Here is a 57,671-nt window from a genome sequence, read left to right as displayed (position 1 = left end):
TACAGTAATGTTATTTCGAACGCAATCAATTAGTAAGGGATGATAAATCTTATTTGCTTTAATCTGACCATTCTCCTCATCGATTTTAGGAATACAACAGTCGGCCCCTTTTCGTAAGGAAGCAATAGATAGTAGCGCATCGATTCGTCCCACAAATGTGAAAACCTCCTCAATTTCCTTTCTTCTTGTATCCAAACGTTTCAGCACGCCAAACAAAAGCAATGGCTCTAGCAGAAATAAAATTTTGAACAACTCTAAAAAGGACCAAAAGATCACTTGAAAATCACCTTCTATTTTCGATTCCAATTTAAAGAAGAGCATTCTATTTCGCACCTGATCGAGTATTTTTATAGATTCAGACAATAAAGGACTTAGCTTTTTTAATTGTTCATCTTGAAGAAAATTATTCGCGACCTGTTTCAAAACCATAAGCTGAGGAATAGAATCGGAATAAGTCGACAAGTTTTTCTTATTCCACAAATGGAAACAGATATTAATAATGAAAACGCCAATTAAGACTAAAAACATATGAGGATTAAAAGGCAATAAAATAAGTGATAAGATGCTTGTAAAGGATAACAAACGCATCACAAAAAACCATTTTGCTTGTTCCAAATGTTCTTCCTGAAACAAACCTGAAACAAAATAAGCCTCTCGTCCATTTAGTTTCTCCAACTCAATTTGCACCTCTACCCTAAAATCAGAATCGTTTGTAAATTGGGCAATCAGCTCTTCATCCACATCCAAATTTCCATCTTCATGCGAAATCACCCTTAATTTATTGTACAGGTGTTGTTGTCCTATTTTTGAATTTGTCCGATCTAAGAACATGAACAGCTCTTCGAAATCCAAATCGTCACAAGTTTTATCAGAAATCACCTGTAGAGTTTTTGTATGTTCTTTATTCTTAAAATATTTTTCTATTAGTTCAAAATTGAAAGAAGTGTCTTTTAGCTTTCCGAAGGAATTAAGTAGCTTTTGAGATTTATTTTTCTTGCCTTTAAAGGTGAGACTTGTAAAAAAAGAGTTTAAATACTTAAAGTATGTGATTATTCTCATGAATTTAATTCCTAAACATTAAGTTTTATTATAAAAAATAGAATAGTGACAACGAACATAGTTTAAATAAGCGAAAAATACAATACTATGATTACTTAACGATTCATCTGTTTCATAATGCTTCCCCACCGTTTCGCGAAGGCATGAAGAAAATCGACCGATTTATCACTTACAATCTCACTAAAGTGATACAATTCGTATTCTTTCTGCAATAAGAAAGCAGTACAAAACTTGTTGATTGGAAATCCCACTTTAACTGGAAGCCCGAAAAATAGATTCGTTAGCGTGTAGTGCTACTATATTGTAGCTTGAATGTTGACAGATTCGTTTTTTCTTGCAAAAAGATGTATCAATTCCACTTTAACGAACCAGAAACACAAGAGTACAGTTATTCCTCTCGCTATTAGAATATAGTGCAACATTTACTTAACCGCCACAAGGCATAATTCCATCTAACTACAAATGAAACAGCTTACTAAACAGTTTTTTAAAATTGCGAAAAAGTAATTAATACTTATCTTTGCGCGCTATGGGATTAAAACCAAGTCAACTTCACGATAAAAGGAATACCAGAATCTATAGTTTTCAGTTTCTTATTTTTAGAATTCTGTCGAATAAATTCCTACCCCCATCATTCCAATAAACCAAGCTTATATCCCGAAAGGGTAGATCTAATTACATGCAATAATTGCTGCATGTTATAATCATTTAAACTACATCTATGTTTTATTTAAAAACGTGGCTGGGGATTTGTTTCCTTGCGTCCACTATTTGCGTTCACGCTCAAGAAAAAGCTACTGTTGATATTGGCGGTGCGCTTCGATTCAATTACAACTATTCAAGCTGGAAGGAAGCACAAAAAAAACGTGGCGGCGATTTAGGCTTCGATGTATTCCGATTAAATGCAAAAGCCAAATACAAGGGATTAAAACTAAACGCAGAATATCGTTTCTATTCCGAAGATTTTGGAGGAGCCATGCTGAAACAAGGCTGGATAGCTTACGATTTTACGAAAAATGACGAGTTGCAATTCGGATTAACTCAAGTGCCATTTGGTATCACCACCTACAATTCAAATTCCTGGTTTTTTAGCTTAAACTACTATGTTGGTTTGGAAGACGATCACGATATGGGAATAAAATATACTCACCAAGGAGAAAATTGGGATTACAGTTTTGCCTTCTTTAAAAATGCCGAAGAACTTCGCTTTGGAAGTAATTCTGATGTTTCGAATAGTCGTTATTCCTACGATGTTGGTTCGATTGACTTGAATGGCGATGGCAATTTGAATATCAGAAACAAAGAGGTGAATCAATTGAATGGAAACCTAAGCTATAAAATTGATCGTGCAAATGCACAGCATCATTTGGGGATATCGGCACAATATGGAGGTCTGTTTAATTTAGACACCGAAGAAACAGGAAACCGATATGCTCTTGCTGCCTATTACGAGCTAAAGGCTGGTAAATTTGGTATAAAAGCTCAGGTAGCCAACTACAAATACAATCCCGAAAATATTGATGGCGAACGCGATGATGTTGTTGCCATGACTGCCTATGGAGCTCCTTATTTGGTTGCCGCCGAAGCGAGTATCTATACGCTTGGTGTAAGCTATTCCATTCCTCTGGAATGGGGGCCGATATCGAGCGTGGTAATTTACAACGATTTTGGATACATGGATAAAGCCGAAAGTAATTTCGAAAGTTCGATGATGAATGTAACGGGTGCTCTATTTACTGCAGGCAATATCTACACCTATTTCGATTTGGCAGCAGGAAAAAATCAGCCTTGGCTAGGATCTGAATGGACCAATGCTCTAGCTTCAGGCGCTCCCGATGCCGACTGGGAAATGCGTTTCAATATTAATATAGGCTATTACTTTTAATCAATAGTTCGTGAGACATGAGATGATTTGCAAGCTATTTATAATCAACAATATCGACAAAACACAACAGATTGCAAATAAACTCATTATCGAGGCATTACAAAAACTTAACGAACCATTATTTAATCAAAAAGGAATTTTATAGGATGAGTAAAATAATACGGAGTGATAAAAAAACATTTTTAGGAATAAAAGCCAACGGACCGGTTTTTATTACCTCTTTACTGGTAATATTTACCCTGGTATGTACCACATTAATTGTTGGTAAACCAATGGAGCAATGGTTTGCCCACACTCAAGATTATGTAGCCGATAAAGTAGGATGGCTCTTTATTCTATTGGTAAATGGCTTACTAATTTATGCCTTGTACTTGGGTTTCGGAAAATTTTCTGATATCCGAATTGGTGGAAAAGATGCCAAACCTGAGTTTTCAAGAAAAGGTTGGTTCTCGATGCTTTTTAGTGCCGGTATGGGAATCGGACTTTTATTTTGGAGTGTAGCAGAGCCTATCTTTCATTTCAACAGCAATCCTTTTCTAAAAACAACCGGAGGAGATGTATTTGCGGCAAAAACAGCTATGGGTATTACCTTTTTGCATTGGGGCGTTCACGCTTGGGCATTGTATGCCATTGTTGGGGTTGCCTTGGCTTTTTTCACCTTCAACAAAAAACTGCCCCTTACCATCCGATCCATTTTTTATCCCCTACTGGGAGATAAAATATATGGCCCTATAGGGGATATTATTGACATTATCTCGGTAATTGCAACCATATTTGGCTTGGCAACATCCCTGGGCTTGGGAGCTCAACAAATTAATGCTGGTCTGGGCTATCTTTTTCAGGTAGAAATTAGCAATGCCGTACAAATTATTATTATTGTAGCAATTACAATTTTAGCAACTCTCTCCTTAATTTTAGGATTGGATAAAGGAATACGAAAGCTGAGCGAATGGAACATGCAGCTAGCAATCTTCCTACTTGTTTTTATGTTGATAGTTGGTCCTACTCTTTTCATATTCAAATCTTTTATCCAAAACATTGGACACTATATCGATACTTTTTTCGAAATGAGTTTTTGGACAAATAGTTACAACGGTGTAGATAAAGTAAAGAACTGGCAAAGTTCTTGGACTGTTTTCTACTGGGCATGGTGGATATCCTGGTCGCCTTTTGTTGGAATTTTTATTGCCCGCATCTCGAAAGGACGAACTATTAAAGAGTTTATTTTTGGTGTTTTGTTGGTGCCAACCCTACTAACCATGCTTTGGTTAACGGTATTTGGAGGATCGGCAATTTATCAGGAGTTGATGGGAAACCACGCCATTACCGAAGCGGTAAATAAGAATGTGGCAACGGCCATTTACCATCTTCTCGAACAATACCCATTAACCACATTTTCGTCGATTTTAACAGTAATACTGGTGGCTAGCTTTTTTGTCACCTCTTCCGATTCGGGTTCTTTTGTGGTAGACACGCTTACCTCTGGTGGCCGACACGATGCTCCTAAAGGACAAAAGATTTTTTGGGCTTCGATGGAAGGTTTACTTGCTGCAGTTTTGTTAGTTGGTGGTGGATTAAAAGCCCTGCAAACAGCATCGATACTAACAGCAATTCCCTTTGCAGTGATTCTAATAATCATGTGTTACAGTTTTCATAAATCCTTACAGGAATATATCGAAGAGTAAAAATAACAGCATACATTAATAGAAAAGAGATGTGACACTTGCTTACATCTCTTTTTTTGTGCCAGCAAATGGCTTGCCTTGGCAGAAAACCAAAAGCACAAACACCGAAGAATAGCACAAAAAAAGGGAGTCAAATGGCTCCCTCATCACTAATATTAGTTGTATGTGGTTAAAATATAATTCTATTCCTGATCCGAATCCTGACCGTGTTCCGAATTGCGGGAGCCACGTAATTTATGATTCACCTCAATTTTCTGAATACTGCCATTCACATTTTTAATGATTGTATCCAGTGCACCGCCAGTGCGCAAACCCGACATCGACTCCATGTATTTAAACATATCCACCATAGCGTTACTTAAAGCCTCGCGATATATTTTGGTAATTTCGTAGCCCAAGGCTTCCGCTTCTTTGCTTTTGCGATTTGCAATATTAAATAGAATTGCATCCAAAGCATTCTGAACAGTACTAATAAAACTTTGCGCCCCAATCGTTTCAATTGCCTGCTTCATTTCGGCCTTGCCATCGCAATCGGTCAAAAACATTTTAGCCTTGGCATTTTGTTCCTGATAACTCTCTGTGTGCAAATTATAGTCGTGTATCTTGCATAAATTATTCAGTAAATTAGCTGCTTTTCTTTTATCAGCATCCGAATTCAACATATAGGCCTTCAAATAAAACTTTAAGCCACGCCACGCATTATTAAAAAGAGTATCGGCTTCCTCTATATCTTTGGTTTCGGGTACGGTGTTTATCCTATTCAATTGCTCTTCGAACTTTTGCAAACTGGTTTTTACCTGTGTATAAAACCTTCTACCTGCAATCCAGCCCAATCTTAATCGCTGGTAATTTTTAGCACATCATTTCCTAAAGAAACTAGCTCGGCATTTCGAAACCAGGAAAAATTAAATGTTTCAATTTTCATGTTTTACTGTTTTTGGGTTACTATTTTTGGGTTTATAATTAATTAACAATAATAAAAAATTAATTTCGATACTTTTGGCATTTAAAAACACGATGCTTTTTATGCGGATTAAGCAATCTTCTCTAATTGATGCTCTTTTCTGCATCCAAAACCATGCTCCAACTTTCGTGTTTGCCTTCTTTTTTATAAAAAAGTCGCTTTCTACTTTTGTTGATGTCTCCTTTTTATTGCCTGCCAAGCTTTCCACTCCAGTAAACAATTAGTCCCGCAAGTCTGGGAAGCCTTAATTTATTGACTTTTTTACTATTTATTGGCTTTTCTCCCTCTCTATTACCAGCAACACCTTCTTTCCCAACACCAACAATCCCTTTTTCTATTTATTTGGATTATTCCTCCTGCCCCGCACCCATCCATTTAACAAAACGGAATGAATTTAAAACATTTTTAGCAAATAATTACACACCCTTATGTTTTTTATTTATCGGAAGTATATTTCATTATGTAACCAATCCCTATTTATCTGGAAAAATATGCCACTTTACGTGGATTATTTTTTTTTGATTACTACTCCCACCATGGTAAAATAATAACGATAGACCCCAAAAACAAGAAAAACTACCAACTACAAACACTAATGCGCTCATTTTAAAAACAAACAAGTCACATTACACTTGGAAATGCAACAAGCCAAACCTCCCTAAAACACAATAGTCTGCAAATATTCCTACTACAGCAAAAAGCATTGTCCCGTCAATAATTTTATAATTTGACCGGTAAAAGCGAAACTACTTCCGCTATTTATGGTTACCTTGGACTTCGAAAAAATAAAACCTCCTTTTTGACATATTGAAAGTCGCTGAAGGGGTTTATTTGGAAAGGATTTTTGAATAAAAAGCCCCTTAGGCAATAACAACTAATAATTACTAATAAAAAAACTACACAGTAGCACCCCTTATGGAAAAATTTAAAAATGCTCTTAACATAGTTCTTATCCTACTCGTTGCTTTGGTCTTGTATTTTGTAGTAGCAGGCAACAGTCAGTTAAAGCAGGCACAACACACCATTAAGCAGGTAAATACCGAATTATCGGTACTTAAAGATAGTATTAGCAGTACGCAACAATCGCTTGGTGTGGTAATTCGCAAGTTGGAGTTTGCCGAAACCGAGCTAAAGATTCTTCGAACCGAACGGGATATTCTGGAATTGGAAGCCCAGCAAAAACTAACAAAAGATCTGAACCAATTACAGGTATTAAAAGAGAAAATTGCAAACAAAGAAGCTCAACAAAAAGCACTAAAAGAAACCGCCCAAAGCTTCGAACTTTAAACAAAAAAAACACATGAAACAAAGCATTGTATTAATACTTATTTTAGTGTGCTTCGGCCTCTCTGCCCTGGCCCAAAACGCTGGCAAAATGAAAAATTATTCGCAACAATATTGCACTTCGAACGAAACGCCCCTGCAATTGGTTGCTGGCGACACCCTGGTGGTAGCATGCGATACCATGTTCTTAATTAATAAAATTCGTTACGAGTTTTACAAAAAAATCCATCAAGCTACCCTCGAAAATAACAGCAACTCCTGTACTAGTTTGTTACTTGCTTTCGAAAACCGATTGAAGGATCATGAAGCTAGCTACAGCCAAATATTGGCCAACAGTAAACGTAGCGAACAAATTTCTCTCGATATTATTGCGAACACCAAAAAATCGCTGGAAAACACCCAGCAAAGTTTGCTTGCTAACCAACACTCTCTCGACGAAGCCATGGTAAAACTCGAACGTGCTAATGAACTAATCCGTAAAGAGAAATGGAATGCCACCGGACAAAAAGCTCTCACTGGCATTGCGGGCATAGGTGTTGGAATACTTATTGGAGTTTTGGTTACTAACTAGTACCAAGTTGAAGCCTTTCAGGCTTCTTACACCATTCGATCATTCATAACCATAGGTTGCACCTATGACTATTCAAATTCAATCCCTTCGGGATTTCTCCGGTATGTAAAGCAATAGAACCACGAAGTGGTTCAAGCCCAATAACCCCGTATGAAACGCGGGAACGGAAACAGCATGCAGTGCGAGAGAATAGAACCACGAAGTGGTTCAACACCAATAACCCCGTATGAAATGCGGGGACAGAAACAGCATGCAGTGCGAGAATAGAACCACGAAGTGGTTCAACACCAATAACCCCGTATGCAATGCGGGGACGGAAACAGCATGCAATGCGAGAATAGAACCACGAAGTGGTTCAACACCAATAAGCCCGTATGAAATGCGGGGACGGAAACAGCATGCAATGCGAGAATAGAACCACGAAGTGGTTCAACTAACAAAAAAAACCGCCTCAATTTCTTGAGACGGTTTCTATATTTCGATTATAATCGCTTACCAAATTTTAGCTCTTTGCTCTTCGGTACGATACAATGGAGCATCGTCACCAATATTAAAAGCTGCATAAAACTCTGGGATGTTAAACAAACCACCATTTACGCGATATTTTCCTGGCGAGTGAACATCTTCTTTAATCAATTTACGCAGGTAAGTATCCCTTACATTTCCTCTCCAAACTTTAGAGTAAGAAAGGAAAAAACGTTGCATGTTATTAAAACCATCAATATCAGCAGGAGCCTCTTCATTCAAAGTTAGTTTATAAGCTTCCAAAGCAACGGTTAATCCACCGTAATCGGCAATATTTTCGCCAAGGGTTAATTTACCATCTACATTTAAATCGTCGAATACCTTAAAGCCATTAAACTGCTCCACTAATTTTTCTGCTCTTGCATTAAATTTCTCTGTGTCTTCCGGAGTCCACCAGTCTCTCATGTTACCATCCTTATCGAATCTGCGACCCGAATCATCAAAACCGTGAGTCATTTCGTGACCAATAACAACTCCAATAGCACCGTAATTTACAGCATCGTCGCCATTCATATAAAAGAATGGAGGCTGAAGAATTGCTGCTGGAAATACTACTTCGTTTAACAATGGATGGTAGTATGCATTTACAGTTTGTGGAGTCATGCCCCATTTTTTAGTATCAACAGGCTCGCCAAGTTTCGCAATATTCTTCTGGTGTTCAAACTCAGAAGCTCTCCACATGTTCTGCACATACGAATCGGTTGCGACCTCAAGTTTCGAATAATCCTCCCATTTCTCAGGATAACCAATTTTCACCCCAAAAGCATCTAATTTCGCTAATGCTTCTACTTTAGTTTCGTCGCTCATCCAATCTAACTTTTCCAATCTTCCGCGCAATACTGTTTTCAGGTTAGAAACCAATTTATCCATTCTTTCTTTTGCCTCAGCAGGAAAATATTTCTCTACATACAATTGTCCAACCGCTTCGCCCAAAACACTACCAGTAGCATTTGCCATGCGTCTCCAACGAGGTTGTTGTTCTGTTGTACCAGAAAGAACCGTTCCATAAAATGCAAAGTTTTGCTCATCTAACTCGCTATTTAAATAACCAGCCGATTCGTCAAGTAGTTTCCACTTTAAGTACAATTTAATGTCTTCCAACTTTTCATCTGCCAAAATATTATTTAGCTCAGCCATGTATCTTGGATGCGAAGTAATTACAAACTCGTTTACTTCTGCCCCAATTTCTTTGAAATAAGCAGCCCAATCGAAATTTGGATACTCCTTCGCCAATGTTTCCAATGTTTTAGGATTATACATAGCTGGATAATTTCTGTTTTCCAGATTGGTATTGAATTTTTCAGCCATGCGAGTCTCGAATCGCATAATCGATGTTGCATTGCTTGTTGCAAGCTCAGCATTCTCACCAATTAATTCGAACATTTTAGCAATGTGCTTAACAAATTCAACGCGAATGTTCGCGCTAGTTTCGTTATCTTCAGTATAGTAATCACGATCCGATAAAGAAAGTCCATCTTCCGAAACATACATGCGGTTTACTGTCGTGTTTTTCATGTCTTGCTCAACACCAGCACCAAACAAAGCACTAATACCCATTTTGTGTAGGTGAACCAAAGTCTCCCGCAAATCAACCGCATTAGAGATACTCGCAATTCTTTCGAACTCAGGCATCAGTGGTTGAACACCAATAGAATTTACTTTTTCCACATCCATCCCAGTAGCATAAAAGTCCTGAATCTTCTTCAAATTACTTCCTGCCTCGGCATTTTCTGTTTTTGCTGCTTCTTCCAATAATTCGTGTACTGCACCATTGGCACTTTCTGCTAAAATATCGAAAGCACCGTAGCGACTTCTATCTGCAGGAATTGGAGTATTTTTCATCCAATTACCATTGGCATATTCAAAAAAATCATCCCCCGGATTAACGGATAAATTCATGTCTTCTTTTTTTAGTACTCCTGCACCTTTTTGTTCCTTTTCGGCACATCCTACTATAATGGAAAGAGCTAGACCTGCGCTCAGAATTCCACCCGACAGTCTTTTCATATTCATTACTATGCGATTTGTTGTTAATACTATTTACTTTTGTGTCCTCAAAAATAGGAAAAAGGCAGGATATCTACCTATTTTTTCGATAATCATTATGATTCCCCCGACAAGACTAATTTTGTTATCCGCTTTGAAAGAGATATTTTTGCATCGCATTACAAATTGGAGGAATTTATGAAGGAGGAGAAAGATACAAAAACCAAAGTAGTATTGGGAATGAGCGGAGGAACCGATTCGTCGGTTACAGCAATGCTACTGCAACAGCAGGGATACCATGTTATTGGTGTTTCACTTTGGTTTTTTGGGACAAACAATTCCTTTGAATCTTCCGATCCTATCCCCGATTTTATTCTTGAAGCGCAAAAACTAGCACAACAGTTAGGAATCGAACACCATGTGATTGATGCTCGCAGAGAATTCCGCGAAACCATCATTCAATTCTTTTTGGATGAATATTTAGCCGGACGAACTCCTAGTCCGTGCATACAGTGCAATCCACAATTAAAATGGAAATTGCTTTTAGAAAAAGCCAATGAATTGAACTGCGAATTTATTGCCACTGGTCACTACATTCAAATTCGGAAAGAGGCCAATACCTTCTACATCTTTAAAGGCAAAGATCCCGCAAAAGATCAATCGTATTTTCTATGGAATTTAGGACAAAATATTTTGTCGAGAACACTTACTCCATTGGGAATATATACAAAAACAGAAGTGCGCGAAATTGCCAAAGATTTTGGCTTTGCAGAGGTCGCAAAAAAGAAGGAAAGTATGGGCATCTGTTTTATGGATCGTATGGACTACCGCGACTTTTTACAGGAAATGATTCCTGATTTAGATCAGAAAATTGGTCGTGGTAAAGTAACCGATACCAAAGGAAAGCATCTGGGTTGGCACGATGGATACCCATATTACACCGTGGGCCAGAAAAGAGGACTAGAACTAAAAGAGAAATCGGGTTTGATGGTAAGTCGTATTGATGCAGGTACCAATACACTTATTCTAGAAAAGAAAGAAGATTTAAATGTAATGAATTTAAGGGTTTCCGATTACTATTTTAATGATATCGCAGACAGCAAGTTGCCAAATATCAGTACCATTGTTCGTGGTCTGGGCCGAAACCCACAAAAATTTAGCTGCCTACAACTACTCAACACAACAGAATTGGAAGTAAAACTGGAAGATCCAGCTTGGGCCATTGCCCCCGGACAACCCGTAGCATTTTATATAGGCAATAAACTAATTGGTGGTGGCTTTGCCGAATAAATCACTCTTACAGTAATTTACGGTACGTATGGCGATCCTTAGTAAATCGAAGCATTTCGAATGATCTCATTCTGCTCGTCAATAAGCAAATCTGCCTCGATACTTTCTCGAAAATGATCTACTAATTTATGATCCAAATCGTCGAATATTCTACTGGTATCGTTTAAAACGCAAAGGGTTCCAAAAAGATCTTCGTTTGGATAAAATATTGGCGATCCTAAATAACAACTCATTCCACCATTGTGTTCTACTTTTTCTTTCCAATAGTTATTGTTGTAAGCATCTTCAATTTCAATCTTTGCCTTACTAGCTACAACCGAATCGCAGTACGAGCCAATACTTAACTCTCCTCTATCGCCTATTAAATAGGGATTATTCTCATTCGCCGAACTAACAAATACTTCTAATTCGTGAGGGTGCAATTTCATGATCAAAATTGCCGACACTTTTAATAAATCCTCCAGTAAATCTATTTTTGCCTGCCATTTCGATACGATATTTGAATTTATATGTTGATTTTCTATTGCATTCATTACCACTAATTTTAAGATTACTCGTAAAGTTAAGGAAAAATTAAACAGAATGTCAAGAGAAAATAAGTGCTTAAATTTCTGATTATCGTAATTTCTAAAATATCTTTGTGCAAATTAATCTGCGAACAGCTATGGAAACTATCGATGGGGATTTTATGAATGAAGAATTAATTAAATTAATTCGCATGCGAATGCCGTATGGCAAATACAAAGGACGCTATTTAATAGATATTCCTGAACCCTATTTAGTTTGGTACCGACAAAAAGGTTTTCCTCCCGGAAAATTGGGCGAAATGCTAGCTTCGATGTACGAAATAAAATTAAACGGATTAGAAGGAATGCTACGGCCTCTTTGTCGAAAATATCAGTAAGCAGTAAAATGCTTATTTAGCTTAGAAATTGGTTTGTAAAGCCATCGATTTAAACAGGCACCACACCTTTTTATTTTCTGCTAGCTCCATTTTCAGTAGAGAAGCATGTGTAATCGAAACCAATAATTTAAAACCAACATCTACCAAGCAATAGTTTCGACTATCTTGTTGAATTATTTTTACTATTGTTCCTGGTAGCTGATTTCGAATGGAAATATTTAAAATTTTCTCCAAACTTAAGGCAATATCCTCCGGACGAAGAGACAGATTCACATAATCACCTATTTGACAACAATCTAGCTCCATTTCCCTTTCCATACTTATTGTTTCGCTTGCACTCTTGTTCGATAAAATGGTTAATCCATCCTTTTTATCATGTTTCTCCACTTTAAATGGAATTACATTCATTAAACCACCACCTCGCATTAATTCAAACATATTTTCCTGTTCTAGTAAATCAAGGTAGGTACCATGACCAACAACTCGTCCTTTTTTAAGCAAGAATAATTCCCTCGTCAAACTCAACAAATCGGGCAAATCGTGACTAACCACCAGCATAGGGATATTGAATTTTCGGTTAATTTTAATCAGGTAGGGAATAATTTGCCGACGCAGCTTTACATCTAAAGAAGAGAATGGTTCATCCATCAATAAAAGCTTTGGAGAGCTAAGTAAAGCGCGCCCAATTGCCACTCGTTGCTTCTCTCCTCCCGACAGCTGTTTTGGTCGTTTTTCCAACAAATTATTTAATTCCAGCAAGTTTACCAATTCTTCAAATTCGATTACCTGCTGCCCTTTCGGGATGTATTTTGTGGCAAAAAGCAAATTTTTCCGAACGCTCATGTGCGGAAACAATCTTCCTTCCTGAAACACATATCCAATCTTACGATTTCGGGTCGGTTCACAAATATTTTTAAAAGTATCTACCAGGATTGTTTCTTCAATTTTAACGTATCCTTGGTCGGGATTTTCCAAACCAACCAACAAATGCATCAAAGTTGTTTTGCCTGCTCCCGATGGTCCAAAAACCCCAGTAATTCCCTGAATAAAATCTACTTTAATATCCAAAGTAAAATCGCCTTTACTCCGTTTTAAATGTGCTGACAAAGCGTGCATAAACAACTAATTATTCAATTAAAACTATTTTTTACAACAAGATTCTTAAACTAGTTGCTCCGATGTAATTTCTTCACTAAGTATTCGGAAAAGGCCATGGCCAGAAAAGAAAAAAGCACCGCAACTAAAAGCAATCGAAATGCAGAACTTTCCATTCCCGGCATTTGAATCTGATTGAATAAAGCCAGAGGAATGGTTTGCGTTTCGCCCGAAATATTCCCAGCAAAAATTATAGTAGCACCAAATTCCCCCAACGATCTGGCAAAGGAAAGAATAAAGCCACTTATGATTCCTGGTAAAGCTAATGGCAAGCTTACGCGGATAAAACTCTGAAAAGTACTTGCTCCCAAGGTTTTCGCGGCTTCTTCAAAGCCCGGATCGACCATTTCTATAGAAAGGCGAATAGCTCGCACAGCCAATGGAAATGAAACAATCATAGAAGCTATTAGAGCTGCATAGTAGGTAAATGCAATTCGTATTCCAAACAATTCGTTCAACCAATGCCCAATTAGGCCTTTAGTTCCTAATAATAGTAACAAAATAAATCCTGTTGCTACAGGAGGTAACACCAAGGGCAAATTTATAAATCCTTCGATAAAAGCTTTTCCCCGAAAATTTTTGCGAGCCAACCACCAGCCTATCAAAGTTGCTATGGGCAAAACCAATATAGCACACCATAAAGCCACCTTAAAAGAAAGACCTATTGCGCTCATCTCTGCTTCCGAAAACACGTACCAATCTTCCATATTTAGTCTACTTTAAAACCATTTTTCTTCCAAATCGACTTAACCTTTCCCTGATTTAAAAAAACACTAAAAGCCTGTAGTTTTTCATTAGACTTCAACTGTTTTGCACCATAGTATCGCATTGGTTCACAATCAGTCAGTGCAAATTCGTAAACTATTCTCACCTTTTTCGATTTTTTTGCATCCGACAAATACACCATCCCCATTTCCACTTCTCCCATTTCCACCATAAAAAGCGCATCTCGTACATTTTTTGCGGGCAATAAACGATCAGCTAATCTACTCTCCCATCTATTCGTAATTAAAATCTGCCTCGCATATTTACCCGCTGGCACATGTGCCGGATCGCCAATAGAAATTCTCCCTTTAAATACATCGGGAAAATTAATAATCGAAACCGAATCCAAGTACAAATCTGTATTCTCAATTGGAACAATTGCTACCATTCTATTTTCTACCAAACTCTGAATCGAATGTCGATCCACCAATTGCAAAGAATCCAAATAATCCATCCAGTCCTTACTTGCCGAAATATAGTAATCGAAACTTGCCCCATTTTCTATTTGACGTGCCAATATCCCCGAGGAAGCAAAATTTAAACGAACACTTATTCCTGTTTCTGCTTTAAACGCATCGGCAATTTCTGTCATCACATCCAAGACACTTGCAGCAGCAAAAACACTAATTGTATTTGTAGGTTTATTGGACGAGGAGCAGGATAATAAAAAACAAGATAGAAGCAAACGAGGAAACAAAGTCTTAATATTCAGGAACAATTTCATGAAGTAGAAGATTAGTTGGGCTTTAAAGACTTGAAATTAGTAATTTTTCCGAAGACTTAATAGCTCCTTAAACTGGAAGATTAATTTAAAACTAACTAATACCATTGCGAGAAAAATAAATAGGATACTATTGTAAAAGGAAAACCTCCTATTTTTAATCTTTACTGAACGAAAAAGAAGAACAACTATTTACTAAAATGTAGGCTTTAGACAGGCTGATAATTATCCTACCCTACTAATTTGCTTCAATTTATCCATATCTAAAATGGAAATATTCCGACCATTTACTTTTATAATTTTGTCGGATTCGAAACCACAAATCTGTTTAGAAACACTCTCGCGACTGGTTCCAATCATATAAGAAATTTCCTTTCTACTAAGTGGCAATGTAAAATTAGAAGATTCAAAAATCACACTTGAAAAATACAGAAGTGCATCTGCAACCTTACCAAAAATCTTTTTTTGGTGCTGATCCACAAATCGATGGTAATTCCTTACACTATCGCTACATACCGAATTCAAAATTTCATATCCAAATTGCCCATTTTCTTTAATGAAACTAGAAAATGCCTTCAGCTCAATATAGCAAACCTTAACACTTGTTAGCGCCATATACGAATAATGATTTCCTCCATCACTAAAAATAGAATGTAAGCCAAGATAAGAATGAGGCTTAATCACCTGCAAAATATACTCCTGATTTTGGTCTCCTTTACCATATTCCTTCACTAGGCCTTTTCGCAAATAAATAACGTAGGCAGAAGAAGATCCTTCCGATAATATAATGTCTCCCTTTTCAAAAACCGTTTCATGATAGCTTCCATTTAGCAAAGCCAATTCAGTATCTGAAAGCATTTGAACCGCACAAGACTTATCGGCACAAGTTTCACAATTCGAAAAAACGGTAGTATCTGGTTGTTGCAACATAATGATGTAATATAATTATCACAAATATAAGATAAAACATTCACAACAAGTAATTTTTACCTGCTTAACTTAAGCTTTGATTTTACAATAAACAGATGGAATAATGAACAAACCTCACTCCTGCTACTAATCTTTTCTGCGATATCTTTAATCGATTAGCTCGTCCTTAAATCAAAGAAAACTAAATAAAAAGAGCCCCAATATTGCTATTAGAACTCTTTTATGTTTTTGTGAATTTAGTTTCTATAAACCCAAATTCTTATTTTTTATCACCTCATCTTGAAGTTTTCTTGCTAATTTTTGCTCGCGTATTAATGCATTTTTTCGAAGCGTATCAAATTCTTCTCTCACATCTTCCAAAGTTTCTTTAGTTTCGACTGTAACAACATGGCTCCTTTTAAATAAAAAGTAAGACAATCCAGCAACTACAAAGGATGCTAAAATTAGAACCCACACAATTGTATTGTAAGTCGATTTTGGAAGTTGCATTCCCAAAAAGCTCATACTATCTTTTAAATTCACTGTGTTTTCCAATTTATCTTTTACCGTTTGCAATTCCTTTTTTAAAGAAGTCATTTCGGCATTTTGATTCGAAAGTAACGCTTTTGAATCCAACAAATTCTTTTTTGCTACATTTAACGAATCGGTAATATTTTCGTTGAATTTTTCTAAAGCGTTAATTTTAACCACTTTATAATCTTCATATCGATTCGATTTTGTCATCATATAGTCAAACTGCTCTTTAATTGTTCCTTCATCAAGAAAAGCCTTAACAGGCTTTCTTACTACAGGTTTCTCAACTGCAGGAGTAGCAACCTCCTTCTTTACTGGTTCTTGTTTCTTCACTTCGGGTTTTACTTCGGTAGAAGTTTCTGTTGTCTGTGCAAGTATTGCAGAGCTAAACAAGATGAAAAGGGCGATTGAAAATAATGATTTGTACAACTTCATTGGGATTCTTTTTGTTTTTATTCGTTTCTCAATTAAAAAGGAAACGATATTTGACTTAGAAAATTGTTAGTAAAGAGTAATTTTTATTACTCTTGTTTTTAGGCTGAATTTCTACTGGCGTTAATATTACCATAAAGTGAACGAATTACCAAGCTTTGAAGTAGGTTATATTTATTTTGATCAATATTTCCAGACAAGTCCATTTCTCGAATTTTCATCAGTGCAAACTGTTGAATACATATTAAAGGCAATACAATTTCTTCTCTTAATTGAATTGAATCTTTTAATTCCAGTGACAATTCCATGATTTCTTTTTGTCCGGAAACTTCCAATAACATATCAATACTTAATTGATATTCTCTATAGATCCAATTCCAAAACTCACCAAACTCTTCATCCTTTTGCATGTATTGTGTTAATGAAAAATGCGATTTACTGATCGACTGCATACTATTTTCCACTAAGGTTCTAAAAAACAAAGAATTCTGGTACAGATGCTTACAAGCCTCCATTCTTCCTTCGTCTTTCAGCCTTTTAATAGAGGCTCCCACACCAAAAAAACCAGGTACATTTTGCTTCATCTGACTCCATGCACCTACAAAAGGTATTGCCCGTAAATCCTCAAAATTTAATGTTGCCGAAGCGTTTCGCTTGCTCGGGCGACTACCAATTTTTGCCTCTCCGTAATATTTTAAGGCACTCATTTTTTCTAAATACGGTACAAATTTATCCGACGACTTAAAACGCTGATATTCCTCCAAACTATACTTCGAAAGCGCTTCCATAATTTCTCTATCTTCCGCACAAAATTGTTTGCTTTGATCCTCGAATAATCGATTTCCTAAACCAGCAGTAATCAGTAATTCCTGATAATATTTTGCCGATGCTTTGGTACCAAACTTCGAACTAATCGTTTGGCCTTGAATGGTTACTTGTATTTCCTGGTTTTCGATATTATTTCCCAATGAAGAGTAAAATTTATGTGTATTTCCTCCTCCACGTGCTGGCGGTCCTCCACGTCCATCAAAAAAGACAACCACTATTCCTTTTTCACGAGCCAATCGCGTAATATTCTCCTTTGCTTTGTAAATACTCCAGTTTGCCGAAAAATAACCACCATCTTTAGTTCCATCCGAAAAACCAAGCATTATAGTTTGCTTCTTGCCTCTCGAAACTAAATGCTGATAGTACACTTCATTCTCAAACAGCTCTCTCATTGTTTCATCAGCCTTTGCCAAATCATCAATGGTTTCGAACAAAGGCACAATATCGAGTGGCAACCCCTCCTCCCACGCACAGAGTTTCGCCATTGCATAAACTCGAGCTACATCAACCGATGTCTGACAATTACTAATAATGAAACGATTACAAGCTGCTTCTCCATTTTTTTCCTGAATCTCTTTGATAGTAGAAAAAACACTAATTGTATCTCTACTCACCTCATCATCTGTTTTAAAATAGCTAAGCAATCCTTTCACTTTAAATAAACTATCAGTAGAAGCATTTCCAATTTGCCTGTCTATTTCCGTTGAAGATTCTCGCAAAACCTGGAAAGCTTTCCCTATAATACGACTATCTTGGCGGATATCAATATTTGCAAAATGAGCGCCAAATAGTTTCACTTTATTCTGAAACTTCTTCAATAAATCAAGGAAAAAGCCATCGTGTTCTTCTACTAGAATCTTCTCTATTTTATTCAAATAATCCGTAATCTCGAGCACCGATATTCCAGCACTAGAATCGCTATCATTCAAAGCAATAAGAACTCTTTCTTCTAAATCTACAATTAACTCCTGTACGCCTTTAAAACTTAAACGCCTGCGTAAAACCCTTAAATCCTTATAGTAGTTCGAGAACAAAATATATCGAAGTCTTGCCGCAACCTTTAATGTTGTTTCCGTATTTACATAAGGATTTCCGTCGCGATCGCCTCCCGGCCAAAAACCAAACGAGATTACCGGACCTGCTTTTTCCTCCGACATACCTTCCCCTTTAACTAATTCGGAATATAAATTAGAAGCCGATTGATAGAAAATATTCTCTAAATACCAACTTAAATTTTTTGCCTCATCGTAAGGTGTTGGTCGCTCTTTTTTTAAAAACGGAGTTTTTCCAAGCTGTGTTAGCAATAGCTTAATTTGAAGCAAATCGCTTTTTTGAATTGCCCGAATTAAATCATTAATAATTGCCAAAACCGTGCTCGGATAAAACTGTGTAGGATGCGCAGTTAATACAACACGAACAGCAAACTTCTCTAAATCGCTCTTAAACGATTCCCATTTGCCAGTCTGCTTTACCTTCGATTTTAATGCTTTTAAGCTTCCGGCTCCATTCAAATCATTCATTTTATCAAAAACAGCATCCTCCACTGCATCTAACAGAACTACCTGTCTTTCAATAAAATGAATTACCCGAAACATAAAATCGAACTGTTCCTTCTCTGTTCGAAAAGAAGTTTGTTTCTCAAAAAAATGATTAAATATTTCAATAGGTGATTTTCCTATCTCCAATCCTTTCGAGCATTCATCCTTTAAAATAGGAATTAATATTCCTGTTCCATGTATCCCATCTAATGGCAAGGTTAGGAATATACTGTTGTACAATTTGTACTTTAAATCAACTTCATTTTGGAATTTTTCTGATCTCATAGACTTCTATTTCTTCCCCTTATATACATATATAAAATAAGACTATTAAGATAAGAAAATGGATTGAGAATAACGAAATGAAAACCGATTCCTTAAAAAATGAAAAACGTTAACAATTACCCCCTCTCTATAAACGATTTAAACCACCAAAATATTTTCAAATCACAAATTACATTTCGTCATGAACCTCCAACAACCTATTTAACGAAAATTAAAAGTCTATCAATACTTCCTTATTATCATCTTTTACCTCTTTTATTTTTACTGTCTCTACTTAACGAATCAAATGAAAATTTTTAATTAATAAACATTCAAAAAATCTGAAAAACTTCCCTCAATTTTAAAATAATTACAACAGATAAATTGTATCTTTAAACTTGTTGCACCTACAACTTACTTCCTAACCTGGTACTCTTATATAGCTTATGATTAAACATCTTAAAATAGTTGATTCGGATCCCATGTTGCATGATTATCAAAATGTGATCTTAAAAAGGCTTCAGAAAACATCTCTAAAAGAGAAAGAATTAACAAAAAGCAACCTTTCAACCTTTGCAAATGGCCATCATTACTATCGACTCCATCGAAATATCGATCATTGGATAATTCGGGAATGGGCACCAAATGCAACTAAAATGTATTTAATCGGTGAATTTTCAAATTGGAAAGAAAATGAAAACTTTCAATTTGAGAAAATCGACAATGGGAATTTCGAGTTAAAACTGCCAATAAATTCTCTAAAACAAGCCGACTTATATAAATTACTATTGCATTGGCCCGGTGGTCAGGGAGAACGAATTCCCGTTTGGTGCACCAGAGTAGTACAGGATCCAAATACACTTATATACTCGGCTCAAGTTTGGCAAAACGAAAAACCATTCGAATGGAAATCGGATACCAAAAGAGTTAAATACACCTCTCCTCTTATTTACGAAGCCCATATTGGAATGGCTACCGAAAAAGAAGGTGTGGGCAGCTATAAGGAATTTCGTGAATTAGTATTGCCTCGAATTTATAAGGCTGGTTACAATACAATTCAGCTTATGGCCATTCAAGAGCATCCATATTATGGCTCTTTCGGATATCATGTTTCTAGTTTATTTGCTGCTTCATCGAGGTTTGGGACTCCCGAAGAACTAAAGCAATTAATTGATGCCGCACATGCTTTAGGCATTATGGTAATTATGGATATCGTTCACTCGCATGCCGTAAAAAATGAATTGGAAGGCATTGGAAAATTTGATGGTTCTCCCTATCAGTTTTTTCATGCAGATAAGCGAAGAGAACATGTTGCATGGGACTCTCTTTGTTATGATTACGGTAAAAATGAGGTACTTCATCTTCTTTTATCGAATATTAAGTATTGGTTGGAAGAATATCATTTCGATGGCTATCGTTTTGATGGTGTTACAAGTATGCTGTACTACGATCATGGTTTATCGAGAGATTTTACAAGCTATGAGATGTATTTTGATGGCGGACAAGATGAAGATGCAATTTGCTATTTAAGTCTAGCAAACAAACTAATTCACGAGTACCATCCTAATGCAATTAGTGTAGCCGAAGAAATGAGCGGATACCCTGGTTTAGCTGCTCCTTTAACAGATGGAGGCTTAGATTTTGATTTTAGATTGGCCATGGGAATTCCCGATTATTGGATTAAACTGATTAAGGAAACTCCTGATGAAAACTGGAACGTAGGCAATATCTTCTACGAATTATCAAACAAACGTGCCGAAGAAAAAACCATTAGTTATGCAGAATCTCACGATCAGGCTTTAGTTGGTGATCAAACCCTTATTTTTCGATTAATAGAAAAAGCGATGTACGATAGCATGGACAAGTCGAGTCAAAACTTGCTAGTTGACCGTGGTATTGCTCTTCACAAACTAATTCGGTTGCTCACTCTATCCTGTTCCGGGAATGGCTATTTGAATTTCATGGGAAATGAATTTGGACATCCTGAATGGATTGATTTTCCACGCGCAGGAAACAATTGGTCCTACCAACATGCACGCCGTCAGTGGAGTTTGGTGGACAATCCAAAATTACGTTTCGAACATTTAAATGAGTTCGATAGGGATATGATTGCCCTACAAAATAAAGAGGAATTTATTAACGAAGCTTATATTCATTGCGCTCAAGCAGATCAAAACAATCAAGTTTTAGCTGTTCTAAGAAAAGATTTGCTTTTTGTTTTCAATCTGAATCCAAACGAATCGTTTACTTTTTACGGAATTCCAACGAAAGCGGGAAAATATCAGCTAATACTTAATTCGGATGACAGTACCTATGGAGGCTTTGATCGTGTGGACAGCAAACTTCTCTACTATTCCAAACCCGAAGCGCCAATGTCTAAAAATCATCGGTTATACTTATATCTACCAAGTAGAACTGCGCTAGTATTCAAGTACATTCCATCAAAAAGCATCTTTTAAATATGAGCACTAAAAAACCAATCATCTATCAGTTATTTCCTCGTTTATTTGGAAACAAAAATACGAAAGCTGTTTTTAATGGCTCCCGAAGTGAAAATGGAACTGGTAAATTTAACGATATCAGCAACATAGCTCTGCAAGAAATAAAAAAACTTGGGATTACTCATATTTGGTACACCGGAATTATTGAGCATGCAATTGTAGAAGGCTATCCCGATGCAGGAATTTCGCATGGAAATCCTTTAGTAATTAAAGGAAAAGCAGGTTCTCCATACGCAATTAAAGATTACTACGATGTAAATCCGGATTTGGCTTTGGATGTAAACCAAAGAATGAAAGAATTTCAAAATCTCGTTACCCGAACTCACAAAAATGACATGAAGGTAATTATCGATTTTGTTCCCAATCATTTAGCCAGAGAATATCATTCGGATGCAAAACCAGAAGAATTTTCTGATTTTGGAGCAAATGATGATAGTAGTAAAGCTTTTTCTGCCACTAATAATTTCTACTACTTAGCGCACGAACACCTCCATTTATCTGATGAAATAAGAAATCGCTTTCCGGATATGGATTACCAGGAATATCCCGCTAAGGCAACTGGTAATGATCTATTTACCGCCCATCCACAACTAAACGATTGGTACGAAACCGTGAAGCTGAATTATGGAGTTGATTACCAAAATGGTCACGACACACATTTTCAACCAATTCCAGATACTTGGCTAAAAATGAAGGATGTTTTACTTTATTGGGCAAAAAAAGGAATTGATGGTTTCCGTTGCGATATGGCTGAAATGGTGCCCGTTGAATTTTGGCACTGGGTAATAACCGAAATAAAAGCAGAATTTCCATCTATTCTTTTTATTGCCGAAGTATACAACCCCTATTTATACGATACTTATATTAAAAATGGAAAATTCGACTATTTGTACGATAAAGTTGGTTTGTATGACACACTAAAAGGAATAATTCGAGGCGAAAGAGCGGCAAGAGATATTTCGCAATGCTGGCAATCTTTAAATAATTTAGATGCTTACATGCTTCGTTTTCTTGAAAATCATGATGAACAGCGGATTGCTTCTCCCTATTTTGCATCCGACCCAATAAAAGCCCTTCCGGGGATAATGCTTTCGCTTTGCTTGCATCGAGGCCCATTTATGATTTATTCGGGACAAGAATTTGCTGAAACTGGAATGGAAATATCTGGGTATAGTGGTGCTGATGGACGATCAAGCATATTCGATTACTGGAATTTACCCGAACATCAAAAATGGATGAATGATGGACAATTTGATGGCAAATTATTATCCGATGCGCAAAAAAACTTACTACAAGCTTACCAAGACATTCTAAAATTTGCACAGCTACCAGCCATTACCAATGGCGAATTTTACGACATTATGTGGCAAAATACAGATTTCGCTACTTTCAATTCGGATAAAGTTTATGCCTTTTTGCGCCACACAGCAACACAAAAACTTCTAATAATTTGTAATTTTGATGCTTTCACTCAACATTTACAAGTGAAAATTCCAATGCATGCCCTCGAAACAATGGAAATTCCTCGTCCTGTAGACTTACATTTTACCAATTTGCAATCAAATACTGAAACTAAAATTACTTGCGACGAGATAGCAACCAATGGCATCGATTTAAGTATTCCAGCCTATCAATATCTTCTGTTCGAGATTAAATATTAGAAAAACAGAACTATTTGCAGGCTATAGAATCAATATTTACAGGAATGGAACGTATTATCATCATTAATTGTACTACGTTTACACAATTTTTAAAATTTATTGCGATATCAACATAACCTAAGGAATTTGCCTCGGTTTTGCAAAACGCAGAAAAACAAAGCAGAAATGTTAAAGAATGAATTAGAACTCAACCTATCAGGTAAAAAAATATCTGTAAACCGACCAGAACCAATTGTTGCAGATATTGAAGTAGTACCCTACAAAAAACGTATGGATCCAATGGATGCAGTGGATGCACTAATTGATGGTTATTCGGTTTTAATTGTTGACTACTATAGTAGCGGACTTACCGTGCTAAATGAATTAAAAAAGCATCTTGAAGAAAAATATCCCGATCAATCGTTTAGAGGACAACGTGAAATGCGCACTGCTTATCGTAAGCTTTCGCATAAATTGCTTTTGCATATAACCAATAACAAACTCGCTGTTAGAAAAGCTCCAGAAATTGGTTGGTTAGAAAAATTATATCCCGATTTTACAGAATTTCTTTTACCATTTCCCCAAGTTCAAGGCTTAAATAGTTCTTGGCAATGGTACGATAAAGGTATTTTTATTCCTGTAATTGACAGAAACGTACATCCGTTTTATGGCACCTACTTCCCAACTCGATTCGAACACCTAAAATTATTCGACAAATGGTTGGATCGTTATAAAGGAGAAAAAAAATCGGCAACCGATATAGGAATTGGTTCGGGAATATTAAGTTTTCAATTATTGAAACATGGATTTCAACATATTTGTGGAACAGACAATAATCCAAATGCGATTGTTGGATTATCAAAAAGCTTAAAAGAAAGCAAATTAGACTCAAAAATTGAACTTCAGTTTGGAGATTTATTTGCTCAAAACAATGCTAAATCAGATTTAATTGTATTTAATGCACCTTGGTTACCAGCATCCAATAAATCGGAAGGATTAGATAATGCTATTTACTACGAAAAAGATTTATTTCCACGCTTTTTCGAAGAAGCTAAAAAACACACGCGATTAAATGGTAGAGTTGTAATTCTATTTTCGAACCTTGCACAAATTACGAATCAAAAGGAAAGTCATCCGATTGAAAAGGAATTAGTCGAAGGAGGCCGATTTGTGAAGGAGTTATTTTTACACAAAAAGGTTCGTTCCGCTTCAAAAAACACCAAACGAAACCAAAATTGGCGCCACGAAGAAATGGTGGAATTATGGGTCCTAAAATTATTATAAACGAATTAGGAGAGTGCTATTGTATTCTAATTTATTTTGTAATTTAGAAATGGAATTTTTATCAGTAAAAAATGAAATATTAACTTAGAGTAAAATATCATGGCTAAGTCACAAGACGCGAAGAAAAACGTTAAAAAAGAACCTGCGAAAACTGCGAAAGAAAAAAAAGAAGAAAAAAGAGAAAAAAAAGCAAAGAGAAATTAATCTTCTTCGTTCTTATAATTCGAACTAAAGCTAAACGCAACAGTAATAATGTATTTTTAAAATCTAAAAGCTTGATTCCTAACCGGATCGAGCTTTTTTTTATTTACCAGTTAATTGAATTACGAAATAAATGGTATGCCATAAATAATCTGATTCGAAATACCTGTTAGGTGTGAATTGTATAACTAGATCTTAAAATAAATTTACTAGTTCGCGAATAATTCAGTAAATTAAGGATACTTACAAAAAAGCTAACTGAATCTAATTAAATCGATTAGCTAAATTATTTTATACATTCACTTAAATTGAATATTATGACCATTTTAAAAGTGCTTGAAGTAATGGCCTCATCAAAGACCAGTTGGGAAGATGCCACAAAAAATGCTGTAAAAACGGCGGCTAAAACAGTGAAAGAAATCCGTTCCGTTTACGTACAGGATATGAGTGCCGTCGTAGATAAAAATAACATTACTGAATACAGAGTAAATGTTAAAATAACCTTTCAATTACTGGACTAGTCCTTTTATTTACAACAGTAAATACTAAATAAAAATAATCGAGAATGGGACTAATTTCATTTATAAAAAGTGCAGGCGAAAAAATTTTCGGGAAATCGGAGGAAACTCTGAAAATAGAGAAGGCAGAGTTAATTTCGAGCCATATTAAAAAATTTGGTTTTGACACCAGTACTATACAAGTATTGGTGGATAACGAAAAAGTTACGCTTAGTGGAAGCATCGACACTTACGAAAATAAGAATAAAATAATTGTTGTTGCTGGAAATGTAGCCGGTATTTCATTGGTTAATGATCAAATTACACTTACCAATCCTCCTTCTGTTGCTCCACCTGAGCCAGAAAAGCAATTCTACACGGTTAAAAAGGGTGATTATTTATCTAAAATAGCAAAAGAGGTTTACGGAAAATCGAATAAATATGATATTATTTTTGAGGCCAACAAACCCATGTTAAAGGATGCAAATTTAATTTATCCCGGACAAGTTCTTGTTATTCCTCCTTTAAACTAAAAGTAAAAGGCTACTCCGAAATTGAAGTAGCCTTTCTTAATACAAATTATCTTAAATCCATTTTACGTAGTTAAAATCCTGTCGATGTGGAAGATTGCTATTAAAAGCATACATTCTTAATCCAAAATCGAAAATACCAGGATCGTTCAACACCAAATCCAAACGATAGAAAGCTAAAGAATCTAACTTTCGATCCAGAATTAATTTTTCAGTTCGGATCGGACCTGGTTTTTGAGCATCCATTGCAGCTCTCACTACCAATTCCACACAAATATCCTCATCAATCAATTCTTTTAAATCCAATGCTACTTCAACGTGATAGTTTTCACCTGACAAGTATTTATGTTTTGGTGTACTAGGAGCATCCACAGAAACTACTTCAATTTTACCCCACGAAGCAAGAATTTTTTGTTTCCATTTCGCGGTATCTTTTGAAATTTGATAATCGTTCTCTTTCAACTTTAAAACACGTTGATACATTTTGCTATAAAAACGATCTTTATAATCATCAATCATCCGCTTGGTTGTATATTCAGGAGCGATTTCAGCAATACATTTTTTAACGTACTGTACCCATTCAACCGGAATATTATTTTCGTCGCGCTTATAGTAAAGAGGAATAATTTCGTTTTCGAAGATTGAATAAATTGTTTGTGCATCTAATTCGTCCTGAAACTCTTGATTATCATAAGTTCTCTCTTCGGTAAGAGCCCATCCTGCTCCTTCGCGATAACCTTCCAACCACCATCCATCGAGCACACTAAAATTAAGTACTCCATTCATCACCGCTTTTTCACCTGAGGTTCCAGAAGCTTCCAGTGGTCGTGTTGGAGTATTCATCCAAATATCAACCCCTTTCACCAATCGTTGTCCTAATTCCATATCGTAATTTTCCAGGAATAAAATTTTTCCCTCAAATTCCGGACGACGAGAAATATTAACAATTAGCTTAATTAAGTCTTGACCAGCTTTATCGGCAGGATGTGCTTTTCCTGCAAAAATAAATTGTACTGGTTTTTCAGGATTATTTAAAAGCTCGGATAAACGCTCTAAATCGCTGAACAACAAGTGCGCACGCTTATACGTTGCAAATCGTCGAGCAAAACCAATAGTAAGAGCATTCTCATCTATGGAATCGATAATCTCTACTAAAGAGCGAGGATCCTCATATCTTTTAATCCAATTTTTTTGGAAACGATTCTTCGCAAAATCAATCAATTTTTTACGCAATACGTTTTTAATATCCCAAATCTTTTCATCTGGAACATCGTATATTTTTTTCCAATATTCTTTGTTCGATAAATCATTTAGGAATCCATCTTTAAATTCCTGCTCGTGCAAAACACGCCACTCTTTTGCTACCCAACTAGGATAGTGAACTCCATTTGTTACATAACCAATATGCAACTCTTCCGGAAAATATCCCTCGTAAAGATTGTTAAACATTTCCTGAGAAATTTTTCCATGCAGCCAACTTACTCCATTCATTGCAACCGATGTATTGGCTGCCAAATTACTCATTGAAAATTTCTCGTTATAATCCAAAGGATTTACTCTACCAAGAGCAAGAAATTGATCCCATCCTAAATTTAATTTTTCAGGAACATAGGATAAGTAATGCCTAATCATATCTGGAGAAAAGGTATCATGCCCGGCTGGAACCGGCGTATGCGTTGTAAAAAGAGAGGACGCTCTAACAATTTCCATCGCCTCATCGAACTGATAACCTTCAGATATTAAATGAATTAAACGCTCCACATTAATTAAAGCCGCATGTCCTTCGTTACAATGATACAAATCGGGTTTAATATTCAAGGCATCCAAGGTTTTAATACCTCCCATTCCCAAAAGAATTTCCTGCTTAATACGATTATCCCAATCGCCACCATATAATTGATGAGTCAAAGAACGATCTCTTTCGTCATTCATGGATGTTTCGGTATCTAAAAGATATAAGGAAATTCTTCCCACTTTCACCTTCCATATTTTTGCAGTAACAGTTCTATCCTCTAAAGGCAGAGTTATGGTTTTCGCAAATCCTGATTTATCTCTAACCCTACTAATTGGTAACTGAGAAAATTTTTGTTCGTCTAACTCTACCAACTGCTCCCCATTTAATGATAAATGTTGAGTAAAATATCCAAATCGATACATGAATCCAACCGCAACCATATCAACATTAGAATCGCTGGCCTCCTTTAAATAATCACCTGCTAATATTCCCAAACCTCCAGAATATATTTTCAGATTATTATTTAAGCCATATTCCATGCTAAAATAAGCGATTTTAGGCTGTCCTTCGGCTGGTTTTTCTGCCATATAAGATCTAAATTCCTGAATAACCGCAGTATAGCTCTGCATGAAAGTTGCATCATCAGCTAACTCTTTCATTCGCAAACTTGACACTTGCTTAAGCAATAAAATAGGATTGTGTTTACAATCATGCCATAGTTTCGGATCAACCGATTCGTACAAATCTATAGCTTTATAATTCCAGCACCACCATAAATTTTTCGACAATTCTTCCAAACCAAGCAACTCCTTTGGAAGGTTGGTTTCAACAATTAATTTTCTCCAATTTATTTGATTGCTTTTGGAAACATTCAAATGATTTTCCACCGAAACCTGAACAGGTGATTCATTATCTTTTTTCATATTATTTTTGATTGCTAATTCGTAAGCCTTATAATAATTGCCTATAAAATTTTTCCATAATGTTCTTTTGGCAATGCTACTTGCATTTTCCCTACACCTGGTTACATTATCCTCTGATTTGGTTGAAAAATTAAATATGTGAGAAGCAATATTTCCAATAACTTCTTTTCTATTGGAGTCGTTTCGTTCTACAACGGCAACTCCTCCTTTATCTGCTTCTCCAATCATCTGAACCCATTGGCCAAAACCTGACAATGAAGTTGTAATGGTTGGAACACTAAAGGCTACACTTTCCATTGGAGTATATCCCCAAGGTTCGTAGTAGGAAGGGAAAACGGACAAGTCCAATCCCATTAATAGTTCGTAATAAGTTTTATTAAATATGCCATCCGATCCGTCAAGATAAGTAGGTGCAAATACAATTTTAACTCTCTCGTTTTGTGAATTATCAAAACCTAAAGACTTAATTTTTTTTAAAATCTCATCGTGATCTACATCTCCCAAATAATGAGTTAAGAAAGGATTCACCAATGATTTTTCCTCTGGATAATTCGTTAAATTCTCCTGCAAATCTTTTCGAGGTCCTCGTTGATCGCCAGGAATTAAAAAGAAAGCTACAATATCCCGGTCTAAATACTTATTTTCATTAAGTTGCGCCAAAGCTTCTAAAAAAACATCAAGACCTTTGTTTTTATATTCGTATCGGCCACCTGTACCAATAAACAAAGTATCTTCCTTCATCTCATATCCCAAAAGCGACTCAGCTACTTTTTTAAAAGTTTTTTTCGACTCTTGTCTGGTAAATTCAAGCTGTTCCGAATTAGGCACAAAGTCATCTTCGAAACCATTTGGCATGATAACGTCTACTTTCCTACCATGAAACTGCTTACATTCCCTTGCTGTAATATCACTTACGGTAGAGGAACAGTTCGCAGCCAAAGCAACACATTTTTCCATGGAACATTTAGCCGTTACATTATATTGTCTTGGCTTTTCGATGGCATTAAAATGAATCAGATTATCGTACAAATTTTCGTAATTACTTGCCAATACTCGCCCTAACATACTTGCATGGGTGGTAAAAATTGTTGCAATATCTGGCGCCTGATCTTTCAAATACAATAATCCTGCACCTGTCATCCACTCATGAAACTGCGCAATTATTTTCTTATCGGATAACTCGTTAAACTGTACAAAACTCTCTATAATTTTACCACTTGCATAACCAAACATTGCAGCTTCGTGGTAATCATCCTGTCCGTACAAAGATTCCAATCGATAAATCTCCCACAACTTACTATATACGGTATCTTTTTGAGCCAGCAAACTCGAAAAGTCAATCAAAATAACAATTGGTTTTCCTGGTATTTTCCAACGTCCAACCCGAACAGATAAACCATCTGCTTTTAACTTTTTTCTCCACTCTGGAAATAATGTGTCATCTTCCTGAAACTCTTTTTCACGATGTTCTGGCTTATTAAAATCCGGTCCAATATAAATGATTCTATCGTTAAAGAGTGGCTTTAGTGATAAGGCTTTAGTCGAAATAACTGTATGAATTCCACCTACCTTATTACAAACTTCCCAACTAACTTCAAATATAAAATCTGGAGTTACTATGCTATTATCCATACTTATAATTCGTTACTTATTTCTTTAGCTTAAATAGCTAAAATATTAACTAGTTCAAAATTACATATTATTTATTAATCATTTAATTAATAAATAAACTTCGACTAATTAACTATTTTTAAATCCTTAATTTTCAACAATGCTTAAATTCATCAAGTTCCCGCTCGTATTTGGCAATTAACTCATCCTTTTGCAAAATCTGATTTTGCAATTCTTTTGGATCAACCGTCAAGCTATCTTTAATTTCATTTAAGCGGATCTGAAAATCACTTAAAACATTCATATAATTAATAAAAGCATCGTAAGGAGAGCTGTAAGGATTAAAATAAGAGTGCACATCACCATCCGAAGCAAACTTGGTACACATGTAATAAAAATGATCACTAGCTTGCAAGAATTTCCAATCCTCGTTAATACGTTCATCATTCACTGCTATAACATCATCGCGCAGTGCATATAGTTTTCGAAAGGCCTCATCCTGAAGCTTATTACCAAGCCATGCCGACAAATCCCGCTCTTCATCTGCCCACGAAATTACATTTGGTACGTGTGCTTGTGCAATAGGGTGAAATTCGGAAGTAAGTTCCGATGGGGTTGCAAATTTATATTTCGATTTCAAAATCACCTCCTGTGGGAGATAAGTTAAAAATTCAAATATTCCGGATTCCTTTTTCTGATGTTCCCCGAAGGTTTCATAATCCATAAATATATTCACCAAATCCTCTTTGTCATCCATTTCATTTAGCCAACCAACTAATTTTGTTGTTGTTAAAGGCCATTCTTTCCATCCTCTCGAGGAGAATCGAAATGAAATATCGTCGCTGAGTTTATAGTTACGCATTAAAATTTTCAACTTAGGGTTGATGGCATTACAGTACAAATAATTTGGACTTTTCCATCCCAAAATATGTTTTGCTCCTTCTGTTAAAATTCCTTGGTATCCCATTTTGGAAACCATCTCTCCAATTTCATCCGAATAAATCATTTCTGTATTTCTAAATACAGTTGGACGAACTCCAAAAAGTGCTTCTATTCTATCGCTATGAACAGTAACCTGATAAATAAATTCCTCTTTATGAATTAATGAAGCCAATGAATGCGAATAAGTTTCCGCTAAAAACTCTACATCTCCTGTTTTTGCAAGCTCTTTAAATGTATCAATTACTTCAGGAGCATATTGCTCTAGCTGATCCAGTGCAATTCCTGTAATAGAGTAAGATATTTTAAACTTTCCCTTATACTTCTTCAATAGTTCCAAAATGATTTTATTGGCAGGCAAGTAACATTCATCTGCAATTTTTCTCATAATGGACTCATTGGTATAATCATCGTAATAGTAGTGATCATTTCCAATATCGAAGAATCGATATCTTTTTAAACGTAATGGCTGATGAATTTGAAAATATAAACAAAGTGCTTTCATAATCTTAATTTTTAGTTAGTGGTTTGAATAATTTAATTGCGGAAACATAAACATCATGAACATTGATAGCCGCATTCGCCCACTTCAAATTATCCACTTCCTCTTTTCCATCTTCCTTAAAAACTTCCGAAAGAGCATTGTATTTAATTATTCCATAAATGGCATCTGCCATTGCTTCTATATCCCAATAATCAACCTTTACTGCATGGGTCAGTATCTCCGACACACCAGATTGTTTAGAAATAATTACTGGCACATTTGATTGCATAGCCTCTAAAGGCGATATACCAAAGGGCTCCGACACGGAAGGCATCACATAAACATCGCTTAAAAGGAACATTTTAAATACGTCATCTCCTTTTAAAAAGCCTGTAAAATGAAATTTATCACTAATTCCTAACTGAGCTACCCGATCCACCATCTGTTCCAACATATCTCCATTACCAGCCATCACAAATCGTACATTATTTGTCCTTTTTAAGACTTGATAAGCTGCTTCCACAAAATATTCCGGTCCTTTTTGCATGGTGATACGACCTAAAAAAGTTACAACTTTTTCTTTAACCCCTTTTTTAATTTTGAGTTTTTCTTCTAAAGAAACTGGTTCAACAGCATTGTAAACGGTTACCACCTTATTCGGGTCCTGTCCGTACTTTTCGATAACAATATTACGAGTTAGGTTACTAACCGCGATAATCTTATCAGCCGCATCCATTCCTTTTTTTTCAATTTCGTAAACTTTTGGATTTACATTACCTCCACTTCTATCAAAATCGGTGGCGTGTACATGAATTACCAATGGTTTCCCGGATACTTCCTTTGCTGCTATTCCAGCAGGATAACAAAGCCAATCATGAGCATGTATCACATCATGCTCGTGAGCCGAGGCAATTGTTGATGCAACATATGCATACTTATAAATCTCTTCGATTAAATTAGTACCATATTTACCACTAAACTCCAGTTTTCCTTCCTTATCAACTTTTATAAATTTATTTTTTCCATATAAATCCTGACTCGAAAAGGTATAATATTCATCCGGATCGTTATAGGGAACCAAATGGGAATCTACTTCGAGATAAGTGTGTTGAGATTTAAATTTCTCGACGTGGGATTGTACCTGTTGGATAGTAACAGAATTGGCTCCCACCAAACTCATTTTAGTCTGATCCTCATCCCCATAAGCTTTAGGGACCACAAAAATAATGTCTAAATCATCAATTTTTGCCAAGCCTCTGGTTAATCCATAACAAGCCGTACCTAATCCTCCAGAAATATGTGGTGGAAATTCCCACCCAAACATTAAAACTTTCATATACAGCTATTTTAAAGATGATTGATGTAACATTTTACTTGCTCGAATAATTTCGGCTACACTTAATGCGTAGGAGGTTGCTTCATTGGGGAGATATGGTGGATTTCCATCATAAACCTCAGATATTGTACCAAGTCCCCGCTCATTTAAACAATCCTCAAATTCAACAAACCATCGTCGAACAGACCCTTCTCCTGCCTCCTTAAATAGCTTTATATATGCTTCAGCATAGTGTCCGTAAAGCCATGGATATACCGATCCGTAATGAAAAGCTGAATTTCTAACTTCTTCTCCTCCCAAAATCTTTCCAATATATTCGTGACTATTAGGAGAAAGCGTACGAAGCCCTCTGGGAGTTAATAACTCCTTTTTAATCATATCCATCACAGCTTTCTTTTGATCGCGGGAAAGACAAGAATAAGGAAGCGACACAGCAAATAATTGATTAGGTCGAACCGCCCAACTCTTATGTGTTGTATCTACATAATCCGACAAGTAAGTTTTACTTTCATCCCAAAACGTTTCTATAAATGATTTCTTCAAGCTTTCTTTAACACCAAACCACTCTTCAACAAAAGCTTTCTCGTTCGCCTCTTCGGCCATTTCTAATGCAAAACAAATTGCATTGTACCAAAGAGCGTTTATCTCTACCACATAACCCATTCGTCGATTAAGAAATACTCCATTATTTTTAACATTCATCCAGGTTACGCCTTGTTCTATTGTCCATAGCAAACCATTATCATGCATCTTAATTGCTAAATTTGATCCCTGCTTATAATGCTGTAAAATCTCCTTGAGTTTTTTGCGATAGTGTTTCCAAACTTCCTTTCTATCCGCTCCTGCTTCAATATATTTTTGCAGTGTCCAAAATGACCATAATGGAACATCTACTGAGAATCTATTTTTATTAAGTACCGGATCTTTTGAAAAACGATCACATATCCTACCAAAGGTTGTATTAAACACCTCCAAAAATGTTTTCTGATCCCCACGAGATAGTGTTAATCCCGGCAAGGATAAATAAGTATTTCGTTCGCTGGTACTAAACCAAGGAAAACCATTAATAATTCCAGTTCCTTTTCCATTTTTTGAAAAGAATTGAACTGCTGAATTTTCCAAACAATTATTAAAACTATCGCGAGTAACTCTCTTTTTTAACTCCGAAGCAAATTGCTTTGCTATTGTGTTTGGTGAAACCTCTTTTGTTCCTGCCGAAAATACAATAGACTCCCCTTTTGAAATATTCATTTCGAAATAACCAGGCACAAACAAATCCTCGTGACAATCGTATCCTCTTCTTTTCTCCTCCTTGTACTCTACATTGTAATACCAATCGGGCACATGAACAAATTCCGACTCAACCGACGATTGCATGTATAAATAAGGAAAATCTTGATACAATCGGATTTTAACCCCATTACACACGGTCTCGGATCTGGTATTCGCATCCATATTTGCCTTTGTTAGGGCATGAATATTTCTAAATGCGAGAAAAGGTTGCAAACGGATAATCGTAGGTGAATTTGCCTCCAATAATGTATAACGAACCAAAACCCGTTGCTCTTTTTCAACCAATAAAAATTCCTTTCGCAGAACCACACCACCTACCCTATAAACTATGGTAGGAGTTGGATCCATAAAATACTCACGAACATACTTATTCCCTTTTGGACTATACTCGCCAGGAAATTTACGAATCCCTAGATTAAAAGGTGCATCATGCTGAATAATTGTTTCATCCAAAGAGGATAGCAATACATGATTATCACCTCCAAAATGATCAATTGGACAAATTAAAAGTCCATGATATTTTCGAGTATTGCAATTGATAATAGTCGAACTGGCGAAAGAGCCAGCACGATTGGTTCGGATATACTCCTTTTTTAAGGAATATTCGGTATTTACCAATTGAGCTTTGTCAAACTTAAGGTAGTCCATGCGCAAACGATTTTGGATTTGGTTTTCAGTCGATTAGATGCGTTGCTTTATCATAAAAAAAGCTTGCATATCACCAAAGTTATCAAATTAATTCATAATAAACACAGCATATCCTTGCTTTTTTATATTATTTTTTCCTCATCTTAATGTGTACTCAATACTGAATTAACATATTTTTTTTTCAAAAAAATATTGCAATCGATATCAAAGTAAATAAAGTATATTTATAACGTTACAACTGTCTAAAATCAACAAATTAAGAATGTTTTAGCGAACTAACATCCCAGTAAACATTTCACAGTAAAAACCTTAAGTCATTTAAAGATTTTTTTCTTTAAATGACTTAAGGTATTATTTTATTTCAAACAAAAAATAAATGAATCCACTTCAACTACTCTCCATACTTCTACTAATTCTTTACTTTGCAGCAATTATGATTATTGTTCTTCGCTCAAAAGAAAGCGAAAACTCCGAAGATTACTTTTTAGCTGGCAGACAGCTGTCATTTGGGGCTCTAGCAATCACTTTTATTGCATCGTGGTGGGGAGGTGGATCTGCTATTGATTTGGTCGATCATGGATTTAATCAGGGAATCAGTTCGTTTTGGATTTATGGGATGCCGGTTCTCTTTGCTACCTTTTTAATGTACCTATTTTCAAAAGCCATCCGAAAAATAGGAACCATTACCCAACCACAGCTAATGGAATTACGTTACAACAAAACAGTTGCTTTTCTTCTTTCCTTGCTTATTCTTGTTTTTATGATTTTAGGAGTTGCCACCCAAGCGGTAGTAATCGGTAAATTCTTTCAGGCTTTTTTCAATATCGATTACAAAATTGCTGCTTTAACAGGTACAAGCATCGTTCTACTCTACTCTTTCTTTGGCGGATTTAAAGGTGTAGTGGTTACCGATATCATTCAATTCTTTTTTTTACTGATTGCGGCAATTGTACTCTTCGTTTTCGCGTACAAACATTCGGGAGGCTTCGAGAAAGTGCAACAACTAGCATTAAATGCAAACAAAACTGAATTCCTTTCCTTCTTTCATAACCTCTCCAACAACTTTGTTTTTATCATTACCTTCGGTTGTTCCTGGATGATTCAAGCCAACATCTGGCAACGAATTTCGGCTAGTAAAACTCCTGGCGATGCAAAGAAGATGATGTCTTTGGCTTTTGTCATCTTTATTCCATTATACCTTATTGTTACTTTAACTGGAGTGCTTAGTTTCGGTTTATTCGATTCCGTACCCGAAGGTGGAATTGTACCAGCCATCATAATTCGGTACATGCCCCTTGGTTTAGCAGCATTACTATTTGTTGGTTTGTGCTCCGCCATTATGTCGACCATGGACTCGATGATTAATACTGGTGCTATGGTTTTAAGTATCGACATTTACAAAAAATTATTTCGCCAGAATGCTGAACCAAAACAAATGGTTTGGGCAGGTAAGATCTCAACTGTAATTATCTCTTTTTTAGGATTACTAATCGCACTTGAGATACGTTCAATTCTTAAAATTACATGGATTGGTTCCGATTTTCTGGCAACAGGAGCTTTTGTTCCTTTGGTACTTGGCTTCATCTGGAAAGCAGGAAATTCCAAAGCTGCAACAGTATCAATCCTATTTGGCTTACTATTCTCTACCTACAATCTTTTAATTGCATTAGGAGTAAATTTACCAAAAGCATGGGAAACTGCTTCCGTACAACAAGCTCTTATTGGAATGCTTGCGTCCGCCGTTATATTTATAAGCGTTAGTATTATTACAAAACCAGAAACCGAAAAAGCCGAAGCTTTTATTAAAAAAGCTGGAATGCGATAACAACACTTTATTAGCATTCCAAAACCTATCATCAATTTTCTTCTCTACATTCAAAATTCTTTTACTTACCCACCAGAATCGAAAGCTGATGACGACGCTAGATGCTATATTTCTCTAAAACTATTTTTATTATGTTGTATTTAATTAATAGGATACTTTAAGTCTAAATAAAAGCCCAATATCAAAAAACACCAAATTCCACTTCCCTAGCCTATCCTACGATACAAAATTCAAATCACTCAAATAAAAAATTCAATAGGAATAGTTAAGAATCGTTAAAACAATTATTTTTTTTCTCAAACCGAAAACACCCAACCCTGTTTTATGATTACATTCGTTAGAAGTTTCACAAGCTGAAACTTTAAGGCATCGTGTCCCCCCTGCCAAGAATAAACACTAAAAAAGTAATTTATTTTCATAGTTTCACTTACTACAAAAAAGATAACAATGAACACGATTATTCTCATTGCATTTAGCATTGGCTATGCACTAATTGCCCTCGAAAGTAAAGTTAAAATCAATAAAGCAGCTATTGCTCTTTTAACAGGAGGTGTAATTTGGACCACTTACGTTTTATTTCAGTCCGATTCGGAAGCAATCGTTCATCAACTGGTAGAACACATTGGGAGTATATCACAAATTCTATTTTTCCTTATAGGAGCTATGACCATAGTCGAGTTAATTGACTCGTACAGTGGCTTTGATGTAATCACAAAACAAATTACAACAAAAAATAAACGAACACTGCTGATTATTTTAAGCTTTATTACTTTTTTCCTTTCGGCAGTTCTCGATAATCTTACCACTACGATTGTAATGGTAACGCTTATCCGCAAATTATTGCATGAAAAACACGAAAGATTAATGTTTATTGGTATGATTGTGATAGCGGCAAATGCTGGAGGAGCCTGGACTCCCATTGGTGATGTTACAACAACCATGCTGTGGATTGGTGGTCAGATAACTACGGTGAATATCATGCATAAATTATTTTTACCTAGTTTAATCAGTATGCTGATTCCTCTATTTTTAATTTCGCAAATGGTAAAAGGAAGCTTTCAGCAAATGGATCAACCCAGTCATGAATCTCACATTTTAAATCACGAGAAAAATATCGTCTTTTTTATCGGGATAGCCGCCTTAATTTTTGTTCCTATCTTTAAATCGATCACTCATTTACCTCCATTTATGGGAATACTAATTGGCTTATCGATATTATGGATTGTAACTGAACTTTTGAATAAAGATAAAGCCTACGAGCATAAAATTACGGTAACAAATGCATTACGCAAAATAGACATCCCAAGTGTTTTATTTTTTCTGGGTATTCTGATGGCTGTTGCCGCATTAGAATCTACTGGCTTACTTGCAAACCTAGCAACAGCGCTTAGCAAATCGGTTGGAAATCTTACTACCATAGCCATGTCGCTTGGAATTCTTTCCTCTATAATAGATAATGTGCCTTTAGTAGCAGCATCTATGGGAATGTACGATTTACATACCTTTCCTACCAACCATTATTTTTGGGAACTTATTGCCTATTGTGCTGGAACTGGTGGTAGTATTCTTATTATTGGATCGGCTGCGGGTGTAGCAGCAATGGGAATCGAAAAAATAGACTTCTTTTGGTACTTGAAAAAAATTAGCTGGGTAGCATTAATTGGTTATTTTGCGGGTGCTTTAACGTATATATTACTTTTTTAATTGCAATAGCTATCAAGCTGATATTTTAAACTAGTCTAAAAGTTGAATCACCAAGGTAACGAAGAATATTACGAAATACCACAAAGAAAATTAAACGAGACAAATTTTAATTCCAAACCTATTGCTCAAAGCTTAAAAACAAGTCATACCCTGATAGGAACGGCTCGCTTATAGTCAGGGTATGACGAGCTGAGATTCAATTTACAATAATGAATCCAGAAATTCGGGAGCCGTGCCGCTCGTTAACGCATTAATGAATGCTGTTCCAATAATTGCTCCGTTCGAAAAACTGGAGGCATGCTGAAAGCTTTGTTTGTCGCGTATTCCAAATCCGATAAGGGAAGGAATATTCAGACTTGCTACTTTTTTAAAGTATTCTTCCCGCTCCTTGCTTTGTTCTAAAGCTCCACCAGTTGTTGCCGAGGACGAAACCATATATAAAAACCCTTTCGCAGCTTTTTCAATTTTTACCATACGTTGTTCCGTAGTTTGTGGCGTTACTAACAAAATATTATATACACCATGCGCCTCAAACCTTACCTTAAATTCCTCTTCATACTCTTCCAAAGGCAAATCTGGCAAAATCACTCCATCGATACCACAGCTTTGACAATCTGCCACAAAAGAATCAACACCATACTTAAACACTACATTCCAATAGCCCATCAATATCAAAGGCATTGTAATTGTTTTTCGAGCCTCTTTTAATTGCTCAAAAAGCAACTTAAGACTCATTCCTTGATCTAAAGCTTGTTTTGCTGCAAGCTGAATTACCGGCCCATCGGCCAAAGGATCGGAAAATGGAATTCCAATTTCTACCAAATCGACTCCTTTATCCTGCAAAAGCTGCAAGTTAGGAACAGTATCGTTCAGATTTGGATATCCAGCAGGAAAATAGATGGATAAAATATCCTTTCCTTTATTTTGAAATAATTGATCTATTCGGTTCATGATAAACAATGAATAATGAACAATTAGAAATTAATAATTACTAAAATCCAATTGTTAATTGTTAATTACTAATTATTAATTGAAATGTTTCATGTAGGTTTCCATGTCTTTATCGCCTCTACCTGACAAATTCACCACCACAACATCCTCTTTTAAGAATTTTATTTTTTCCAAAGCAGCTAAAGCGTGTGCCGATTCCAAAGCCGGAATAATTCCTTCTGATTGCGCCAGCACTTTAGCAGCATCCAAAGCTTCCTGATCGGTAACAGAGAGGAATTGTGCCCTGCCAGTCTCGGCCAAATGTGCATGCAAGGGACCTACACCTGGATAATCCAAACCAGCTGAAATAGAGTAAGGCTCCGTAATCTGTCCATCTTCATCCTGCATTAGCATGGTTTTACTTCCGTGAATAAAACCTACATCTCCGATAGTTATGGTTGCAGCTGTTTCGCCACTGTCTACACCCAAACCTGATGCTTCCACAGCTACTAATTTCACATTCTCCTCATTTAAATAATGATAAAAGGCACCAGCAGCATTACTTCCTCCACCCACACAAGCAATCACATAATTAGGATTCGGATTTCCCGTTTCGACAGTTAGTTGTTCACGAATTTCTTTCGATATAATCGACTGTAATCTTGTTACCATATCGGGATAAGGATGTGGTCCAACCACCGATCCTATCAAATAAAAAGAATACGGATTAGCAATCCAATCGCGAATAGCCTCGTTGGTAGCATCTTTTAAGGTTTGATTACCCGAAATAGCAGGCACAACCTTAGCGCCCAGCATTTTCATTCTAGCAACATTAGGCGCCTGACGTTCAATATCCAGAGCTCCCATATACACAACGCATTCCAAACCAAACAAAGCACAAACAGTAGCCGTTGCTACTCCATGTTGCCCTGCTCCTGTTTCGGCAATAATACGCGTTTTGCCCATGTATTTAGCAATTAAAATCTGCCCAATGGTATTGTTAATTTTATGCGCTCCAGTATGCGTTAAATCTTCCCTTTTTAGGTAAATATTCGTTCCGAAACGCTTCGACAAATTCTCCACTTTTGTTAATGGCGTTGGTCGCCCTACATAATTATCCAACAATCGTTTATAATCCTTTTGAAACTGCTCCGAATTAATAATTTTCAAGTAGTTTTCCCGTAACTCATCTACGTTAGCACGTAACAATTCCGGAATGTAAGCACCACCAAATTGCCCGTAGTAACCACGTTCATTTACTGCATATTTATTATTGCTCATCTTAATTTTGTCTTACTGATTTTAAAAACTCTTTTACCAACACCGCATCCTTTAAAGCCGGACTCTTTTCAAAACCTGAATTTACGTCCAAACCAACTAATTTAGGATGCTTAAACTCTTTTATCGCTTCCACATCCTTACTTCCTATTCCACCGCTTAAAAAAAAAGCTGTTTCGCCTTTGTATTTTTTTAAGATTTCCCAATTAAACTTCTTACCACTTCCACCATAAGCTTCCGATTTCGTGTCAAATAGAAAATAATCACAAGTTTTATGATATTTATCCAGCACTTTAAATTGAAAGGCCTCATTCAGCTGAAAAGCCTTAAACACCTCTAGGCCTGCATCTTTTATCAACTTACAATCTTCCGGACTTTCATCGCCATGTAATTGAATTACATCGAGTTGATATTTCTTTGCCAAAGCCAGAATCTTTTCTACTGATTCGTTCACAAAAACGCCAACTTTACGGATATGTAAAGGAATCATCTTCGTAATTTCCGCATCAAAATCGTCTCCTACAAAGCGGGCAGATTTTGAATAAAAGATGAAGCCCATATAATCCAAAGACAACACCATCAGATCTTTAACATTACTTTTATCGCGAAGACCGCAGACTTTAATTTTCATTGTTTTTTATTTTCTTGTTTGCATAAGGATATCCAAAAAAAACTTTCAATATATTAATGACCTATTGAGCTTGTCGAAACATCTGTTTCTTAAACCATGAGATTCTTCGTCCCGATCCATCGGGATCAGAATGACAATTACCCGTTTTTTTGGACATCTTTCAACGTCATGGCGTTGTCCCTACATTTCCAAAATAAATTGTTTGCAAGCCACGCCTGGGGAATCCGTTTTCATGAAGTGTTCGCCCATTAAAAAAGCCTGAAAACCATTCTTCTTCATTTTTTGAACCACTTCGGGACTATCCAAACCACTTTCTGCAACACGAATCATATTTACAGGTAATTGGCTTGCTAATCGTATCGATCGATCGGTATCTACCGAAAAATCTTTTAAGTTTCGATTATTGATTCCTACCAAATCAACAAAACTATTCACATGTTCCAATTCCGATTCATCGTGCAATTCGAGTAGTACCTCCATCCCCAAATCCTTGGCGATAAAGGCAAAATCCTTGCATCGTTGCGGGCTCAATATAGCGGCAATCAATAAAATCACGTCGGCTCCCATTGCTTTCGATTGGTAAATTTGATAAGCATCAATGATGAACTCTTTCCGTAGCAATGGAATGCTCAAAGTATTTCTAGCCACCTCGAAATCGGTAGATTTGGCTCCAAAAAACTTCTCATCAGTTAAAACAGAAACCATGGCCGCCCCTGCATCCTGATAAGCCTTTACCACTTGTTCTGGCTTCGCATCACCATTAATCACTCCTTTTGAAGGAGATTGACGCTTAAATTCCGCAATTACACCCGAAGCTCCCTCCTTACTAATCGAAGCTTTTGCAGAATAACAAACTCGCTTGAAATTATCCTGCTCCATCAATTGAAAAATGGGCATTTGTTCCTTCTGAAGGGCTACTTCAGCCAATTTTTGTTGTACTATTTTGTCTAGTATATTTTGCTTTGCATTCATGACTAGTTTCTTTTGGTCAATTTCTTTAATACCTCATACGATTTTCCCGAAAGCAAAGCCTCTTCTGCTCTTCCAATTGCATCTGCCCGGGTTATTTCAGGATGCAAACAATGAATGGCTAAGCCAGCATTAATGCCTACCACCGCATTTTGAGCGTAAGTCCCTTTTCCTTTCAGAATATCAACAAAGATTTTGGCTGCTTCCTCTACACTTTCGCCACCATACAATTCTTCAGGCTTTAAGCTTCTCTTGCCAAATGCTTCCGGCTCCAACAGCTCTTCCATTCTATTTCCAATCAACTTCACTTTTCCGGTCAACGAAACTTCATCGTAGCCATCTATACCATGAATCACTGTAAAATTAGAATCTGTTTCCTGCAATAAATACTGATACAAACGAGCCAATTCCAAATCGAAAACTCCTACAATCTGATTTTTTGGTCGCGATGGATTCACCAATGGACCCAGCATATTAAAAAAAGTTCGAACTCCTAAATCGCGACGAATAGGTGCAATATTTTTCATGGCTGGATTAAATAAAGGAGCGTGTAAAAAGCAAATTCCCGCTTCGTCCAAATCTCGTTTCAAATCGGCCTCTTTATTTTTAAATTGATAACCTAAATGCTCAATTACATTCGATGATCCACAAAAAGAAGACACACCATAATTTCCATGCTTTGTCACTTTTTCCCCCGCTCCGGCAACTACAAAAGATGCTAAAGTAGAAATATTAAAAGTATTCTTGCCATCGCCACCAGTTCCGCACAAATCAACGCCATTGTATTCTGACAGATCCACCGGAAGACACAATTCAAGAAGAGCTTCCCGGAATCCGGTTAGTTCATCAACCGTAATGCTTCTCATCATAAACACCGTTAGAAAAGAAGTAATTTGAAATTCGTTAAAATTTCCTTTTGTAATCTGAATCAAAACCTCTTTGGCTTCTTCTCTTTTAAGCGTTTTGTGTTCAAATAAATGGTGAAGTATATTTTTCATTGTTTATATAGATTTGAGATATGAGAATTGAGATATTAGACTTAAGAATTCAACCAATTTTCAATCATTTTCAGACCATTAGGAGTCAATACAGATTCAGGATGAAACTGAACACCTTGTACATCGTATTCCTTATGGCGAATTCCCATGATTTGTCCTTCAGCGTCTTCGCAGGTAATAGTTAAACAAGCCGGTAAATTCTCTTTCACCACATTCCAAGAATGATATCTTCCTGCTGTAAACTCCTGATCGATTCCCTGCAAAACACCCTTATCATCAGCAGTTCTAAAAACTGAAGTCGCTACTCCATGATAAACTTTATCTAAATTCTGAATACTCCCTCCAAACACTTCTGCAATAGCTTGTTCACCCAAACAAACACCTAATATTGATTTCGTTGCAGCGTATTCTCTAATCACATCTTTTAAAATACCCGCTTCGTCAGGAATCCCTGGTCCGGGAGACAAAAGAATCTTATCAAACTTTGCCACCTCTTTCAAATCTATTTCTCGATTTCGGTGCACTTCAATATCCTTCGCACCTAAGTTTCGCAAATATTCCACCAAATTATAGGTGAAGGAATCGTAATTATCTAAAACTAAAATCTTCATATCCTATATAGTTTGCGCTAATTCCATTGCTTTTCGCAAGGCTGCTAATTTATTACTCACTTCGTTCAACTCGTTCACCTCTTTCGATTTTTCAACCACTCCGGCTCCAGCCTGAAAATACAACTGATTGTCCTTGCTCATAAAACTACGAATCATGATCGCTTGATTCACTTCCCCATTAAAACCCAAAGAACCAATGCATCCGCCATAAAAACCTCTAGCTGTTGGTTCATACTGATCAATTAACTGCATAGCACGGTATTTTGGTGCACCCGATAAGGTTCCAGCCGGAAAGGTATCTCCCATTAACTGAAAAGGATTATATCCGTTAGGAAGTTCACCCGAAACCTTAGATACCAAATGAATTACATGCGAAAAGTACTGCACCTCACAAAAAGTTTCTACTTTGATATTCTGTGCATCGCGGCTCAAATCATTTCTTGCCAAATCCACTAACATCACATGTTCAGCCTGCTCTTTTTCATCCTTTAGTAACTCTTTCGCCAATTCGGCATCTTTTACAGCATCGCCAGTTCTTCGGAAGGTACCTGCAATTGGGTGAATGTATGCTTTCTTATCTTTTATTTCGATCTGTGCCTCGGGCGATGAGCCCATGATCCGAAACGATCCGTAATCGAAATAAAACAAGTAAGGCGATGGATTAACTGATCGTAAAGCACGATACAAATTAAAATCATCACCTTTATAAGCTTGAGAAAACTGTCGAGAAAGAACAATTTGAAATACATCACCTCTCTTACAGTGCTTTTTCCCCTGTGTCACCATATTTATATAGGTTTCATCATCCATATTAGAATGTTCCTCCCCATTCAAAGAAAAAGTAAAAGAAGGAAGGTTTCTATTATTCAATAAATCAGCTACTTCACGTATTCTGGAATCGTCACCATTTTTAACTAACTCAATAATTTTCAAGGTATTATTGAAATGATTTACCTCAATAATAAAACGATAAAGGGAATAACACATTTGAGGAATGCCCGACTGCTTCTTGTTCAAATCAAAATATAAATCCTCGAAGTAAGGAACTGCATCGTAAGTGGTATAACCAAACAGTGCATTTGCCTTTGGCACATTTTCCTTTCCTTCTAAATCGAACTTACCAACAAAGTCTTTCAGCTTCCCAGACACAAAGCGTTTGCCTTTGCCTCTTGCATCACAAACTTCTTTTTTGCCTTCAATTTCTTCTATCAATTGTCCATCTCTTAAAGTGATGCTGGCAATTGGTTCCAAGGCAATAAACGAACTGGCATTTTCCGGACTGTGGTAATCCGAACTCTCCAATAGAATTGCACCAGGAAACCGATCTCTCAATTTTAGATACATGCTCACCGGAGTAATTACATCGGCTAGTAATTCTTTTTTTAAGTATTTAAACTTTATCATTTGGCTAATAGTTAATTTCGATTCAAAAAAAAACGGCCTACTGAGTATCAGTAGGCCGTTTGCTATGTTCTTATATTTTTAGGAACTAATTTTTGCACATACGGGGGTCACCTCTGCTCTGGTTTTGAGAGTTCACAGCTATGCCACCACCAATATTTGTTAATCATTCCAATCATCTTTTGTCTTTTTTCTTCCTACAAATCTAATTAATAATTTATTCAAAATCCAAATATAAATAATTAAAAAAATCTTTTAAAACCAATTCAAAAGCAATCAATCCCCTTACTACAAAGGGATACAGGATATTTTATTTTTCTTAAAAAAAAAATCACAAAACTAAAAACCTATTTAAATACTTTTACAAGTTCACCATCACTACAAAGGGGTTTCCCAATAAGAAAGTCTATTTTTTATCACAACACTCCCTTTTCTCACAATCAAAAACCTAACAAGGATATATTTTTTTTATTTTTTTATCTAAAATTCTCATTTTCCTTCACTATATAACCTCTGCAGGCAAATGAACCCGAACAATACAAACGTTAGCAATTAATTAATTCTAAAAAATAGATTTGCAGGATAAGAAATAATTCCTACATTTGGTGCAGACAATAATGAAACAATTGATTATTACAATGAAAACATTCAGTACTTACTTTTATTATTTCTGGTATTTCTATTATCCACAACGATAAGGGCAAGAATTGATATGTAACAACTCGAACAGATACATTTAAAGGTCTTGCCCATCAGGTAGGACCTTTTTCATATAAAAAATTACAATGACCAATTTAGGATTAGCATTTCGATATTATTATTTTTATTTCTGGTACAACAACGACCGGGCGGGATGCCTTATACCTAATTTTAAGTAAAAAGTATAACTAAAATCCTGTTCCTAACGAGCAGGATTTTTTTTATAACTCGGAACCAAAATTTTAACCACAAGCATAATGATTCAACCAGCAAACAGAACTCAGGGAATAAAGGAGTACTATTTCTCTATAAAACTAAAAGAAATAGCAAAACTTAACGAAGGTAAAGTAAAAGTTCTTAACCTAGGAATAGGTGATCCGGACATGTCTCCCTCTGAAGATACTTGGGAAATGCTTAAAGAAGCCTGTTCTCATCCTAAAAGTCACGGATACCAATCCTACCAAGGAATTCCTGCTTTACGAGAAGGATTTTCGAAATGGTACAAAACCTTCTACAATGTAAATTTAAATCCGGCCAACGAAATTTTACCCTTAATGGGATCTAAAGAAGGAATCATGGTAACCTCATTGGCTTATTTGAATGAAGGTGATGAAGTATTAATTCCAAATCCCTCCTATCCTACTTACACATCGGTAACCAACCTATTAGGCGGAAAAATTGTTTCTTATCCTTTGATTGAAGAGAATAATTACCAACCCGATTTTGAGGCACTGGAAAAAAGAGATTTAAGCAAGGTGAAAATTATGTGGGTCAACTATCCTCATATGCCTACAGGAGCTCGAGCAAGTAGAGAATTACTAGAAAAAATAGTTGCTTTTGGAAGAAAATACAAAATATTAATCGTGAATGACAATCCCTACAGCTTTATTTTAAATGACTCTCCAATGAGTATTATGAGCATTGAAGGAGCAAAAGATTGTTGTATTGAATTAAACTCGCTGAGCAAATCGCACAATATGCCGGGCTGGAGAGTTGGAATGATTTGCGGAAAAGCCGAAATGTTAGAGCCTGTATTAAAGGTAAAAACCAATATGGATTCTGGGATGTTTTACCCAGTTCAACAAGCTGCAATTAAAGCCTTATCGCAGGATAAAAGTTGGTACGAATCTATTAATAAAGTGTATAAAACCAGACGTAAATTAGTTTTCCAACTAATGAAACTAATTGAATGCACTCCCAGAGAAGATCAGGGCGGGATGTTTGTTTGGGCTGCAATTCCAGAGAAATACAAAGATGGCTACGAATTGAGTGACAAAATACTCAATACAGCAAAAGTATTTATTACTCCAGGAGGAATATTTGGAGATCAAGGCGATAAATACATTCGCATTTCTTTATGTAGTAGCGAGGCTGTAATTGAAGAAGCCATAAAACGAATTAAAAAATAGTAACAAGATTCGAGACACAAGTATCCATACTTTAAAAATAGTAATACTTGTTACTTTAAGCTTATTACTCAATACTGAAATAAAATGATACTATCAGTAATAGGATTGGGATTAATTGGAGGTTCGATAGCTCTTGATTTGAAAAAAAGAGGATTCGTAAACAAGGTAATTGGTGTTGACAACAACACCCTTAATGCTCACGCTGCTAAAAAGTTAGGTTTAATTGATGAAATTCAGGATTTAACAACTGCAGTGCAAGCCGCCGATTTGGTTCTTCTAGCCATTCCCGTAGATGCCTGCTTAAGAGTGCTGCCAAAAATTATGGATCTAGTTCATCATCAAATAGTAAGTGATTTAGGATCTACCAAAGAACAATTAATAGAGTCGATTGCAAATCATCCTAAAAGAAGTCAATTTGTACCAGCTCACCCAATGGCCGGAACTGAATTTTCAGGACCACAGGCTGCACATTCAGGATTATTCGATGGAAAATGTTCCATTATTTGTAATCCCGAAGATTCCGACAAAAAAGCAGTTCAACTGATTAGCGAAATGTTTCATTGTTTGAAAATGAGATGTGTGTTTATGGATGCCGAAGTACATGACAGACAAACTGCATATGTTTCTCATTTATCGCACATTAGTGCTTTCGCTCTATCCTTAACCGTATTGCACAAAGAAAAAGCAGACAAACACATTTTTGAATTAGCTAGTGGTGGATTTGATTCTACCGTTCGTTTAGCAAAAAGTTCGGCTGAAATGTGGACTCCAATTTTTCAGCAAAACAAAAAGAATGTTGGAAAAGTACTTCAAAAATATATTGACCAACTTCAACAATTTAAGGATTTAATTGAGAAGGATGATTTAAATGGCATTAATGATTTAATATTTGAAGCCAACGATATTAGAAGAGTTCTTGATCAGAAAGAAAAAAACGAGAAAGAAACCATACAACAAGCATCAAAAATTAAGACTGGAGCATAATTATTTGCAAAAAAGGCGACAAGAATAAAATAACAATTTGCTTCTTATACATGTAGTTTAGTTAAAAAGTAGCATAATATAGTACGGAATATCATCTAAGTAAAAACCATATTTTTAATCACTCGAAAAAGAGTATAAAAAACAATATAATGAAAGACATGGATATCAAACCACTAAGTAGCTGGCCAATAGATGTCAGTACGCGCCCTCTTGTTATTGCAGGACCTTGTAGTGCAGAAACTGAAGAACAAGTAATGGATGCTGCACGTGGCATTAAAGCAGCGGGTATTCCAATTTTCCGTGCCGGAATTTGGAAACCACGTACCCGTCCAAATAGTTTTGAAGGAATTGGAGCAAAAGGATTGATCTGGTTGCAAAAAGTAAAAGAAGAAACCGGATTAATTACTGCAACAGAAGTTGCCAATGCCCGTCACGTTGAACTAGCTTTAGGTGCAGGCGTAGATATTTTATGGATTGGAGCAAGAACTACAGTTAATCCATTTGCTGTTCAGGAAATTGCTGATGCTTTACGTGGTCACGACATTCCAGTTTTAGTAAAAAATCCTATCAATCCCGATCTAGAATTATGGATGGGTGCAATAGAAAGACTTCATGCTGTTGGACTAACACGATTAGCCGCAATTCACCGTGGATTTTCGACCTACCAGAAATTAAAATACAGAAATGATCCTCAATGGCAAATTCCAATTGAATTAAAGAGAAGAATGCCACAACTGCCAATATTCTGCGATCCTAGTCATATTACAGGAGACCGTGATTTATTAGATGAAGTAGCTCAAAAATCGATGGATTTAAACTACGAAGGATTAATTATTGAATCGCATTGCAAGCCAGAAGAAGCTTGGAGTGATGCCAAACAACAATTAACCCCAGTAGCACTTAAAGAACTTTTGGCCAACTTGGTACTTCGCGACCCAGAAGCTGGTAATGAACTGGTTGACAACACCCTTGGCGAATTAAGACATTTAATTGATGATTTCGATCAAAAATTATTAGAGTTATTGGAAAATCGCATGCAGGTTGCCAAAACTATTGGTCACTATAAAAAAGAAAATAACATCACCGTTTTACAAAACAAACGTTGGGGATCTATTTTAGAAAAAAGCATGGAAAATGGAAAGAAAAAAGGATTTAGTGAACAATTCATTAATAGCTTATTCAAAGCCATCCACCAAGAATCAATCAATCAGCAGGAAGAAATCATGAACTCATAACAATAGGTTTGAGAATTTAGAAATGAGAGATGAGATTGATCGTCTCTCATAATCTAATATCTCCTATCTCACATCTCTTTAAAACAATGAAGACCATACACATCGAAAAACAAAACAGCAGTATTTATGTTGGAGAATCTTATCTCAACCTTAGCAAGTATCTCCCCGAGAAGAAATGCTTTCTGATTTGCGATGAGAATATATATAAACATTATTCCGACTTTGTTAAGCAATTCGATTATATCGTTATGGGTTGTGGCGAAGGAAATAAAAACTGGCTAACGGTCGAAAAAATTATTGAGCAATTGCTAGATAGAGGTGCTGACAGAAATAGTTTTTTGTTGGGAATGGGAGGCGGTTTGGTTTCTGATGTTACTGGTTTTGTTGCTTCTATTTTTATGAGAGGACTTGAGTTCGGCTTTATTAGTACCTCCCTACTATCTCAGGTAGACGCGAGTGTTGGTGGCAAAAATGGAATCAATTTTGGCAAACTAAAGAATATGATTGGCAGGTTTAATCCTCCAAGGTTTGTGATTTGCGATCCGGTTTTGCTACAAAGCTTACCTAAACGGGAAGTTAGAAGTGGATTTGGGGAAGTAATTAAGCACGCTTTCATTAAAGATGAAAATCTGTACTATTTTCTAAAGGAAAATCGGGAAGCATTACTGAATTTAGATCCTAATTTGATGGAAGATTTAGTATACCGAGCTGTTTCCATTAAAACTGAAGTGGTAGAAGGCGATCCTCTTGAAAAAGGAGAACGTAAGAAATTAAATTTCGGCCATACTATTGGTCATGCTATTGAAAATAATTCTGATTTAACTCACGGAGAAGCGATATCTGTAGGAATGAATTTAGCTTGCCGGATATCTCAAGATTTGTGTGAATTAAGTGAGGATAACACTAAAAAGGTCAATAATTTATTAAATGACTTTGGATTACCATTACAGCATGATGTTTCTGCGGAAACTATTAATCAATATTTAATTAAAGACAAAAAGAAAAATCGATCAACGATAGATTTTATTCTACTAAAAAAAATAGGAGAAGCCACCATTGTTACCATTCCTATTGAAGAACTAAAAACCATGGTGATTGGACTTTGTGCCAATCCTAAATCAGCCCTTTAAAAAACCAAAATTATGAGAGTTCGAATCCAATCCTCAACCATTAAAGGAAAACTAACCCCTCCTTCCTCGAAAAGCATGATGCAAAGAGCTTTAGCCGCTACCATGTTGGCTAACGGAAACTCTGTAATTCACAATCCTTGTAAATGTGAAGATGCGGATGCCGCAACAGATATCATCCAGCGAATGGGTTCGGTTGTCACCAAAAAGGAAAATTCTTTAGAGATAACTTCCAAAGTAAGCGAAGCTCCCAAAAGCATTCATGTTGGAGAATCGGGACTTTCATTAAGGATGTTCTCGCCGATTGTTGCGTTAAAACCAGAAGAAATGGAAATTACTGGAACTGGAAGCATCTTAAAAAGACCCGTTCAGAACATTATCGAAGGATTGGAAAATTTGGGTATTGATTGTCAAAATCCTGGCAAAGGATTTCTACCCATTCGTATAAAAGGTGGCTACAAGAGTAATTTTGCAAAAATTGACGGATCGCTTGGTTCTCAATTCCTCACAGGTCTATTAATGGCTCTGCCCTTACGAGACGAAGATACAACACTGAAAGTAAAAGACTTAAAAAGTATTCCTTACATCAACATGACTCTGGATCTAATAAAGCATTTCGGTATTGAAATAGAGCATGAGAATTACGAGAACTTTCATATAAAAGGAAATCAAATCTATCAACCAACGGAGTACACAATTGAGGCAGATTGGAGTTCGGCAGCTCCTCTTTTAGTTGCTGGAGCATTAACAGGAAGTATTACTTTGGAGCATATGAATCCTGATTCTTATCAAGCTGACAAAGCAATTTTAGATGCCTTGCAAAAATGCGGAGCTTCCATTAAATGGGAAGGAAACAATTTAACAGTAGAGAAGAAAGGCTTAAATGCCTTTGATTTTGATGCAACACATAGTCCTGATCTTTTCCCTCCTTTAGTTGCTTTAGCAGCTCATTGTGCTGGAGAAACCAGAATTACAGGAGTTCACCGATTAGAATATAAAGAGTGTAATCGTGGTCTCGTTCTAAAAAAAGAATTTTTAAAGCTCGGAGTTCCAATTCGCATCGAAGGTGATGAAATGATTATTCCCGGTGGCAAAGTAAAAGGAGGATTAGCAAAAAGTAATAACGATCATCGAATTGCCATGGCACTTGCGGTTACCGCATTAGCATCTCCAAGTCCGATTGAAATTGGTCAGCACGAATGCGTAGCCAAATCGTATCCAGAATTCTTTACGGATTTACGAAAAATAGGTGGCGGAGTTGCTCAATTTTATTTCGATAGTCAGTTTGTATAAACAATAGAATAAAACATTAGATCTAAGAAGTGAAACAATAAATCACTACTTGACATGAAACCCTTTTTAAGCATTTAAATTTACCTATGATAATAGTTAGCGCTTGTTTAGCCGGTTGTGAATGCAGGTACGATGGCAAAAGCAACGAAATTCCAGAAATTAAGCAACTTGTACTGGAAAATAAAGCCCTCGCTCTTTGTCCAGAGGTATTAGGAGGCCTAGGTACGCCTCGTATATCTTGCGAAATTGTACAAGTAAATAATGAATTAAAGGTGATTGACCAAGATAAAAACGACTATACATCCCAATTTACAAAAGGTGCCGAAATAGTCATAAATGTTGCAAAAGCCTTAAATTGCAACATGGTAATTTTAAAAGCCAACAGTCCGTCATGCGGATATGGAAAAATTTATGATGGCAGTTTCACTGGAAAACATCGAAAAGGAAATGGCCTTACTGCCGAATTACTGGCAAAAAATGGAGTGCAAATTCGAAATGAAGTAAATTTTCATTCACTACTTGACAATGAAAAATAAACAATAGCTATTTTTACTAGCTACTATATGACTGTATACTAATAATTACAATAAATGAATAATTTCGGAAGAATATTTAGACTTAGCATATTTGGAGAATCTCATGGCAAAGGAGTTGGAATTACCATCGACGGATGCCCATCGGGAATCGACTTAACAGATGAAGACCTTTTACCGGATTTAAGTCGTAGAAAGGCTGGAGCGAGAGGTACAACCCCGCGAATTGAAGCAGATATGCCAAGCATACTAAGTGGTACCTTTGAAGGAAAAACTACTGGTGCCCCTTTAATTATCCTATTCCACAACAAAAATACTAAATCGAAAGACTACAGTAATTTATTAGACAGTCCACGCCCTGGACATGCCGATTTTGTTGCGAAACATAAATTTGGAGAACACAATGATTATACGGGAGGTGGTCATTTTTCAGGAAGAATTACCCTTGGTATTGTTGCGGCAGGCGTGGTTGCCAAAAAGATATTAGGCAATGTGAAAATTGATGCCAAACTAACTGAAGTTGGTGGTAAAACAGATTTTGACGCTGCTGTTGAAGAAGCTTTACTTGCACACGATTCGGTTGGAGGTATTGTAGAATGTCGCGCTAACAATCTTCCAATTGGATATGGCGAACCCTTCTTCGATTCGGTAGAATCGATGATTTCTCACCTTATTTTTGCTATCCCTGCAACCAAAGGAATCGAATTTGGTTCTGGCTTTGCTGCTGCTAAAATGAAAGGTTCGGAGCACAACGATAATTTTATTGATGCATCAGGAAAAACAGAAACCAATCATGCAGGAGGAATTAATGGAGGAATTACCAACGGAAACGAACTTGTATTTCGTGTGGCTATTAAACCAACCTCATCGATTGGCATTAATCAGAAAACCATGAATTTTGCCAAAGGAGAAGTAGAAGATTTACTAATTGAAGGTAGACACGATGCCTGCATAGCATTACGAGTACCAGTAATTATTGAAGCCGCAACTGCAATTGCATTGGCTGATTTAAAATTATTAGATAAAGCCAGAAGATAAGGCACAGATCACTAAAAACATAACCCCCACTAGATTAATTTCTTTGTGGGGTTTTCTTATTTCAATTTCTCAATGAATAGCTACACCTCCTTAGCAATTCGCAAAGCAAAGCATTAATTTCATAGTAAATGCAATTAAATATTAACCCTTAAATAATTACATTTACCACGCAACAAAACAAGCACCTAAAAATCATAAATAATGACAGATAATTTAATGATCGTTGAAATGGAAATAGGCATTAAAGCCTATGATATTGACGCAATGGGAATCGTAAGTAATATTGTATATATTAGATGGTTTGAAGATTTAAGGCATCTTTTTTTAGAGAAACACTTCCCCTATAATGAAATGATAGCCACCAACATATCTCCTATATTAATTAAAACAGAAGTACATTACAAGCTTCCCTTAACCATTCATGATCATCCCAGGGGAATATGCAGAATTAAAAATTTAGGATCGAGCAAATGGGAAATGGATCTTGAAATATTCTCTGGTGACCTTATTCATTGCAAAGGCAAACAAATCGGTTGTTTTTACAATCTTGAAAAACAAAGACCTTCCCTAGTTCCAAAGCGCTTACTTAAAGCTTACGAAGAAGCAAAACTGCAAACACAAGCAGAATAATTTACTAAGTTATATTACTCACCACTAACTAATTACTATGAACGAGAATACAAAATATATTTCCCTGTTACGAGGAATAAATGTTGGTGGTAAGCGGAAAATATTAATGGCAGATCTTAAAGATATGTATGCCGATTTAGGGTTTACAAATTGTAAAAGTTACATACAAAGCGGAAACGTAATTTTCGACTACCAAAAATGCCCAAATCATGAAGTAGCATTAATAATAAGTCAGAATATCTTAAAAAAATACGGATTCGAAGTACCGGTAATTGTGCGAACACAAGAAGAATGGCAACAATCTGTTCAGACAAATCCATATATCGGAATTCATGAAAATAAAAACCTCTGTCTTACTTTTCTTAACGAAAACCCAAAAGAAGATTTAATCAAAACAATTAGTGCATTAAACTTTGAACCAGACTGTTTTCAAATTATCCATAAAGATATTTTTATCTACTGTTCTGGTCCCTATCACAAAACCAAACTCAGCAATCAGTTTTTCGAATCGAAACTAAAAGTAAAAGCCACATCACGCAACTGGAATACTGTTCTTAAACTATTAGAACTATCGGCAACATAAAATTTAGCAGACTTTAGAATCTTAATTACCGCTCATACATCCCGAAAATGAACCCTCTTATCGAAAAGTGAAAAAAAAGAAGACTTCTTATTCATCCTATTTCTATTTTAGTTGTCTTAATACAACACAGCATAACTCAATTACATGAAAAAAAATTTACTTACCCTCCTATTAGTAGTAATGGGAATAGGATTATTTGCACAGGAAACGCCTGTTACCAAAGCAAATTATGAATTGGCGGCTAAATTCTCGCCAAACCGACTAAGAAAAATAGTTTTTTCGACCAGTGTTGATCCTCATTGGCTAAAAAGTGGTGAAAAATTCTGGTACAACTACAAAACATCTGAAGGAGAATTCTACTATTTAGTTAATCCGGTAAACAACACAAAATCGGAACTGTTTAATGCCGTAAAAATGGCTGCTGACATTAGCCGTTTAACTGCCGATCCGTTTGATGCACAGCACTTAGATATTAGTAAGCTGAAATTTATTAATAATGAAAAAACAATTCAGTTTGAAGTAAAAAGTGAGCTGGTAGAAGAGGAAGAAAAAGACGACGAGGAAGACGGAGACAAACAGGAAGAAGAAAAAGATGGCGAAAAAAAGAAAAAAGCCAAAAAGAAAATGATTCCTAAAGTATGGCATTTCGAATACCATATTGCTTCTCAAAAACTAAATTTGTTGAATGAGTTTGAAAAGCCATTAGAGCAAAAAGAGTGGGCTTCGGTAGCTCCAAATCAAGAGTATGTGATTTTTGCAAAACATCACAACCTTTATTGGATGGATGCCGAAAACTATAAAAAAGCACAAAAAAACGAGAAAGATTCTACCATTATCGAACATGAATTAACTACCGATGGTGTAGAATATTATAGCTATGGTAGTGGCACTTATGGCAAAACCAACAAAGAGATAGAAGAAGAAAAAGACAAACGAAAAGAAACCTATGTAACTTTTTCTTCCGACTCTAAAAAGTTTGCACTAACCCGAGAAGATGAGCGTGAAGTTAAAGATCTTTGGGTGATTAACTCGGTAGCTTCGCCCCGACCAACATTAGAAAAATACAAATACCATATGCCAGGAGAAAAAGAAGCTCCACAATATGAAATTCTAATTTTCGATTGGGAAAGTAAAAAATCTGTAAAAGTTAAAACCGCAGCTTTTAAAGATCAAACCCTTTCTATTCTAAGAGCTCCTCGAAAAAAGATGGATGCCGATGATGAACTAAAGTTTTCAAAATGGCTGTCGGCCACAAGCGATTTATTGTATTTCAAGCGTCAGAGTCGCGATATGAAACGTGTTGATATTTGTACTGCCAACACCACAACCGGTGAAGTAAAAGTACTTATTGAAGAACGTTTAAACACCTATATTGAAACCAAGCAATTGGGTTTTGTAAACAATGGAAAAGAACTAATTCACTGGTCGGAACGCGATGGCTGGGCACATTTCTACCTTTACGATGGAGAAGGAAACCTAAAGAATCAAATCACATCAGGACCATGGCACTGTGAAGAAATTGAGGGAATTGATGAAAAAAACAGAGTGCTTTACTTTACAGGAAATGCTCGTGAGAAGGACGAAGATCCATACTACACTCACCTTTACAGTGTAAATTTTGATGGTACAGGACTTAAGCTATTAAACAAAGGAAACTTTTCGCACGATGTTAGTCTGAACGATCAGAACAACTACTTTGTAAACAACTCATCTAGAGTAAATACAGCTCCTGTTTCGGCCTTATACAATTCAAAAGGCAGTAAAATAATCGATTTGGAAACCACTGATCTTTCTCGATTATTTGAAACTGGCTATCAATTTCCAGAGCCATTTATGGTGAAAGCTGGCGACGGAGTAACCGATATTTATGGGGTGATGTACAAGCCATTCGATTTTGATCCTAACAAAAAATATCCTGTTCTTACCTATGTTTACCCAGGACCACAAACCGAAGCCGTTTACAAAAGCTTTTCGACTCATATGGACAGAGCCGACCGTATGGCACAATTAGGATTTATTGTGGTTACTATTGGAAACAGAGGTGGACATCCTGCCCGATCGAAATGGTATCACAACTATGGTTATGGCAACCTAAGAGATTATGGTTTGGAAGATAAAAAAGTTGGTTTGGAACAATTGGCCGACCGATTTAACTTTATCGATATTACTAAAGTAGGAATCTTTGGACACTCAGGCGGTGGGTTCATGTCTACAGCTGCAATGTTGGTTTACCCTGATTTCTTTAAAGTAGCTGTTTCGGCAGCCGGAAATCACGACAACAACATTTACAACCGCTGGTGGAGCGAGACTCATCATGGTGTAAAAGAGGAAGTTTCTGAAAAAGGAGACACTAGCTTTATTTATAAAATCGACGAGAATCCAAGCTTGGCTAAGAACCTAAAAGGAAAGTTACTAATTGTTACTGGCGATATCGACAACAATGTACATCCTGGTAATACCATTAGAATGGCCAATGCCTTGATAAAAGCCAACAAACGATTCGATTTCTTTGTTTATCCCGGACAACGACATGGATTTGGCAACATGAGCGAATATTCGTTTTGGTTGCGTGGTGAATATTTCTGTAAGCATTTACTTGGCGATTATAGAAACAGCGCCGATTATGTAGAAATGCAAAACGATCAGCCAAGAAACTAAAACTCTCTTTATCTAGATATTTGAAATCCCGATTTGCAGTTGCAGATCGGGATTTTTTTATTGAATAGCATTCTTTTTCTATAATAATTGGATCAATTCGAATATCAGGTGGAGTAAGATTTTTTAAGCATATATTTTAGCGACTCTAAAAAGGAAGAAGTTAATATCCCTCACCCCTCTAAGTGATGCTCTGAATGCTTTCAGTTTTGCATTG

The 57,671-nt window shown here is 36.2% G+C and carries 44 protein-coding genes (1 of these 44 running past the window's edge); 23 read left to right on the top strand and 21 right to left on the bottom strand.

Annotated features, from left to right (window positions below; genetic code table 11):
- A protein-coding gene (locus BZG02_RS16580) for a MutS-related protein (RefSeq protein WP_101262800.1) crosses the window boundary here: on the bottom strand, positions 1–1,059 show its 5' portion. 585 nt of this gene lie to the left of the window's left edge; only the first 1,059 of its 1,644 coding nucleotides appear in the window; the start codon lies at positions 1,057–1,059; the stop codon falls past the left edge of the window.
- A gap of 721 nt (positions 1,060–1,780) precedes the next feature.
- Between BZG02_RS16580 and BZG02_RS16575 the strand changes: the two genes are divergently transcribed.
- Together BZG02_RS16575 and BZG02_RS16570 are read left to right on the top strand one after the other, a co-directional pair.
- Positions 1,781–2,944: a hypothetical protein gene (locus tag BZG02_RS16575; RefSeq protein ID WP_101262798.1), complete on the top strand. Its 1,164-nt coding sequence runs from the start codon at positions 1,781–1,783 to the stop codon at positions 2,942–2,944.
- Positions 2,945–3,090: 146 nt separating this feature from the next.
- Complete coding sequence (locus BZG02_RS16570; protein WP_101262796.1) at positions 3,091–4,629, top strand: BCCT family transporter; 1,539 nt, start codon at positions 3,091–3,093, stop codon at positions 4,627–4,629.
- 182 nt (positions 4,630–4,811) lie between these two features.
- Here BZG02_RS16570 and BZG02_RS16565 read toward each other — a convergent pair whose 3' ends face one another.
- Positions 4,812–5,462: a DUF6261 family protein gene (locus BZG02_RS16565; protein ID WP_101262794.1), complete on the bottom strand. Its 651-nt coding sequence runs from the start codon at positions 5,460–5,462 to the stop codon at positions 4,812–4,814.
- Positions 5,463–6,508: 1,046 nt separating this feature from the next.
- Here BZG02_RS16565 and BZG02_RS16555 point away from each other — a divergent pair.
- Both BZG02_RS16555 and BZG02_RS16550 read left to right on the top strand, forming a co-directional pair.
- On the top strand, positions 6,509–6,880 hold the full coding sequence (locus BZG02_RS16555; protein WP_101262790.1) for a hypothetical protein: 372 nt from the start codon (positions 6,509–6,511) through the stop codon (positions 6,878–6,880).
- Between the two features lie 88 nt (positions 6,881–6,968).
- The gene (locus BZG02_RS16550; RefSeq protein ID WP_143470501.1) at positions 6,969–7,448 is read left to right on the top strand and encodes a hypothetical protein; all 480 of its coding nucleotides are present in this window, start codon (positions 6,969–6,971) and stop codon (positions 7,446–7,448) included.
- A 492-nt stretch (positions 7,449–7,940) separates the two neighbouring features.
- On the opposite strand, the gene BZG02_RS16545 is transcribed toward BZG02_RS16550, so the two are convergent.
- Positions 7,941–9,986 carry a M13 family metallopeptidase gene (locus tag BZG02_RS16545; RefSeq protein ID WP_101262786.1) on the bottom strand — a complete coding sequence of 682 codons (2,046 nt, stop codon included), beginning with the start codon at positions 9,984–9,986 and terminating at the stop codon, positions 7,941–7,943.
- Positions 9,987–10,157: 171 nt separating this feature from the next.
- Here BZG02_RS16545 and mnmA point away from each other — a divergent pair, with 171 nt between their 5' ends.
- Positions 10,158–11,249 carry a tRNA 2-thiouridine(34) synthase MnmA gene (gene mnmA, locus BZG02_RS16540; RefSeq protein ID WP_101262784.1) on the top strand — a complete coding sequence of 364 codons (1,092 nt, stop codon included), beginning with the start codon at positions 10,158–10,160 and terminating at the stop codon, positions 11,247–11,249.
- 38 nt (positions 11,250–11,287) lie between these two features.
- On the opposite strand, the gene BZG02_RS16535 is transcribed toward mnmA, so the two are convergent.
- The gene (locus tag BZG02_RS16535; protein WP_101262782.1) at positions 11,288–11,782 is read right to left on the bottom strand and encodes a GAF domain-containing protein; all 495 of its coding nucleotides are present in this window, start codon (positions 11,780–11,782) and stop codon (positions 11,288–11,290) included.
- A gap of 131 nt (positions 11,783–11,913) precedes the next feature.
- Here BZG02_RS16535 and BZG02_RS16530 point away from each other — a divergent pair, with 131 nt between their 5' ends.
- Positions 11,914–12,153 carry a DUF3820 family protein gene (locus tag BZG02_RS16530; protein ID WP_218972277.1) on the top strand — a complete coding sequence of 80 codons (240 nt, stop codon included), beginning with the start codon at positions 11,914–11,916 and terminating at the stop codon, positions 12,151–12,153.
- Between the two features lie 21 nt (positions 12,154–12,174).
- Here BZG02_RS16530 and modC read toward each other — a convergent pair whose 3' ends face one another.
- From modC to BZG02_RS16500, 6 genes are all read right to left on the bottom strand, one after another.
- Positions 12,175–13,269 (bottom strand): molybdenum ABC transporter ATP-binding protein, encoded by a 1,095-nt coding sequence (gene modC, locus BZG02_RS16525; protein WP_101262779.1) that lies wholly within the window; start codon positions 13,267–13,269, stop codon positions 12,175–12,177.
- A gap of 50 nt (positions 13,270–13,319) precedes the next feature.
- Positions 13,320–14,015, bottom strand: a complete 696-nt coding sequence (gene modB / locus BZG02_RS16520; RefSeq protein ID WP_101262777.1) for a molybdate ABC transporter permease subunit — start codon at positions 14,013–14,015, stop codon at positions 13,320–13,322.
- Positions 14,016–14,017: 2 nt separating this feature from the next.
- On the bottom strand, positions 14,018–14,797 hold the full coding sequence (gene modA / locus BZG02_RS16515; RefSeq protein ID WP_101262775.1) for a molybdate ABC transporter substrate-binding protein: 780 nt from the start codon (positions 14,795–14,797) through the stop codon (positions 14,018–14,020).
- Between the two features lie 222 nt (positions 14,798–15,019).
- Entirely contained in the window at positions 15,020–15,724 is a 705-nt protein-coding gene (locus BZG02_RS16510) for a Crp/Fnr family transcriptional regulator (RefSeq protein ID WP_101262773.1), read from the bottom strand.
- 243 nt (positions 15,725–15,967) lie between these two features.
- Positions 15,968–16,672 (bottom strand): hypothetical protein, encoded by a 705-nt coding sequence (locus BZG02_RS16505; protein ID WP_101262771.1) that lies wholly within the window; start codon positions 16,670–16,672, stop codon positions 15,968–15,970.
- Between the two features lie 98 nt (positions 16,673–16,770).
- A complete protein-coding gene (locus BZG02_RS16500; protein ID WP_101262769.1) occupies positions 16,771–19,320 on the bottom strand; it encodes a phosphoenolpyruvate carboxylase in 2,550 nt (849 codons plus the stop codon).
- A gap of 425 nt (positions 19,321–19,745) precedes the next feature.
- Here BZG02_RS16500 and BZG02_RS16495 point away from each other — a divergent pair, with 425 nt between their 5' ends.
- The 5 genes from BZG02_RS16495 (at position 19,746) to lysM (ending at position 25,955) form a co-directional block, all read left to right on the top strand.
- Positions 19,746–21,758, top strand: coding sequence for an alpha amylase C-terminal domain-containing protein (locus tag BZG02_RS16495; RefSeq protein WP_101262767.1), 2,013 nt, complete (start codon positions 19,746–19,748; stop codon positions 21,756–21,758).
- 2 nt (positions 21,759–21,760) lie between these two features.
- On the top strand, positions 21,761–23,461 hold the full coding sequence (locus BZG02_RS16490; RefSeq protein WP_101262765.1) for an alpha-amylase family glycosyl hydrolase: 1,701 nt from the start codon (positions 21,761–21,763) through the stop codon (positions 23,459–23,461).
- Positions 23,462–23,626: 165 nt separating this feature from the next.
- Positions 23,627–24,724: a 50S ribosomal protein L11 methyltransferase gene (locus tag BZG02_RS16485; RefSeq protein WP_101262762.1), complete on the top strand. Its 1,098-nt coding sequence runs from the start codon at positions 23,627–23,629 to the stop codon at positions 24,722–24,724.
- A gap of 518 nt (positions 24,725–25,242) precedes the next feature.
- Positions 25,243–25,446 (top strand): dodecin family protein, encoded by a 204-nt coding sequence (locus BZG02_RS16475; RefSeq protein WP_101262758.1) that lies wholly within the window; start codon positions 25,243–25,245, stop codon positions 25,444–25,446.
- 44 nt (positions 25,447–25,490) lie between these two features.
- Complete coding sequence (lysM, locus tag BZG02_RS16470; RefSeq protein ID WP_101262756.1) at positions 25,491–25,955, top strand: peptidoglycan-binding protein LysM; 465 nt, start codon at positions 25,491–25,493, stop codon at positions 25,953–25,955.
- 51 nt (positions 25,956–26,006) lie between these two features.
- On the opposite strand, the gene glgP is transcribed toward lysM, so the two are convergent.
- From glgP to BZG02_RS16450, 4 genes are all read right to left on the bottom strand, one after another.
- A complete protein-coding gene (gene glgP / locus BZG02_RS16465) occupies positions 26,007–30,242 on the bottom strand; it encodes an alpha-glucan family phosphorylase (RefSeq protein WP_101262754.1) in 4,236 nt (1,411 codons plus the stop codon).
- A gap of 133 nt (positions 30,243–30,375) precedes the next feature.
- Positions 30,376–31,665, bottom strand: coding sequence for a glycoside hydrolase family 57 protein (locus tag BZG02_RS16460; protein ID WP_101262751.1), 1,290 nt, complete (start codon positions 31,663–31,665; stop codon positions 30,376–30,378).
- A 4-nt stretch (positions 31,666–31,669) separates the two neighbouring features.
- Positions 31,670–32,980, bottom strand: coding sequence for a glycosyltransferase family 4 protein (locus BZG02_RS16455; protein WP_101262749.1), 1,311 nt, complete (start codon positions 32,978–32,980; stop codon positions 31,670–31,672).
- Between the two features lie 6 nt (positions 32,981–32,986).
- Positions 32,987–34,921, bottom strand: coding sequence for a glycogen debranching enzyme N-terminal domain-containing protein (locus BZG02_RS16450; protein ID WP_101262747.1), 1,935 nt, complete (start codon positions 34,919–34,921; stop codon positions 32,987–32,989).
- A gap of 376 nt (positions 34,922–35,297) precedes the next feature.
- Between BZG02_RS16450 and BZG02_RS16445 the strand changes: the two genes are divergently transcribed.
- Complete coding sequence (locus tag BZG02_RS16445) at positions 35,298–36,746, top strand: sodium:solute symporter family protein (RefSeq protein WP_101262745.1); 1,449 nt, start codon at positions 35,298–35,300, stop codon at positions 36,744–36,746.
- Between the two features lie 447 nt (positions 36,747–37,193).
- Positions 37,194–38,450: a sodium:proton antiporter NhaD gene (gene nhaD, locus BZG02_RS16440; RefSeq protein ID WP_101262743.1), complete on the top strand. Its 1,257-nt coding sequence runs from the start codon at positions 37,194–37,196 to the stop codon at positions 38,448–38,450.
- 201 nt (positions 38,451–38,651) lie between these two features.
- On the opposite strand, the gene trpA is transcribed toward nhaD, so the two are convergent.
- The 7 genes from trpA to BZG02_RS16405 all read right to left on the bottom strand — a co-directional run bounded on the left by trpA (position 38,652) and on the right by BZG02_RS16405 (position 45,271).
- On the bottom strand, positions 38,652–39,401 hold the full coding sequence (trpA, locus tag BZG02_RS16435; RefSeq protein ID WP_101262741.1) for a tryptophan synthase subunit alpha: 750 nt from the start codon (positions 39,399–39,401) through the stop codon (positions 38,652–38,654).
- A 75-nt stretch (positions 39,402–39,476) separates the two neighbouring features.
- Positions 39,477–40,661 (bottom strand): tryptophan synthase subunit beta, encoded by a 1,185-nt coding sequence (gene trpB, locus BZG02_RS16430; protein ID WP_101262738.1) that lies wholly within the window; start codon positions 40,659–40,661, stop codon positions 39,477–39,479.
- Position 40,662: 1 nt separating this feature from the next.
- Positions 40,663–41,289 (bottom strand): phosphoribosylanthranilate isomerase, encoded by a 627-nt coding sequence (locus tag BZG02_RS16425; RefSeq protein WP_101262736.1) that lies wholly within the window; start codon positions 41,287–41,289, stop codon positions 40,663–40,665.
- A gap of 180 nt (positions 41,290–41,469) precedes the next feature.
- Positions 41,470–42,261 (bottom strand): indole-3-glycerol phosphate synthase TrpC, encoded by a 792-nt coding sequence (gene trpC, locus BZG02_RS16420; protein WP_101262734.1) that lies wholly within the window; start codon positions 42,259–42,261, stop codon positions 41,470–41,472.
- 2 nt (positions 42,262–42,263) lie between these two features.
- Positions 42,264–43,256 (bottom strand): anthranilate phosphoribosyltransferase, encoded by a 993-nt coding sequence (trpD, locus tag BZG02_RS16415; protein ID WP_101262732.1) that lies wholly within the window; start codon positions 43,254–43,256, stop codon positions 42,264–42,266.
- A gap of 41 nt (positions 43,257–43,297) precedes the next feature.
- Entirely contained in the window at positions 43,298–43,867 is a 570-nt protein-coding gene (locus tag BZG02_RS16410) for an anthranilate synthase component II (RefSeq protein WP_101262730.1), read from the bottom strand.
- A gap of 3 nt (positions 43,868–43,870) precedes the next feature.
- A complete protein-coding gene (locus BZG02_RS16405) occupies positions 43,871–45,271 on the bottom strand; it encodes an anthranilate synthase component I family protein (protein WP_101262727.1) in 1,401 nt (466 codons plus the stop codon).
- 953 nt (positions 45,272–46,224) lie between these two features.
- Between BZG02_RS16405 and BZG02_RS16400 the strand changes: the two genes are divergently transcribed.
- From BZG02_RS16400 to BZG02_RS16355, 10 genes are all read left to right on the top strand, one after another.
- On the top strand, positions 46,225–47,376 hold the full coding sequence (locus BZG02_RS16400; protein WP_101262725.1) for a pyridoxal phosphate-dependent aminotransferase: 1,152 nt from the start codon (positions 46,225–46,227) through the stop codon (positions 47,374–47,376).
- Positions 47,377–47,460: 84 nt separating this feature from the next.
- Complete coding sequence (locus BZG02_RS16395) at positions 47,461–48,360, top strand: prephenate dehydrogenase (RefSeq protein WP_101262723.1); 900 nt, start codon at positions 47,461–47,463, stop codon at positions 48,358–48,360.
- 149 nt (positions 48,361–48,509) lie between these two features.
- Positions 48,510–49,595 carry a bifunctional 3-deoxy-7-phosphoheptulonate synthase/chorismate mutase type II gene (locus BZG02_RS16390; protein WP_101262721.1) on the top strand — a complete coding sequence of 362 codons (1,086 nt, stop codon included), beginning with the start codon at positions 48,510–48,512 and terminating at the stop codon, positions 49,593–49,595.
- Between the two features lie 86 nt (positions 49,596–49,681).
- The gene (aroB, locus tag BZG02_RS16385) at positions 49,682–50,725 is read left to right on the top strand and encodes a 3-dehydroquinate synthase (RefSeq protein ID WP_180335758.1); all 1,044 of its coding nucleotides are present in this window, start codon (positions 49,682–49,684) and stop codon (positions 50,723–50,725) included.
- Between the two features lie 12 nt (positions 50,726–50,737).
- Positions 50,738–52,015 carry a 3-phosphoshikimate 1-carboxyvinyltransferase gene (aroA, locus tag BZG02_RS16380; RefSeq protein ID WP_101262715.1) on the top strand — a complete coding sequence of 426 codons (1,278 nt, stop codon included), beginning with the start codon at positions 50,738–50,740 and terminating at the stop codon, positions 52,013–52,015.
- A gap of 86 nt (positions 52,016–52,101) precedes the next feature.
- The gene (locus BZG02_RS16375; protein WP_101262713.1) at positions 52,102–52,551 is read left to right on the top strand and encodes a 2-thiouracil desulfurase family protein; all 450 of its coding nucleotides are present in this window, start codon (positions 52,102–52,104) and stop codon (positions 52,549–52,551) included.
- A 54-nt stretch (positions 52,552–52,605) separates the two neighbouring features.
- Positions 52,606–53,586: a chorismate synthase gene (locus tag BZG02_RS16370; RefSeq protein WP_101262711.1), complete on the top strand. Its 981-nt coding sequence runs from the start codon at positions 52,606–52,608 to the stop codon at positions 53,584–53,586.
- Between the two features lie 201 nt (positions 53,587–53,787).
- A complete protein-coding gene (locus BZG02_RS16365; RefSeq protein WP_180335757.1) occupies positions 53,788–54,216 on the top strand; it encodes an acyl-CoA thioesterase in 429 nt (142 codons plus the stop codon).
- Between the two features lie 37 nt (positions 54,217–54,253).
- Positions 54,254–54,799, top strand: a complete 546-nt coding sequence (locus BZG02_RS16360) for a DUF1697 domain-containing protein (RefSeq protein WP_101262707.1) — start codon at positions 54,254–54,256, stop codon at positions 54,797–54,799.
- Positions 54,800–54,943: 144 nt separating this feature from the next.
- A complete protein-coding gene (locus BZG02_RS16355) occupies positions 54,944–57,457 on the top strand; it encodes a S9 family peptidase (RefSeq protein WP_101262705.1) in 2,514 nt (837 codons plus the stop codon).
- Positions 57,458–57,671 lie beyond the last annotated feature (214 nt).

Origin of the sequence: Labilibaculum filiforme (assembly GCF_002843315.1) — a bacterium.
Taxonomy (GTDB): domain Bacteria; phylum Bacteroidota; class Bacteroidia; order Bacteroidales; family Marinifilaceae; genus Labilibaculum; species Labilibaculum filiforme.
The sequence above is the reverse complement of the archived record's forward strand: the minus strand, read 5'-3'. Positions and strand labels throughout refer to the sequence as shown.

Bases quoted from the DNA above. Each gene is read 5' to 3' on its own strand.
- BZG02_RS16575 (WP_101262798.1), top strand. From the start codon at position 1,781: ATGTTTTATTTAAAAACGTGGCTGGGGATTTGTTTCCTTGCGTCCACT.
- BZG02_RS16570 (WP_101262796.1), top strand. From the start codon at position 3,091: ATGAGTAAAATAATACGGAGTGATAAAAAAACATTTTTAGGAATAAAA.
- BZG02_RS16555 (WP_101262790.1), top strand. From the start codon at position 6,509: ATGGAAAAATTTAAAAATGCTCTTAACATAGTTCTTATCCTACTCGTT.
- BZG02_RS16550 (WP_143470501.1), top strand. From the start codon at position 6,969: ATGAAAAATTATTCGCAACAATATTGCACTTCGAACGAAACGCCCCTG.
- BZG02_RS16545 (WP_101262786.1), bottom strand. From the start codon at position 9,986: ATGAATATGAAAAGACTGTCGGGTGGAATTCTGAGCGCAGGTCTAGCT.
- mnmA (WP_101262784.1), top strand. From the start codon at position 10,158: ATGAAGGAGGAGAAAGATACAAAAACCAAAGTAGTATTGGGAATGAGC.
- BZG02_RS16535 (WP_101262782.1), bottom strand. From the start codon at position 11,782: ATGAATGCAATAGAAAATCAACATATAAATTCAAATATCGTATCGAAA.
- BZG02_RS16530 (WP_218972277.1), top strand. From the start codon at position 11,914: ATGGAAACTATCGATGGGGATTTTATGAATGAAGAATTAATTAAATTA.
- modC (WP_101262779.1), bottom strand. From the start codon at position 13,269: ATGCACGCTTTGTCAGCACATTTAAAACGGAGTAAAGGCGATTTTACT.
- modB (WP_101262777.1), bottom strand. From the start codon at position 14,015: ATGGAAGATTGGTACGTGTTTTCGGAAGCAGAGATGAGCGCAATAGGT.
- modA (WP_101262775.1), bottom strand. From the start codon at position 14,797: ATGAAATTGTTCCTGAATATTAAGACTTTGTTTCCTCGTTTGCTTCTA.
- BZG02_RS16510 (WP_101262773.1), bottom strand. From the start codon at position 15,724: ATGTTGCAACAACCAGATACTACCGTTTTTTCGAATTGTGAAACTTGT.
- BZG02_RS16505 (WP_101262771.1), bottom strand. From the start codon at position 16,672: ATGAAGTTGTACAAATCATTATTTTCAATCGCCCTTTTCATCTTGTTT.
- BZG02_RS16500 (WP_101262769.1), bottom strand. From the start codon at position 19,320: ATGAGATCAGAAAAATTCCAAAATGAAGTTGATTTAAAGTACAAATTG.
- BZG02_RS16495 (WP_101262767.1), top strand. From the start codon at position 19,746: ATGATTAAACATCTTAAAATAGTTGATTCGGATCCCATGTTGCATGAT.
- BZG02_RS16490 (WP_101262765.1), top strand. From the start codon at position 21,761: ATGAGCACTAAAAAACCAATCATCTATCAGTTATTTCCTCGTTTATTT.
- BZG02_RS16485 (WP_101262762.1), top strand. From the start codon at position 23,627: ATGTTAAAGAATGAATTAGAACTCAACCTATCAGGTAAAAAAATATCT.
- BZG02_RS16475 (WP_101262758.1), top strand. From the start codon at position 25,243: ATGACCATTTTAAAAGTGCTTGAAGTAATGGCCTCATCAAAGACCAGT.
- lysM (WP_101262756.1), top strand. From the start codon at position 25,491: ATGGGACTAATTTCATTTATAAAAAGTGCAGGCGAAAAAATTTTCGGG.
- glgP (WP_101262754.1), bottom strand. From the start codon at position 30,242: ATGGATAATAGCATAGTAACTCCAGATTTTATATTTGAAGTTAGTTGG.
- BZG02_RS16460 (WP_101262751.1), bottom strand. From the start codon at position 31,665: ATGAAAGCACTTTGTTTATATTTTCAAATTCATCAGCCATTACGTTTA.
- BZG02_RS16455 (WP_101262749.1), bottom strand. From the start codon at position 32,980: ATGAAAGTTTTAATGTTTGGGTGGGAATTTCCACCACATATTTCTGGA.
- BZG02_RS16450 (WP_101262747.1), bottom strand. From the start codon at position 34,921: ATGGACTACCTTAAGTTTGACAAAGCTCAATTGGTAAATACCGAATAT.
- BZG02_RS16445 (WP_101262745.1), top strand. From the start codon at position 35,298: ATGAATCCACTTCAACTACTCTCCATACTTCTACTAATTCTTTACTTT.
- nhaD (WP_101262743.1), top strand. From the start codon at position 37,194: ATGAACACGATTATTCTCATTGCATTTAGCATTGGCTATGCACTAATT.
- trpA (WP_101262741.1), bottom strand. From the start codon at position 39,401: ATGAACCGAATAGATCAATTATTTCAAAATAAAGGAAAGGATATTTTA.
- trpB (WP_101262738.1), bottom strand. From the start codon at position 40,661: ATGAGCAATAATAAATATGCAGTAAATGAACGTGGTTACTACGGGCAA.
- BZG02_RS16425 (WP_101262736.1), bottom strand. From the start codon at position 41,289: ATGAAAATTAAAGTCTGCGGTCTTCGCGATAAAAGTAATGTTAAAGAT.
- trpC (WP_101262734.1), bottom strand. From the start codon at position 42,261: ATGAATGCAAAGCAAAATATACTAGACAAAATAGTACAACAAAAATTG.
- trpD (WP_101262732.1), bottom strand. From the start codon at position 43,256: ATGAAAAATATACTTCACCATTTATTTGAACACAAAACGCTTAAAAGA.
- BZG02_RS16410 (WP_101262730.1), bottom strand. From the start codon at position 43,867: ATGAAGATTTTAGTTTTAGATAATTACGATTCCTTCACCTATAATTTG.
- BZG02_RS16405 (WP_101262727.1), bottom strand. From the start codon at position 45,271: ATGATAAAGTTTAAATACTTAAAAAAAGAATTACTAGCCGATGTAATT.
- BZG02_RS16400 (WP_101262725.1), top strand. From the start codon at position 46,225: ATGATTCAACCAGCAAACAGAACTCAGGGAATAAAGGAGTACTATTTC.
- BZG02_RS16395 (WP_101262723.1), top strand. From the start codon at position 47,461: ATGATACTATCAGTAATAGGATTGGGATTAATTGGAGGTTCGATAGCT.
- BZG02_RS16390 (WP_101262721.1), top strand. From the start codon at position 48,510: ATGAAAGACATGGATATCAAACCACTAAGTAGCTGGCCAATAGATGTC.
- aroB (WP_180335758.1), top strand. From the start codon at position 49,682: ATGAAGACCATACACATCGAAAAACAAAACAGCAGTATTTATGTTGGA.
- aroA (WP_101262715.1), top strand. From the start codon at position 50,738: ATGAGAGTTCGAATCCAATCCTCAACCATTAAAGGAAAACTAACCCCT.
- BZG02_RS16375 (WP_101262713.1), top strand. From the start codon at position 52,102: ATGATAATAGTTAGCGCTTGTTTAGCCGGTTGTGAATGCAGGTACGAT.
- BZG02_RS16370 (WP_101262711.1), top strand. From the start codon at position 52,606: ATGAATAATTTCGGAAGAATATTTAGACTTAGCATATTTGGAGAATCT.
- BZG02_RS16365 (WP_180335757.1), top strand. From the start codon at position 53,788: ATGACAGATAATTTAATGATCGTTGAAATGGAAATAGGCATTAAAGCC.
- BZG02_RS16360 (WP_101262707.1), top strand. From the start codon at position 54,254: ATGAACGAGAATACAAAATATATTTCCCTGTTACGAGGAATAAATGTT.
- BZG02_RS16355 (WP_101262705.1), top strand. From the start codon at position 54,944: ATGAAAAAAAATTTACTTACCCTCCTATTAGTAGTAATGGGAATAGGA.